The sequence below is a fragment of the Ruegeria sp. BF7 genome (assembly GCF_056538605.1).
Genome location: NZ_JBQFTM010000003.1, coordinates 1 through 55,763, shown reverse-complemented (window position 1 = coordinate 55,763; position 55,763 = coordinate 1). Strand labels below are relative to the sequence as shown.

At 59.8% G+C, this 55,763-nt stretch carries 56 protein-coding genes and 1 pseudogene (1 of these 57 running past the window's edge); 26 read left to right on the top strand and 31 right to left on the bottom strand.

Features of this window, described 5'->3' with window-relative positions; genetic code table 11:
• Both ACR0IK_RS08750 and nth read right to left on the bottom strand, forming a co-directional pair.
• Positions 1-171 carry the 5' portion of an adenosine kinase gene (locus tag ACR0IK_RS08750; RefSeq protein WP_480592469.1) on the bottom strand. Its footprint begins 819 nt before the window's first position, so the window shows 171 of its 990 coding nt (coding positions 1-171); its start codon is at positions 169-171; the stop codon falls past the left edge of the window.
• Positions 168-812, bottom strand: a complete 645-nt coding sequence (gene nth / locus ACR0IK_RS08745) for an endonuclease III (RefSeq protein WP_480592470.1) — start codon at positions 810-812, stop codon at positions 168-170. The genes ACR0IK_RS08750 and nth overlap by 4 nt, the downstream gene beginning before the upstream one ends.
• Positions 813-930: 118 nt before the next feature.
• On the opposite strand from nth, the gene ACR0IK_RS08740 reads away from it, so the two are divergent.
• Positions 931-1,782 (top strand): methylated-DNA--[protein]-cysteine S-methyltransferase, encoded by an 852-nt coding sequence (locus ACR0IK_RS08740; protein WP_480592472.1) that lies wholly within the window; start codon positions 931-933, stop codon positions 1,780-1,782.
• Positions 1,783-1,789: 7 nt separating this feature from the next.
• Positions 1,790-2,392: a glyoxalase superfamily protein gene (locus ACR0IK_RS08735; protein WP_480641193.1), complete on the top strand. Its 603-nt coding sequence runs from the start codon at positions 1,790-1,792 to the stop codon at positions 2,390-2,392.
• Positions 2,393-2,444: 52 nt separating this feature from the next.
• On the opposite strand, the gene ACR0IK_RS08730 is transcribed toward ACR0IK_RS08735, so the two are convergent.
• A complete protein-coding gene (locus tag ACR0IK_RS08730; RefSeq protein WP_480641192.1) occupies positions 2,445-3,884 on the bottom strand; it encodes an aldehyde dehydrogenase family protein in 1,440 nt (479 codons plus the stop codon).
• Between the two features lie 183 nt (positions 3,885-4,067).
• Here ACR0IK_RS08730 and ACR0IK_RS08725 point away from each other — a divergent pair, with 183 nt between their 5' ends.
• On the top strand, positions 4,068-4,718 hold the full coding sequence (locus ACR0IK_RS08725) for a peroxiredoxin (RefSeq protein ID WP_480641191.1): 651 nt from the start codon (positions 4,068-4,070) through the stop codon (positions 4,716-4,718).
• 481 nt (positions 4,719-5,199) lie between these two features.
• Here the strand turns inward: ACR0IK_RS08725 and ACR0IK_RS08720 are convergent.
• The 6 genes and pseudogenes from ACR0IK_RS08720 to ACR0IK_RS08695 form a co-directional block, all read right to left on the bottom strand.
• Positions 5,200-5,520, bottom strand: a pseudogene (locus ACR0IK_RS08720) (glycosyltransferase family 25 protein); the annotation flags it as partial.
• 69 nt (positions 5,521-5,589) lie between these two features.
• Entirely contained in the window at positions 5,590-6,279 is a 690-nt protein-coding gene (locus ACR0IK_RS08715) for an outer membrane protein (protein WP_480641190.1), read from the bottom strand.
• A gap of 151 nt (positions 6,280-6,430) precedes the next feature.
• Positions 6,431-6,952, bottom strand: coding sequence for a helix-turn-helix transcriptional regulator (locus ACR0IK_RS08710; RefSeq protein WP_480592479.1), 522 nt, complete (start codon positions 6,950-6,952; stop codon positions 6,431-6,433).
• Positions 6,953-6,975: 23 nt separating this feature from the next.
• Entirely contained in the window at positions 6,976-7,248 is a 273-nt protein-coding gene (locus ACR0IK_RS08705; protein WP_480592481.1) for a PepSY domain-containing protein, read from the bottom strand.
• Between the two features lie 214 nt (positions 7,249-7,462).
• Positions 7,463-9,613, bottom strand: a complete 2,151-nt coding sequence (gene pnp / locus ACR0IK_RS08700; protein ID WP_480592483.1) for a polyribonucleotide nucleotidyltransferase — start codon at positions 9,611-9,613, stop codon at positions 7,463-7,465.
• A gap of 212 nt (positions 9,614-9,825) precedes the next feature.
• The gene (locus tag ACR0IK_RS08695; RefSeq protein ID WP_480641189.1) at positions 9,826-10,707 is read right to left on the bottom strand and encodes a hypothetical protein; all 882 of its coding nucleotides are present in this window, start codon (positions 10,705-10,707) and stop codon (positions 9,826-9,828) included.
• Between the two features lie 450 nt (positions 10,708-11,157).
• Here ACR0IK_RS08695 and ACR0IK_RS08690 point away from each other — a divergent pair, with 450 nt between their 5' ends.
• Both ACR0IK_RS08690 and ACR0IK_RS08685 read left to right on the top strand, forming a co-directional pair.
• The gene (locus ACR0IK_RS08690) at positions 11,158-12,759 is read left to right on the top strand and encodes a BCCT family transporter (protein ID WP_480592488.1); all 1,602 of its coding nucleotides are present in this window, start codon (positions 11,158-11,160) and stop codon (positions 12,757-12,759) included.
• Positions 12,760-12,869: 110 nt separating this feature from the next.
• The gene (locus ACR0IK_RS08685) at positions 12,870-14,516 is read left to right on the top strand and encodes a hypothetical protein (RefSeq protein WP_480592490.1); all 1,647 of its coding nucleotides are present in this window, start codon (positions 12,870-12,872) and stop codon (positions 14,514-14,516) included.
• A gap of 149 nt (positions 14,517-14,665) precedes the next feature.
• Here the strand turns inward: ACR0IK_RS08685 and rpsO are convergent, their stop codons facing one another.
• From rpsO to rbfA, 7 genes are all read right to left on the bottom strand, one after another.
• Entirely contained in the window at positions 14,666-14,935 is a 270-nt protein-coding gene (rpsO, locus tag ACR0IK_RS08680) for a 30S ribosomal protein S15 (RefSeq protein ID WP_170379357.1), read from the bottom strand.
• 143 nt (positions 14,936-15,078) lie between these two features.
• Entirely contained in the window at positions 15,079-16,137 is a 1,059-nt protein-coding gene (locus tag ACR0IK_RS08675; protein ID WP_480641188.1) for a calcium-binding protein, read from the bottom strand.
• Between the two features lie 94 nt (positions 16,138-16,231).
• Positions 16,232-16,735: a DUF1643 domain-containing protein gene (locus ACR0IK_RS08670; RefSeq protein ID WP_480641187.1), complete on the bottom strand. Its 504-nt coding sequence runs from the start codon at positions 16,733-16,735 to the stop codon at positions 16,232-16,234.
• A 104-nt stretch (positions 16,736-16,839) separates the two neighbouring features.
• The gene (locus ACR0IK_RS08665; RefSeq protein ID WP_480641186.1) at positions 16,840-17,400 is read right to left on the bottom strand and encodes a hypothetical protein; all 561 of its coding nucleotides are present in this window, start codon (positions 17,398-17,400) and stop codon (positions 16,840-16,842) included.
• 150 nt (positions 17,401-17,550) lie between these two features.
• Positions 17,551-18,453, bottom strand: coding sequence for a tRNA pseudouridine(55) synthase TruB (truB, locus tag ACR0IK_RS08660; RefSeq protein WP_480641184.1), 903 nt, complete (start codon positions 18,451-18,453; stop codon positions 17,551-17,553).
• A gap of 54 nt (positions 18,454-18,507) precedes the next feature.
• Positions 18,508-19,251: a phosphodiester glycosidase family protein gene (locus ACR0IK_RS08655; protein ID WP_480641183.1), complete on the bottom strand. Its 744-nt coding sequence runs from the start codon at positions 19,249-19,251 to the stop codon at positions 18,508-18,510.
• On the bottom strand, positions 19,248-19,643 hold the full coding sequence (gene rbfA / locus ACR0IK_RS08650) for a 30S ribosome-binding factor RbfA (RefSeq protein WP_480592501.1): 396 nt from the start codon (positions 19,641-19,643) through the stop codon (positions 19,248-19,250). The genes ACR0IK_RS08655 and rbfA overlap by 4 nt, the downstream gene beginning before the upstream one ends.
• A 92-nt stretch (positions 19,644-19,735) precedes the next feature.
• Between rbfA and dapB the strand changes: the two genes are divergently transcribed.
• Positions 19,736-20,545 carry a 4-hydroxy-tetrahydrodipicolinate reductase gene (gene dapB / locus ACR0IK_RS08645; protein ID WP_480641181.1) on the top strand — a complete coding sequence of 270 codons (810 nt, stop codon included), beginning with the start codon at positions 19,736-19,738 and terminating at the stop codon, positions 20,543-20,545.
• Positions 20,546-20,923: 378 nt separating this feature from the next.
• On the opposite strand, the gene ACR0IK_RS08640 is transcribed toward dapB, so the two are convergent.
• The 4 genes from ACR0IK_RS08640 to tmpA form a co-directional block, all read right to left on the bottom strand.
• On the bottom strand, positions 20,924-21,781 hold the full coding sequence (locus ACR0IK_RS08640; RefSeq protein ID WP_480641180.1) for a hypothetical protein: 858 nt from the start codon (positions 21,779-21,781) through the stop codon (positions 20,924-20,926).
• An 85-nt stretch (positions 21,782-21,866) separates the two neighbouring features.
• Positions 21,867-22,535 (bottom strand): ureidoglycolate lyase, encoded by a 669-nt coding sequence (locus tag ACR0IK_RS08635; protein ID WP_480641179.1) that lies wholly within the window; start codon positions 22,533-22,535, stop codon positions 21,867-21,869.
• Positions 22,532-23,122: a (R)-1-hydroxy-2-trimethylaminoethylphosphonate oxygenase gene (tmpB, locus tag ACR0IK_RS08630; RefSeq protein WP_480641178.1), complete on the bottom strand. Its 591-nt coding sequence runs from the start codon at positions 23,120-23,122 to the stop codon at positions 22,532-22,534. Before tmpB ends, ACR0IK_RS08635 begins: the two co-directional genes overlap by 4 nt.
• Positions 23,119-24,255, bottom strand: a complete 1,137-nt coding sequence (tmpA, locus tag ACR0IK_RS08625) for a 2-trimethylaminoethylphosphonate dioxygenase (protein WP_480641177.1) — start codon at positions 24,253-24,255, stop codon at positions 23,119-23,121. The genes tmpB and tmpA overlap by 4 nt, the downstream gene beginning before the upstream one ends.
• Positions 24,256-24,352: 97 nt before the next feature.
• On the opposite strand from tmpA, the gene ACR0IK_RS08620 reads away from it, so the two are divergent.
• On the top strand, positions 24,353-25,207 hold the full coding sequence (locus tag ACR0IK_RS08620) for a LysR family transcriptional regulator (protein WP_480641176.1): 855 nt from the start codon (positions 24,353-24,355) through the stop codon (positions 25,205-25,207).
• A gap of 4 nt (positions 25,208-25,211) precedes the next feature.
• Here ACR0IK_RS08620 and ACR0IK_RS08615 read toward each other — a convergent pair whose 3' ends face one another.
• The gene (locus ACR0IK_RS08615) at positions 25,212-25,394 is read right to left on the bottom strand and encodes a DUF1674 domain-containing protein (RefSeq protein WP_170326393.1); all 183 of its coding nucleotides are present in this window, start codon (positions 25,392-25,394) and stop codon (positions 25,212-25,214) included.
• Positions 25,395-25,483: 89 nt separating this feature from the next.
• On the opposite strand from ACR0IK_RS08615, the gene ACR0IK_RS08610 reads away from it, so the two are divergent.
• From ACR0IK_RS08610 to ACR0IK_RS08580, 7 genes are all read left to right on the top strand, one after another.
• The gene (locus ACR0IK_RS08610) at positions 25,484-26,740 is read left to right on the top strand and encodes an RsmB/NOP family class I SAM-dependent RNA methyltransferase (RefSeq protein ID WP_480641175.1); all 1,257 of its coding nucleotides are present in this window, start codon (positions 25,484-25,486) and stop codon (positions 26,738-26,740) included.
• Positions 26,741-26,830: 90 nt separating this feature from the next.
• Positions 26,831-28,570, top strand: a complete 1,740-nt coding sequence (locus tag ACR0IK_RS08605; protein WP_480641174.1) for a heparinase II/III family protein — start codon at positions 26,831-26,833, stop codon at positions 28,568-28,570.
• A 22-nt stretch (positions 28,571-28,592) separates the two neighbouring features.
• A complete protein-coding gene (gene purH / locus ACR0IK_RS08600; protein WP_480641173.1) occupies positions 28,593-30,182 on the top strand; it encodes a bifunctional phosphoribosylaminoimidazolecarboxamide formyltransferase/IMP cyclohydrolase in 1,590 nt (529 codons plus the stop codon).
• Positions 30,182-30,652, top strand: a complete 471-nt coding sequence (gene lspA / locus ACR0IK_RS08595) for a signal peptidase II (protein ID WP_480641172.1) — start codon at positions 30,182-30,184, stop codon at positions 30,650-30,652. The genes purH and lspA overlap by 1 nt, the downstream gene beginning before the upstream one ends.
• Positions 30,653-30,702: 50 nt before the next feature.
• Positions 30,703-31,221 carry a DUF3035 domain-containing protein gene (locus ACR0IK_RS08590; RefSeq protein WP_480641171.1) on the top strand — a complete coding sequence of 173 codons (519 nt, stop codon included), beginning with the start codon at positions 30,703-30,705 and terminating at the stop codon, positions 31,219-31,221.
• Positions 31,222-31,303: 82 nt separating this feature from the next.
• Complete coding sequence (locus ACR0IK_RS08585) at positions 31,304-32,644, top strand: M16 family metallopeptidase (protein ID WP_480641170.1); 1,341 nt, start codon at positions 31,304-31,306, stop codon at positions 32,642-32,644.
• A complete protein-coding gene (locus ACR0IK_RS08580) occupies positions 32,641-33,951 on the top strand; it encodes a M16 family metallopeptidase (protein ID WP_480641169.1) in 1,311 nt (436 codons plus the stop codon). The genes ACR0IK_RS08585 and ACR0IK_RS08580 overlap by 4 nt, the downstream gene beginning before the upstream one ends.
• Before the next feature lie 22 nt (positions 33,952-33,973).
• On the opposite strand, the gene ACR0IK_RS08575 is transcribed toward ACR0IK_RS08580, so the two are convergent.
• Genes ACR0IK_RS08575 through deoC form a run of 3 tightly spaced genes read right to left on the bottom strand, consistent with a single transcriptional unit; the run spans position 33,974 to position 38,154 of the window.
• Positions 33,974-34,789 (bottom strand): SDR family oxidoreductase, encoded by an 816-nt coding sequence (locus tag ACR0IK_RS08575; protein ID WP_480641168.1) that lies wholly within the window; start codon positions 34,787-34,789, stop codon positions 33,974-33,976.
• A 21-nt stretch (positions 34,790-34,810) separates the two neighbouring features.
• Positions 34,811-37,144: an aldehyde dehydrogenase family protein gene (locus ACR0IK_RS08570; RefSeq protein ID WP_480641167.1), complete on the bottom strand. Its 2,334-nt coding sequence runs from the start codon at positions 37,142-37,144 to the stop codon at positions 34,811-34,813.
• Positions 37,145-37,155: 11 nt separating this feature from the next.
• Positions 37,156-38,154 (bottom strand): deoxyribose-phosphate aldolase, encoded by a 999-nt coding sequence (deoC, locus tag ACR0IK_RS08565; RefSeq protein ID WP_480641166.1) that lies wholly within the window; start codon positions 38,152-38,154, stop codon positions 37,156-37,158.
• Positions 38,155-38,352: 198 nt separating this feature from the next.
• Here deoC and ACR0IK_RS08560 point away from each other — a divergent pair, with 198 nt between their 5' ends.
• The 6 genes from ACR0IK_RS08560 to ACR0IK_RS08535 all read left to right on the top strand — a co-directional run bounded on the left by ACR0IK_RS08560 (position 38,353) and on the right by ACR0IK_RS08535 (position 45,677).
• Complete coding sequence (locus ACR0IK_RS08560) at positions 38,353-39,306, top strand: metal ABC transporter solute-binding protein, Zn/Mn family (protein ID WP_480592532.1); 954 nt, start codon at positions 38,353-38,355, stop codon at positions 39,304-39,306.
• A gap of 3 nt (positions 39,307-39,309) precedes the next feature.
• Positions 39,310-40,113, top strand: a complete 804-nt coding sequence (locus ACR0IK_RS08555) for a metal ABC transporter ATP-binding protein (protein ID WP_480641165.1) — start codon at positions 39,310-39,312, stop codon at positions 40,111-40,113.
• 3 nt (positions 40,114-40,116) lie between these two features.
• Positions 40,117-41,322, top strand: coding sequence for a metal ABC transporter permease (locus ACR0IK_RS08550; protein ID WP_480641164.1), 1,206 nt, complete (start codon positions 40,117-40,119; stop codon positions 41,320-41,322).
• Positions 41,319-42,248, top strand: a complete 930-nt coding sequence (locus tag ACR0IK_RS08545) for a metal ABC transporter permease (RefSeq protein ID WP_480641163.1) — start codon at positions 41,319-41,321, stop codon at positions 42,246-42,248. Before ACR0IK_RS08550 ends, ACR0IK_RS08545 begins: the two co-directional genes overlap by 4 nt.
• 281 nt (positions 42,249-42,529) lie before the next feature.
• Complete coding sequence (gene mutL, locus ACR0IK_RS08540) at positions 42,530-44,395, top strand: DNA mismatch repair endonuclease MutL (protein ID WP_480641162.1); 1,866 nt, start codon at positions 42,530-42,532, stop codon at positions 44,393-44,395.
• A gap of 52 nt (positions 44,396-44,447) precedes the next feature.
• Positions 44,448-45,677: a DNA recombination protein RmuC gene (locus tag ACR0IK_RS08535; RefSeq protein WP_480641161.1), complete on the top strand. Its 1,230-nt coding sequence runs from the start codon at positions 44,448-44,450 to the stop codon at positions 45,675-45,677.
• Between the two features lie 3 nt (positions 45,678-45,680).
• Here ACR0IK_RS08535 and ACR0IK_RS08530 read toward each other — a convergent pair whose 3' ends face one another.
• Genes ACR0IK_RS08530 through ACR0IK_RS08520 form a run of 3 tightly spaced genes read right to left on the bottom strand, consistent with a single transcriptional unit; the run spans position 45,681 to position 47,456 of the window.
• Entirely contained in the window at positions 45,681-46,085 is a 405-nt protein-coding gene (locus tag ACR0IK_RS08530) for a hypothetical protein (protein WP_480641160.1), read from the bottom strand.
• A 53-nt stretch (positions 46,086-46,138) separates the two neighbouring features.
• Entirely contained in the window at positions 46,139-46,789 is a 651-nt protein-coding gene (locus ACR0IK_RS08525) for a ChrR family anti-sigma-E factor (protein WP_480592544.1), read from the bottom strand.
• A 10-nt stretch (positions 46,790-46,799) separates the two neighbouring features.
• Positions 46,800-47,456, bottom strand: a complete 657-nt coding sequence (locus ACR0IK_RS08520) for a sigma-70 family RNA polymerase sigma factor (RefSeq protein ID WP_480641159.1) — start codon at positions 47,454-47,456, stop codon at positions 46,800-46,802.
• 146 nt (positions 47,457-47,602) lie between these two features.
• Between ACR0IK_RS08520 and ACR0IK_RS08515 the strand changes: the two genes are divergently transcribed.
• The 6 genes from ACR0IK_RS08515 (at position 47,603) to ACR0IK_RS08490 (ending at position 51,790) form a co-directional block, all read left to right on the top strand.
• Complete coding sequence (locus tag ACR0IK_RS08515) at positions 47,603-48,376, top strand: DUF1365 domain-containing protein (RefSeq protein ID WP_480592547.1); 774 nt, start codon at positions 47,603-47,605, stop codon at positions 48,374-48,376.
• Between the two features lie 87 nt (positions 48,377-48,463).
• Positions 48,464-48,781: a DUF3775 domain-containing protein gene (locus tag ACR0IK_RS08510; RefSeq protein WP_170326413.1), complete on the top strand. Its 318-nt coding sequence runs from the start codon at positions 48,464-48,466 to the stop codon at positions 48,779-48,781.
• 99 nt (positions 48,782-48,880) lie between these two features.
• Positions 48,881-49,957: a tetratricopeptide repeat protein gene (locus ACR0IK_RS08505; RefSeq protein WP_480641158.1), complete on the top strand. Its 1,077-nt coding sequence runs from the start codon at positions 48,881-48,883 to the stop codon at positions 49,955-49,957.
• Between the two features lie 130 nt (positions 49,958-50,087).
• Positions 50,088-50,324 (top strand): DUF1127 domain-containing protein, encoded by a 237-nt coding sequence (locus tag ACR0IK_RS08500; RefSeq protein WP_480592551.1) that lies wholly within the window; start codon positions 50,088-50,090, stop codon positions 50,322-50,324.
• Positions 50,325-50,362: 38 nt separating this feature from the next.
• Complete coding sequence (locus tag ACR0IK_RS08495) at positions 50,363-50,563, top strand: DUF1127 domain-containing protein (protein WP_480592553.1); 201 nt, start codon at positions 50,363-50,365, stop codon at positions 50,561-50,563.
• Positions 50,564-50,713: 150 nt separating this feature from the next.
• Positions 50,714-51,790 (top strand): tetratricopeptide repeat protein, encoded by a 1,077-nt coding sequence (locus ACR0IK_RS08490; protein WP_480641157.1) that lies wholly within the window; start codon positions 50,714-50,716, stop codon positions 51,788-51,790.
• Positions 51,791-51,828: 38 nt separating this feature from the next.
• Here ACR0IK_RS08490 and ACR0IK_RS08485 read toward each other — a convergent pair whose 3' ends face one another.
• From ACR0IK_RS08485 to ACR0IK_RS08470, 4 genes are read right to left on the bottom strand one after another with little or no spacing between them, the layout of a single operon-like run.
• A complete protein-coding gene (locus ACR0IK_RS08485; protein ID WP_480641155.1) occupies positions 51,829-52,971 on the bottom strand; it encodes a saccharopine dehydrogenase family protein in 1,143 nt (380 codons plus the stop codon).
• 3 nt (positions 52,972-52,974) lie between these two features.
• Positions 52,975-54,030, bottom strand: coding sequence for a saccharopine dehydrogenase (locus ACR0IK_RS08480; protein ID WP_480641154.1), 1,056 nt, complete (start codon positions 54,028-54,030; stop codon positions 52,975-52,977).
• A 14-nt stretch (positions 54,031-54,044) separates the two neighbouring features.
• Positions 54,045-54,659 carry a glutathione S-transferase family protein gene (locus tag ACR0IK_RS08475; protein ID WP_480641152.1) on the bottom strand — a complete coding sequence of 205 codons (615 nt, stop codon included), beginning with the start codon at positions 54,657-54,659 and terminating at the stop codon, positions 54,045-54,047.
• Between the two features lie 16 nt (positions 54,660-54,675).
• Positions 54,676-55,326, bottom strand: coding sequence for a histidine phosphatase family protein (locus tag ACR0IK_RS08470; RefSeq protein ID WP_480641151.1), 651 nt, complete (start codon positions 55,324-55,326; stop codon positions 54,676-54,678).
• Positions 55,327-55,763: the final 437 nt, after the last annotated feature.

Below are 55,763 nucleotides of genomic sequence, written 5' to 3'. Positions count from 1 at the left end.
TGGCGTCTGCACCCGGCCTTCCATCGAGGCATACAGAACTTCGCCGCGTTCCTGCTCGATCAGCTGCATAATGCCTTTTTCGATGCCCATAAGTTCCAGGAAACTGTCATCGGCCTGGGAAATCACGTCCACAACGGCATTGCCGATGCCAACAAGCTGGTAGGTTTTCATAGATTTTTTTCCTCAAATTCGCAGAGATCGCGGATGATACAGGTCCCGCACATGGGTTTGCGGGCTTTGCAGTGATAGCGGCCGTGCAAAATCAGCCAGTGATGTGCATGGAGCTGGAAATCGGTCGGGATATTGTCCTCGATGGCGCGTTCGACCGCGTCCACATGCTTGCCGGGGCAAATGCCGGTACGGTTGCCGACGCGGAAGATATGCGTATCCACCGCCTGCGCCGGGTACCGCCACCACATGTTCAGCACCACGTTGGCCGTCTTGCGCCCGACGCCTGGCAGCGATTGCAGCGCGGCGCGGGAATTGGGTACTTCACCATCGTAATCTTCGACCAGAATGCGGCTGAGCTTGATGACATTCTTGGCTTTCTGCCGAAACAGCCCGATTGTCTTGATATGCTCGATCAGACCCTCTTCGCCCAGGTCCAACATCTTTTGTGGCGTGTCGGCGATCTTGAACAGTTCTTTGGTGGCCTTGTTTACCCCCGCATCGGTCGCCTGCGCCGACAGCGCCACGGCCACGACCAGCGTATAGACGTTCACATGGTCCAGCTCGCCCTTGGGTTCGGGGTCAGCCTCGTGAAAGCGGGTAAAGATCTCGCGGATCTTGTGATATCCGAGTTGTTTTGCCATCCGGCCCTTAATGCCGATCAGGGGCGTTTGACACAAGCCCAAAGCCAATGCGCATGTTCCGGGTCGCGAGGGCATGTCCCGCGCGCTATGCTTTATCCCAGACAATGAGGTGAGAGACATGAACGTCCAGACCCCCGAAAGCGGCTATCACTACAACGTCATGCGGCGCGCGATCGATTTGATTGATCAGGGCGGCGAGGGCCTGAGCCTTGAGGAACTGGCCCGCCAGATGGACATGAGCCCGGCGCATTTCCAACGCCTGTTCTCACGCTGGACCGGCGTGTCGCCGAAACGGTATCAGCAATATCTGACATTGGGCCATGCCAAGGCGCTGCTGCGCGAACGGTTCACCACATTGGAAACCGCTCATAACGTGGGGCTTTCCGGCAGTGGTCGTTTGCACGATCTGTTCCTGAAATGGGAATCCATGAGCCCCGGCGAATACGCTCGCAAGGGCGCGGGCCTGACGATCTATTGGGGCTGGTTCGAAAGCCCCTTTGGCCCGGCGCTGGTCATGGGCACCGACAAGGGCATCTGCGGCATGGCTTTCGGCGCCGAAACCGGTGAGGAGGAGGCGATGGAGGACATGCTCGGTCGCTGGCCGCAGGCGGAGTTTGTCGAGGACCCGATGCGCCTGCGTCCTTGGGTGCTGAGCGCCTTTGGTTCGGTCAGCGACCGGTTGGAACCGACGCCGCTGTACCTGATCGGCTCACCCCTGCAGATCAAAGTGTGGGAAGCGCTGATGCATATCCCCTCCGGCCTGGTCACGACCTATTCTGAGATCGCGGAACGGGTGGGCTCGCCGCAGGCGGTGCGGGCCGTGGGTACGGCGGTCGGGCGCAACCCGGTCAGCTGGTTGATCCCGTGCCACCGCGCGCTGCGCAAATCCGGTGGATTGGGTGGCTATCATTGGGGTCTGCCGGTCAAACGAGCGATGCTGGCTTTTGAGGCTGCGCAGGCGGATGCCTGATTGACAGATGGCTTGGCCGGTGCCAATGATCGCGGCAGGTTTGGGTCCCCTGCCGTTCGCGGCCAAAGGCTTTGGTGAAACCCTGTCAAAATCATCTGTTGCCCTTTCACGGCGCGCGGATGGCAATGCGAACCCCATCCATTTCTCGCGCCCGTTAAAGGAAACGAGGCAGATGATGAATGAACCTACTACAATTGCTCCGCTGCAGGAGCTTAAAGCGCAGGCTAAACGCTTGCGCCAAAAGCTTTTGGGTGAAGGCGTCCAGATATCCCACAGCAAAGCTCTGGAACTGATCGCACATCAATATGGTGCACGCGACTGGAATACCCTTCATGCGCAGGTTGGGAACCGGATGGATATGCGCGTCGGTGATCGCGTTTCCGGTCGTTACCTGGGTCAGTCTTTTTCTGCCGAAATCCGTGGGATGACTATATTGAGCGATGGTTCCCACCGCCGTCTAACGCTGCAATTTGACGAACCGGTTGATGTTGTCCGGTTCGACAGTTTTTCGTCTTTTCGGCAGCGAGTGACGGGTGAAGTAGGTTGGGATGGCCGATCTGCACGGAAAACATCGGACGGCGAACCGCAACTTGTGGTGCGTCCGGAGTAAGAAAGGGCGAGGCACAAGGCCTCGCCCGATTTTTCAGAAATTTGGGTTTGGCCTACTCCGCTGCCCAGCCGCCGACAGCTTTGACTTCCAGAAAATCTTCCAACCCCCAGACGCCGCCTTCGCGCCCGTTCCCGGACTGTTTCATCCCCCCAAACGGAGAGCCCGCGCTGCGCGACTGACCGTTCATTTCCACCATACCGGACCGCAACACGCGGGCCATGCGGTTGGCCCGCGCACCGTCCTGAGTCTGGACATAGTTGGTCAGGCCATAGGGCGTGTCATTGGCGATCTCGATCGCCTCTTCTTCGGTGTCGAAGGGGATCATGGTCAGGACCGGGCCAAAGATCTCCTCGCGCGCGATGGTCATCTGGTTGTTGGCATCGGCAAAAACCGTAGGCCGCACGTAGTATCCCTTGTTCAACCCCTCGGGCCGGCCGGTGCCGCCTGCGACCAGACGGGCGCCTTCATCGATACCCATCTGGATCAGGTCCTGAATCTTGGTCCACTGGACCTCATTGACCACTGGTCCGATATGGCGACCTTCTTCCAGTGCCGATCCGACCTTGACCATGTTTGCCACCTCGGCTGCGGTTTCCACCGCCTGATCATAGATCGGCCGCTGCACCAGCATCCGGCTGGGGGCGTTACAGCTTTGGCCGGTGTTCTGCATCATGTGCAGTACGCCGCGTTTGACGGCCTTTTCATCCGCATCCGCAAAGATCACATTCGCGCCCTTGCCGCCAAGTTCCAGATGCACCTTCTTGAGCGTATCCGCAGCCGCCTTGGAAATCGCCGTACCCGCGCGGGTCGAGCCGGTAAAACTGACCATATCCACATCCAGGTGCGCCGACAGTTGCGATCCGACGCCGACACCATCGCCATTGACCAGATTGAAAACACCGGGCGGGAAGCCGGCCTCGTCCATCATCTCGGCAAAGATCATCGCATTCAGCGGGCTTTGTTCCGACGGTTTCAGGACCATGGTGCAACCTGCAATCGCCGCCGCTCCGACCTTGAGCGTGATCTGGTTCATCGGCCAGTTCCAGGGCGTGATCAGCGCGGCAACGCCGACGGCCTCATAGATGATACGGTCATTGGGGGTGTGGTCGCCCAGCGGGCGGTCGAACTGAAACGCTTTGGCGGCGCGGATGAAGTTCTTCAGATGATACATCCCGGCGCCCGACTGCGCGCTGCGCGACAGGTCCAGTGGCGCGCCCATCTCAAGCGACATCGCCTGCGCCAGATCCTCGGAACGGGTCTGGTAAACCTCGACCAGCTTCTCGACCAGCGCGAGCCGGTCCGCGACCGGTTTCGCCATCCAGCCGGGCAGGGCGGCCTTGGCGGCGGCGACAGCGGCATCCGTGTCTGCCTGCGCACCCAGTGAAATCACTGCACAGGGCTCCTCGGTCGAGGGGTTGATCACGTGAAAGTCATTGGTCGCCGATGGGGCGACCCACTGACCGTTGATATAGAAATCGCGTTTTTCGATCATGGCGCATCCTCCTGTGCCAATAGCCCGCAGCCGGGTTTCGCGGCCACTCTTGCACCCGGGCCGGGGTACGGCAAGCAGCAATTTGATCAAATTATTTCCCAACCCAAAACGGTTTAACAATCGCACAAAGTGTTTAGGTTGACGGCAACCGACTCGGGTTTTTCACAGGAGAGGAGATCTACCATGGGTTTGCGCATCAACGACACGGTTCCGAATTTCACCGCAGAAACGGATCAGGGCACCATTCAGTTCCATGACTGGATCGGTGACAGCTGGGCCATCCTGTTCTCTCACCCCAAGGATTTTACCCCTGTCTGCACCACCGAATTCTCGGCTGTGGCGCAGCTGAACGACGAATGGGCGGCACGGGGCACCAAGGTGATTGGTGTATCGGTGGACAATGTCGAGGACCACAAGAAGTGGAAGAAAGACATCGAAGAATACGGCAAGGTCAATCCGGGCTTCCCGATCATCGCTGATGACGGGCTGGCCGTGTCCAAGGCCTTCGACATGCTGCCCGCCGAGGCTTACCTGCCCGATGGCCGTACTCCTGCGGACAGCGCCACAGTGCGGTCGGTCTTTATCATCGGGCCGGACAAGCAGCTGAAGTTGTCGATGACCTATCCGATGACCGTGGGGCGGAACTTTGCCGAGATCCTGCGCGCGCTGGACGGGCTGCAGATGTCGGCCAAAGGCGTGGCGACTCCTGCCAACTGGATGCCGGGTGAGGATGTAATCATCCCACCTGCGGTATCGAACGACGAAGCGAAAGAGAAGTTCGGCGAGTTCGAGACGATCTTCCCCTACCTGCGCAAGACCAAGGCGCCGTCGTAAGACGCAGCCGGGTCAGGGGGGCTGTCTGCCCCCCATCGCGCCATGGCGCGCGATTTCCCCGAAGGTGTTTTCAGTCAGATAATGCAGGCGGGCGCTGCGGGTGCAGGTGGAGCTGCGCCCGATAAATCGCGCGTTTGACTTCGCGGGTCAGCTTGTCTGACAGCGGCGGTTTGGTCTGGATGGTCGAGCCGCCGATTTCGCCCGCAACCTCCTGATTACCGCTGCCTTGCAGGGCATGGATCGGCTGGCCGGTCAGCCAGTGCATCTGCAGGAATGTGTCCACAGGCCGGTCGATCTGGTTGGTGGCGGCCAGCAGGCGTTCGGCGGCGCGCCGTCCCACCAGCTGACACACACATTGCAGGCCGATCACCTTGGGCAGGATCAGGCGCAACCCGTTCTGCTCGGCCAGGGTTTGGGCGGGCACCTCGCGTTGCTTCACCGGGATGCGGATATAGTGATCTGGCGTGGCGATCGAGGCCAGCAGGTCCAACGCCTTAGCCATGCGGCCCGGGTCGATGCGCAGGTCATCCTCGGTGATGACGGCCAAGTCGATCTTTTCCTCGACCAGTTTGCGCCAGATGCGACGGTGGCTTTCGAAGACGCCGATCTCGGCCGGGCGCAGAGTAAAGGGGTAGTGGGGGCGGTGCAGGTTGCCCGGATGCGGTTGGATCCCGGCGATCTGGTCCGGGTCGCGGCCGTTCACGGCTTCGAACAGTTCGGCATTGGGCAGGTCGGCGCATAGCTGGTCGGCATTGAGCCGACGGGCCGTGCTGGAGGACATATGGATGACAAACGATCGCATGATCCCGTGCATAGAACACGGGACCATGGGGGGGAAGAGAAACCGGAGAGAAACTCTGCCCCTTAGCGCTCAGAAGCTGTAGCGCAGGCCGACATTGACGCTGAAGGCGTCGATATCGTCTTCGACCGTGCCGGTGGAGGCACCATTGGGGGCCAGCCGCTCGGATGACACGTCGAACGCGCGGGAATAGCGGGTGTCCAGTGTCAGAGCCGTGGTTGAATTGATCTCATAGGCGACACCGGCAATGACTTGTGCCGCAAAGGTCGTATCACTGTCATCCAGTGCCACGCCCGGACCATAGACGAAATCCACATCGGAATAGGTGGCGCCCAGACCCAGCCCGACATAGGGGGTGAAAGCGCCTGCCTGTTTGAAATCAACCAGAACATTGGCAAACAACGAGGTCTGCGTGACATCGCCAGAGATGTTGCCTTCGGCACCCGGCCCATTGCCCGAAAAGCCCACGCCATCCACGTCGCCGTCACGGTAAGACAGTTCCAGTTCGATCCTTGTACCAATTGTATCGCTGGACCATCGTGGAATTTCGGTGCCAATCGCGACACCCAGCCCGTAGCCGGCGTCGAAATCCGTGTCCACAGATTGCGACGACCCGTTGACGGTGCCGCTGAAGTCGCTGTCCTGCAGCTGGCTGTAGCCGGCAAAGCCCTGAATATACAGGCCCTCAGACAAGCTCTGCGCGGTCAGTCCCGATGCGCTGATCGTCAGGGCTGCCGAGGCCAAAATGAGACGCGTAACCATAACCATGTCCTTTGATCCGAGTTTGGTATGGCGCACATGTGGGCGAAGCAGATGGGAAGGAAAGGCGCGCGGCCATCACTTCGATTCACAGGATTTTGGGACTGTGTGAGTGAATAAATGCGCCCCTTGAGCGGAGCGTTGGATGAACAGGTCAGTGTGCTGAATTTGACCGGTCAGCCCCCTGTTTGACCAAAGGTTCGGACAGCAACTCATCGATGAAAAAGCTGAGCAATTGCAGGCGCCCGGCGACGCCCGCCTTGCGATAAACAGCGGCGCTTTGGGCCTTGATCGTGCCCTCTTTGGTCTGCCGCAATTGGGCGATTTCCGCGATTGAAAGCCCCTTGATCGACAGCAAGGCTACGTCGCGTTCTGCGTCGCTGAGGTTCCAGTCGCTGAATTGGGTATCGATGATCTGTGCCAACGCGCCCTGCGCTATGCTCAACTGCCGTTGCATCTGGCGCACACGCCTGTTCTGGGATCGGATCAGTGCAATGGTCGCGGCTAGGCCTCCTATCAGGGCCAGTGCCAAAACCAGCTCAAAACTGTGCAGGTGACGAAAGCCCGCGCTTTCCCCTCCGGTCCAGTCCAGTATCGCGTCGGTCATGAAAAAGGCGGCGCAGACAGCCTGCACCACCAGAAGGAGCCAAAGCAATGACGTTTGAGTTGGCTTCATGCGGCCCCTGTGAAATCACCCGATCAGTCATCGTCCTTTTCGAGTTCGATGGCAGTAACCACGCCGTCGGTCTTGGACAGGACCAGTTCAGTTTCCACGCCATCTTTGAGAAGTTCAACCTCGATCTCGCCGTCTTCGAACTCGATTTCTTCGATCTGGTATCCCTGTGCCTCAAGGGCCGTGCGGATGTCAGCCTCGGTGGTGCCCAGTTTGTCACCCAGCCCGACATTGGCAAGTGCAAGAACGGGCGCGGTTGCGATCAATCCGGTTAGAGTCAGCAGTTTCAACGTTTCCATATCGCATCTCCTTTTTTACGTTGTGGCGATGCGAGTGAGCTGGGGGTGATGCGACAGTGTTGCGATTGGCTTTTGGTTGAAATGGCGGGATTTGAACAAAGGTTTATGCGGGAAATCAGGCTTTGGCGAAGTCCTCCCGACTAGGGTACCGTGCCACAAAAAAAGACCCCGGCGTTTTCACCGGGGTCTTTCGTGTTTGCGATGAAAGGGCAGATTACTCTGCGCTTTCCTCTTTCTTCTCTTTCTTCTCGGGAACGATCTCTTCGCCGGATTCCTGATCGACGACTTTCATCGACAGGCGCACCTTGCCGCGATCGTCGAAGCCCAGCAGCTTGACCTTTACTTCCTGACCTTCTTTCAGAACGTCCGAAGGATGGTTCAGGCGGCGGTTTTCGATCTGGGACACGTGGACCAGACCGTCGCGCTTGCCAAAGAAGTTCACGAAGGCGCCGAAGTCGACGATCTTGACCACTTTACCGGTGTAGATCTGGCCTTCTTCCGGCTCAGCAACGATCGAGTGGATCATCTCATAGGCCTTCTTGATCGATTCACCGTCAGGCGAGGCGATCTTGATGACGCCGTCGTCATTGATGTCGACCTTGGCGCCCGAAACCTCGACGATTTCGCGGATGACCTTACCGCCCGAACCGATGACTTCACGGATCTTGTCGGTCGGGATGTTCATGGTTTCGATGCGCGGGGCGTGGACCGAGAATTCGTTGGTCTCGGACAGGGCTTTGCCCATCTCACCCAGGATGTGCATCCGGCCGTCCTTGGCTTGCGCCAGGGCTTTCTCCATGATCTCGGGCGTGATGCCCGCAACCTTGATGTCCATCTGCAGCGAGGTGATGCCGTTTTCGGTGCCAGCCACTTTGAAGTCCATGTCGCCAAGGTGGTCTTCGTCACCCAGAATGTCCGACAGGATGGCATAGTTACCGTCATCTTCCAGGATCAGGCCCATGGCCACACCGGCAACCGGCGCTTTCAGCGGGACGCCCGCATCCATCATCGACAGCGAACCACCGCAAACCGATGCCATCGAGCTGGAGCCGTTGGATTCCGTGATCTCCGACACGATACGGATCGTGTAGGGGAAGTCGGTCGCCGCAGGCAGAACCGCCTGCAGGGCGCGCCATGCCAGCTTGCCGTGGCCAATCTCACGACGGCCCGGGCCACCAACGCGGCCAACTTCACCAACCGAATACGGAGGGAAGTTGTAGTGCAGCAGGAAGTTCGATTTGAAGTTGCCATGCAGCGCGTCGATGAACTGTTCATCGTCACCGGTGCCCAGCGTGGTCACAGCCAGCGCCTGCGTTTCACCACGGGTGAACAGGGCGGAGCCATGGGTCCGGGGCAGCATCGAGGTTTCTGCAACGATCGAACGGATATCGGTAGTCGAGCGACCGTCGATCCGCTTGCCGCCCTTAACGACGTCGCCGCGCAGAATGCCAGCTTCCAGCTTCTTCATCGCGGAGCCGAGGTTGCCGTCTTCCAGCTGCTCTTCTGTCAGCGCTTCTTTGATCGCTTCACGGGCAGCTGCAACAGCGGCGGTGCGTTCTTGCTTGTCGGTGATCGCGAAGGCGGCGCGCATCTGCTCTTCACCTGCAGCCTTAACAGCAGCATACAGTTCCGAGTAATCCGGCGCTTCGAATTCAAACGGCTCTTTCGCGGCGTCTTCGGCCAGCGAGATGATCAGGTCGATGACCGGCTGGATCTGCTCGTGGGCAAAATTCACAGCGCCCAGCATTTCCGCCTCGGACAGCTCATAAGCCTCCGATTCCACCATCATCACGGCGTCTTTGGTGCCGGCGACAACCAGATCCAAACGCTGTTCAGGGTTCAGGCGCAGGTCCTGCATGTCGTCGACGGTCGGGTTCAGAACGTATTCACCGTCTTCGAAACCAACGCGGGCACCGGCGATCGGACCCATGAACGGCGCGCCGGATATGGTCAAAGCGGCCGAAGCAGCGATCATCGCAACGATGTCGGGGTCGTTGACCAGATCGTGGCTCAATACGGTGCACATCACCAGAACTTCGTTCTTGAAGCCGTCAACGAACAGCGGGCGGATCGGACGGTCGATCAGACGCGCGGTCAGAGTCTCTTTTTCGGTCGGGCGCGCCTCGCGCTTGAAGAAGCCACCCGGCACCTTACCGGCGGCATAGTATTTTTCCTGATAGTGGACGGTCAGCGGGAAAAAGTCCTGACCCGGTTTTTGCTGCCGTGCAAAGGTCACGTTCGCCATGACGCTGGTTTCGCCCAGTGTCGCGATCACGCTGCCGTCGGCCTGACGGGCAACCTTGCCGGTTTCCAGTGTGAGCGTCTCTTCGCCCCACTGCATAGATTTCTTCGTTACATCAAACATGTGCGTATCCTAGATGGGAGCACTCCCGCCCCTGCGGGTCTCCCGTTTGCTTGGCGGCCCCATTGCCGCCGACCCCATTTTACTTTCGTCTGAGTGCCGGGATCAGGGCACAACGTCTCAGATACCGCGCGCATACATGAGATTGCGGTCAAAGGAAAGGGAAACCGCATGGCATAAAACGCCGATAAGCCTCGGAACGGCGCGTTCGTGCCTTAAAGAGACCGCTCCCGCGATTTACGCAACGCACGGATGTCTTGCGCGGGTTCTGCGTCTGGCGTTTGTGCCGGGTTTTCCGCGTCGAAGTCCTCGGACTTCAGAAACGCCAGTGCCGAGATCGACCAGAGCCAGGAATACAGCCACAGCAACGCCCCGCTTGCGGCGACCCCTCGTAGAATGATCTCAAGGTCGAAATTTGGCAAACTCTGCGCCGTAACGATCGAGACAACCGACACAAGGATCGGCAACAGGGCGTATAACGCCGTGAAAAAACCGAAATAGAGCTGCAAGAAGAGCGAGGCAAAAAACACGCAGAACAGTGGAACAAAGCTGCGTCCGAACCCGTTGAAAAACGCGTGACTTGGAGCACGGTGACCAGCGGAATGTGCAGCGCTGGCCATAGGCACGGCCATGGCCGCGTAGAACGCGGCCAGTACGAAGGACATCACGATCAGACTGCTACCTACGGAGAGGAATGCAAATGCAATCTGTGTGGATTCCGCGGCATCCTGAAGGGCGGTCCATGAGAGAGGCTCTCCCACTTGCCACATGGCAAAAGCCATTGCGGATAGTTTGACCACAACGGCCAGTACAGTAATTACCGCAGCACAGAACAACCCATACAACACCGAATACAGGGCCATGGCTCGGTAATCCGTGTGTCGTTTCTTCCCTTTCAGTTCCAGGGCTGTACGTATCCCGAACAGGGTGAAAAAGGCAGTTGTGACCGGCTCGCTGATATACCCGGCCATCCCGAGGGTGAAGATCCCCAGAACAGTCCAGACAAGCGTTGATGCAAGGCTGATCAAAAGTACGGGGACGATCATGCGCAGTGTTACGCGGAACGAAAGCAGAAGAGAGTTGAGGATGAGCATCATGGGTGCGAACTGTTAATCCGGTTGTTCTGGGGCGTTCGAGGAGGTTTCTGGCGGGGCATTTCCGTCGTGCAAACGCCACTAACAACGAATGACTATGGAGCAGAGAACTACCCAAAGTTGAGTTGCTTGCAAGAGAAAAAGGGGCACGCGATGAATGAGTTTCCGGGTATCAGTAACCAAAGGCGCGAACCCGGGATATGGGGTCCAGGGTCGGTTTACCTATCAGTCAAGCGTACCAATAAAGCTACGGTCCACACCTCGCGGAAATGGCTAATTCCGTCGCTTATATTCCGGCATGTGAATGCGTTTTGTGAAAAAGTGGTTGCAGTGTAGGCTGTTACCACTGAACCTGCGGTCGAAAGGACGGAAACTCGCCAGGGGATAGAACACTCATATCCGTCGGCCGCCCGAATACCTTGGCGTTTGCATCTGCGAACAGAGGGGCATCGAATGGCTCAAAGCAAGAAAATGCTGGATCCGGATCCACGGATCTATGATTTCGAAACAGAGTACGAACTGGGGCAGGATAACGTCCGCCCGTTCGGTCTGGACATCCACAATCCGGTCTTCCTGATATCCAGTATCCTGATTTTTGCCTTCGTTCTGATCGCATTGGCAAATCAGGAAGCTGCGGCAACGTTTTTCGGCTGGCTCCGGCCTTGGCTGACCAGCACGTTTGACTGGTTCCTGGTTTTGTCGGTTGATGCAATCACCCTGTTCTGTCTGGTGCTGATCGTCCTGCCCGTCGGCAAGGTTCGGATTGGTGGCAAGGATGCCAAGCCCGACTATTCCTATGCCGGTTGGATCGCGATGATGTTCGCCGCCGGTATCGGTATCGGGCTGCTGTTCTTTGGTGTAATGGAACCCGTCTACTACAACTTTGCTGAGGACGGTAACGCGGTCCCGCTTGGCATAGATATCGCGGTACCCGGCAATGAATATGCCGGTATCGTGGGTACCATCCACCACTGGGGTCTGGAAGGTTGGGCAGTTTATGCCGCCGTCGGCCTGGCCTTGGCGATTTTCAGTTACAATCTGGGTCTGCCGCTGACGCTCAGATCTGCGTTTTACCCGATTCTGGGCGAACGTGTCTGGGGTTGGTGGGGTCATATCATCGATACTCTGGCGGTCTTTGCCACATTGTTCGGTCTGACCACTTCGCTGGGCCTTGGCGCACAGCAAGTGGCGGCAGGATTGAACGAGGTGTTCGGCATAGAACCCAGCCCGACCGTCGTTGTTTTGTTGATCATTGGTATCACCATGATCGCCCTGGGCTCGGTCCTGCTGGGTATGGATGCGGGTGTCAAACGGCTGAGTGAGATCAACATGATCATGGCCGTGGGCCTGTTCATTTTTGTGATCGTGGTGACGGGTGTCGGCACAGCCATTGCGCGGTATTTCAACGTGATGGTGGATTATGTGTTCCACCTGCCCGCATTGTCGAACCCGTTCGGGCGAGAAGACACCAGTTATTTCCACGGCTGGACAACCTTCTACTGGGCATGGTGGATTGCATGGTCGCCGTTTGTGGGCATGTTCATCGCTCGCATCTCGAAAGGCCGCACGGTGCGTGAATTCGTGATCTGCGCCCTGCTGGCGCCTACGGCGGTTTGCGCTCTTTGGATGTCGACCTTTGGCGGTGCTGCCATTGACATGCTGAACGCGGGCGGAGCCGAAGGTGTTCGTGCCACGGTTATCGACAGCTATGCCCCCGAAGGCGCGCTGTTCGGTTTCCTGAAAGAGCTGCCGCTTTACGGTATCATCGCCCCCATCGCGCTGATCCTGATCGTGGTGTTCTTTGTCACCTCGTCGGATTCGGGCTCGCTGGTGATCGACACGATCACCGCAGGCGGCAAGATGGACGCACCGGTGATCCAGCGCGTGTTCTGGTGCACGCTTGAAGGTCTGGTCGCTATCGCCCTGCTGCTCGGAGGCGGCCTGTCGGCCCTGCAAGGCGCCGCGGTCTCGACCGGCATTCCGTTTACGCTGGTGGTTCTGATAATGTGCTACTGCCTGTGGCTGGCACTGAAATCCGAACGGGCAAAGATGTAGGGACGTTAAGAAACGCGAAACGCCCGCCGCTTAGGCGGGCGTTTTCATATGGCCGATAGCGGTTCCAAACCTGTGAAGGGGTTTTCTGGAAGCAAGGGGGGTCTAAGGTAATGAGCTATTTTGATCTGGGAACTTATTCGCGACCGATCTCAACATCTTCCAAAGACGCACAGCTATGGTTCGATCGCGGTTTGGCGTGGACCTATGCCTATAACCACGAAGAAGCGATCGAGTGTTTTCGGAAAACGCTGGCAGCCGATCCGAATTGCGCCATGGCCCATTGGGGCATCGCATATTGCATCGGCCCCAATTACAACAAGCCTTGGGAAACCTTCGAAGATGAGGAAAAGCCGGACTGCGTTGCGCTGGCAAAGGCCTCAATCGACGCGGCTAGCCGACTGCGGGATCAGCTATCGGCGGTCGAGCGTGCGCTGATCGACGCGTTACCATCGCGCTATCCCACCTCTTCGGAAGTCGAGGATTTCAGCCCGTGGAATGATGCTTTTGCCGACGCTATGCGCAAGGTGCATGCGGCTTTTAGCGACGATCTTGATGTTTGCGCCCTGTTTGCCGAGTCTCTGATGAACCGCACGCCATGGCAGCTTTGGGATTTGCCAACCGGCGAGCCGGCGGAAGGCGCGGACACGCTCGAGGCCATCTCGGTCCTCGATACGGCTTTTGACAGCCTGCCCGGGGCATGGCAGCACGCGGGGCTGTTGCACATGTATATTCACCTCATGGAAATGTCGCCGCACCCCGAAAGGGCGCTGCGTCAGGGTGATGCGCTTAGCACACTGGTCCCCGAAGCCGGGCATCTGTTGCATATGCCAACCCATATCGACGTTCTGTGCGGCGATTACATGAATGTGGTTCTGCGCAACCACACTGCTATTGTCGCGGATCGGAAATTTCTGGACCGTGAGGGACCGGACAATTTCTACTCGGTCTATCGTTGTCACAATTTTCATTTCAAAATCTATGGCGCGATGTTCCTGGGGCAGCCGACTGCTGCGCTGGAGGCTGCTGAAGAATTGAACGCGACCTTGCCTACGGAAACCCTGCGGCCAATGGCGGATTGGTTCGAAGGCTTCATTCCGATGAAGCAGCATGTTCTGATCCGGTTTGGGCGTTGGCAGGATATCCTTGATCAGCCATTGCCCGCAGATGAGGACCTGTACTGCGTCACACTGGCAATGATGCGCTATGCCCGCACAGTAGCGCTGGCCAATCAGCAGCGGATTGCCGAGGCCGAAGCCGAGCGTGACCTGTTCTATCAGGCCTATGAGAAGGTTCCTGAAAGCCGCATGCTGTTCAACAACACATGCTGCGATATCCTGAAAGTGGCTGAACAAATGATGCTGGGCGAACTGGCGTATCACAAAAACCAGTATGAGGTTGCGTTCGAACATCTGAGGAAGTCGGTCGAAATTGACGATAACCTTCCTTATGATGAGCCTTGGGGCTGGATGCAGCCGACCCGCCACGCCTTGGGTGCCCTGTTGCTTGAACAGGGGCAGGTCGAAGAGGCCGAGGCCGTCTATCGCGCCGATCTGGGGCTTGATGCAACGCTGAGCCGTGCCTGCCAACACCCGGGAAATGTCTGGAGCCTGCACGGATTGCACGAATGTCTGACCCGCCGGGGTGAAAGCGTAGAGGCCGCACATATCAAGCTGCAACTCGACAAAGCCGCCGCGCGCGCAGAAGTGCCGGTGCGCGCGTCCTGTTACTGCCGTCAGAAACACTTGGCGGCCGAATAGTCTTGCGCATAAAAAGAAGGACCACATTTCGGCCTTCACTGCAGATTTGGCCGGTAGTTGCCGGTTAGCGGAGGACCAAAAAAAACGCCCGCCAAAATGGCGGGCGTTGAATTCAGATAAACCGGGTTTGACGCCCATGCACACTGAGCTTAGCGGCGGATACCCAGCTTTTTGATCAGGTCCTGATAGCGCGCTTCTTCCTTGCCTTTCAGGTAGTCCAACAGCTTACGGCGCTGGGCGACCATTTTCAGCAGACCGCGACGACCGTGGTTGTCTTTCTTGTGGGTCTTGAAGTGCTCGGTCAGGGTGGTGATGCGCGAGGTCAGGATGGCAACCTGTACTTCAGGCGAACCGGTGTCGCCTTCTTTGGTGCCGAATTCTTTCATGACTCGTGCTTTTTCAGCGGCAGTAATCGACATCGGGGTCTCCTTTGAAGGTTAGAGTTAATGGCGCAGGCCGGGATGTCGTCCAGCACAGGCCCATGGAGAAAACCGCACCGATTCCGATGCGGATGCGCGCGTATAAGCGCATTTTCGGCAAATGGCAAAGGGATTCTGACGGGTCAGCCCAGCGCGGTCAGCTGCGCCAACTCGGCCTCGGTGATCAGCTGGATGTCATCCGCCGTCATCCCCTTGGCCCCCAGCAGTTGCGCCACATCCTGACCGTCGATCAGAACATGGGTCAGGTCTTCGTTCTCGGCGTCCTGCTCGATCTGGACGTCAGGATCGTCCACACCATTCCATGACACAAACAACTTGTCCTGACCGGGTTGGAAATCCATCACAGTCACGGCTTCATCTTCGGGTTCGGGGGTAAGGATGATGTCATCGGCATCCTCGCCGCCGGTGACGATATCCCCGCTATCGGCCAGGATCGTGTCCTCTCCGGCGCCGCCATTCAGAAAGTCAGTGGCCTGTTCGCCCTCAGCATCGTCGCCGGTCAGGATGTCATCACCGTCCCCGCCGAACAGAACATCCTCACCCGCGCCTCCGTGCAGCGTGTCGTTGCCATAGCCGCCATGCAGCGCGTCATCGCCTTCGCCACCGTCCAGCGTGTCATCGTCCTGACCGCCATGCAGAATATCGTCGCCCTCACCGCCCTCCAACTGGTCGGCGCCGAAATGGCCATAGAGTTGGTCGTCCCCCTCATCCCCGTTCAGCAGGTCATCGCCGCCCTCACCGTGGAGAATGTCGTCATCGTCTCCGCCTGAGATGTTGTCCGCACCTTCACCCCCGTACAGTACGTCATTGCCGGCACCGCCGTAGATCACGTCATCCGCGCCGAAACCGTTAATCTGATCGACGCCGTCCTGCCCGGTCAGGACATCAGCATCTTCGGTCCCGGCAATGATCAGATCGCCCTGGAATTCCGAGATAATGGTCCCCGTCGATGGGGCGGGGTCTTCGGTATTGACGGTTTCGTCTACTTCTCGGGCGTCATCAGGGTGCGAGGGATCTTCGACACTGTCATTGATCTCAAGAAAATTGCCCTCGGTCACTTCGTCGACCTGATCTTCCGTGATGTCGTCCTCTTCGGGCTCATCTTCGGGCATGAAAGCGTCGCTCATGGCGTAGGCAGCGCCACCGACGGCGGCCAGTCCAAGCAATCCGACCAAAAACATGAGAACCCTCCGTGAACGCGCTGGTCCGAGGGTAAATGTCTCATGTGATCAGTCACTTGGTCAAAGCTAGACTGACCTTGTGGTTAACCTTTTGTCACCACGCTTCGGGCTGCTGCGTATAGGCGATATAGAGCGGATGTTTCGGGTGTCCGTCCTTGGTCAGCCCCAGATGGAACAGCGGCTGTCCGGTCCCGCGTAGCAGGGTTTCGACCGCCGGGCCACGCGCCAGATGCGCGCCGTGGGTACCCCAGGCGGCAATCACCTGATCAGCCCAATTCACGCCGTCCAGAATCGCCGTGTCATTCTCGGGGCCCACCGGATCGGTGGCGGCGCGCATCTTGCGCGGGTCGGTGTCGCGCCACGCAAAGATATTGGTGACTTGAAACGCTCCGAACCCCAAAGCGCGCGCGCGCCGTTCGCAGCGCTCTACCGTGGGGTCGTTCTGCACCTCGGTCGCGGTTGAGGGGTTCAGCATCACAAACAGCGCCTTGCGTCCACCCGCGTCCCAAACGCGGGTTAGGCTGTAACGGTATTTCTCGCAATCGGAGTAGATGGCGGTCGAGGGCGCATCGCCCTTGGTGTGCGTTCGGGTGATCATCCCGCTGGCCTAACACGCTCGATCAACCACGGCCAACGCCTATGTGCGAAAAAACCCGATATGTCAGTCCTGAGTAATTTACCGGCCAACTTGACCAGATTACCTCAATGACATGGCTGGGGGCGCCGAACCCTTCTGCCAAGCGCAAAGAAGATCATAAGTGTCGCGGCCAACAGAGCGAAAGGCGCAGGCAGCGGAACGGGACTCATCGGCGGTCCCTGTGATATCGAATACTCGCCTGAGTTTGTTACAGTATCTGGAAATCCGCCAACGAGGGGGAAGATTGCAAAAAGAGGCGGTTCAACCCCCGGATTGCCCGAATCCTCCAGCGACAAGATGCACTCCATTGCCAGACAAGTTCCGCCGGCCATGGAATTCGAAATAAACCCTTCCGTACCCGGATTTCCGCGGATGTCATTAGCCACCGCATCGTATACAGGCGCGGCGTTTCCGACGCCAAGGGTATCAAAAGTAACGCCATCAATGGTGATCTCAAAACTCGAAAGAAGACCACCGGTATCCGGGGCTTCAAACGAGCCAATCGCACCGTCGATTTGGATTTGGTACTGCAGCGTCATGGCGGTTGCGGCCGGAACGGCAAAAAGGGCCGAAGTCAGTGAAACAGCAATTGCTTTGAACAAATTGTCACTTGAGAAACTCAACATAACCAAACTCCGAAAAATCCAGGCGATAATGCTGATCATATCAAAATTTAGGCTTTTCGTCCAATTTCGCCCGATACAGCCCTGTTCCTTGATTCGGTCGTGCAAAGCTCAAGAGACTTATAGGCGTTTGCTCTCGTTTTATCAGATCGGTCAAATGAACACCCGGCTTGGGTGCAATTCACCGGATTTGAAAATGCCTACCGCTACAGCTTTGCCGTCCAGCGAGGCCCAGGCCTCGTCGCCGTATTCCACGTCCGAAGCCAGTACCAGACCCGGATTTCCATTGCGCAGGCGCGTGGCCCCTTCGGGGGTGCATTTCAACTCGGGCAGGTCTGAAAGGCCGATTTCCAGCGGGTGCAGGTAGTCGTCCAACGCCGTGGTTTTGGCCATTTCGTCAATCTGTTCAATGCTCAGGCCGTCTTCAACTTCGAACGGGCCGGACCAGATGCGGCGCAGTTCCCTGACGTGGCCGTGGCAGCCCAGTGCCTCGCCCAGATCGCGCGCGATCGAGCGGACGTAACCGCCCTTGCCACAGGTCATTTCCAAAACGACGTGATCTTCGTCGGGGCGGTCGACCAGAATCAGTTCCTCAACCCACAGTGGCCGGGCGTTCAGTTCAACATCCTCGCCATCGCGAGCCAATTTATAGGCGCGCTGCCCGTCGATTTTCACGGCCGAGAACTTGGGCGGCACCTGCATGATGTCACCCAGAAACGGGGTCAGCGCCTGTTTGATAGCATCATCCGAGGGGCGCGCATCGCTTTCCGCGATCACCTCGCCCTCGGCATCGTCCGTATTGGTGGCCTGACCCAGACGAACGGTGAAGGTGTAAGCCTTCAAAGCGTCGGTGATATAGGGAACGGTCTTGGTTGCCTCACCCAAGGCCACGGCCAATACGCCGGTTGCCTCCGGGTCCAGCGTGCCCGCATGGCCCGCTTTCTTGGCGTCCATCGCCCAACGTACCTTGTTGACCACTGCGGTCGAGGTCATGCCCGCAGGCTTGTCCACCACCAGCCAACCGGAAATGTCGCGGCCCTTGCGTTTGCGTCCCATGCTTCACCTAGAATCTTGCTGAGGCGCGCGGGTTAGCGGATCACTCTGTCGCTGTCAATTTGTGGGGACGTCTTCGACCACACCCACGATCGGCCCCAGTGAGAAGCCGGCATCTGACCGGTTGCCAACCCGTTCATACATCCGCGAGATATTGCCATCCAGGAACAGCGCGTTCGGTGTTTTCAACACATCTCGAAACAGGCTGCCGAATTCGTGGAAGGTGACGTAGTCTTCCGAGATCGCAAACACCGCGCGCGTTCCATCGGTGCTAGTGCCGACCCCGTTGCGCACGTAGCGCGAGGTCGAATCGGACAGGAAACGCGGGTGCAACTCGCCGTCAATCACCAGCATTGGGCCGGATTGGGTGGCAAAACGGCACCCGGGCGTCTGGTCCAAATAGTCCAGCGTTTCGAACACATCGGCGCGACCGTCACGGATGCAGAACACGCCGTTGGGCAGCAGGCCGAAATTGCCGGGGCCGGCATTGGGGATCACGCGCATTTGCTCCTGACCCTCTTCGACATAATGGCCGACCGGCGAGCGGTCGTCGTGATACATGCCCGCGTTCATCGCAAAGGCCAGCCGTTTGCCGCTGGGGGCCAGCGCCTCGTTCACCGATGAGAAATGCCCCAGTAGATCGCCGTCTTCATCGTTCAGAAACAGGCGAAGGTCTTCGGATGCGGCATCCACTTCGCAGATGGTGTACCGCTTGTCCTCGTGGGTCAGCTTTTCACAGGTGACCGCAGAGGCCTGCGCCGCCCAGAGGACTGCGCCCAAAGTGACCAGACTGCGGATCACTCGTCCAGATCGCGGCGTACCGCGTCCTGTTCGAACATCCGGCGGGTGTCGTCCAGACGGTCGAACGTGTCATCCAGACGGAACCGCAGATCGGGTGAAAACTTCAGACCAACCTTCTTCCCGACCATGCGCCGCAGCTCACCCTTGTTGCGGGCCAGCAGGTCGATCACGTCCTCTTGGCCCTTGCCGCCCAGCGGCAGCACATAAGCGGTGGCGATCTTCAGATCGGGCGAGGTGCGCACCTCGCCTACGGTGATCGACATTCGGTTCAGGTCGGGGTCGTGGACATCTCCGCGCGCCAGAACCTCGGACAGGGTGCGGCGGATCAGTTCGCCGACGCGCAGCTGTCGTTGGGACGGGCCGGGGCCATCGTGGAATTTGTTCTTTGCCATACACCCCGATCTAAGCGCAAAGCGGGGCTTTGCCAAGCGGGCGCGAACGGGGTAGGAGGCTTTGAGCCGACTTTATGAAAGGGACCAGCGAAATGACCCATATTCCGGGTATCGTCATCACAGGGGCTTCGGGCCGTATGGGGCAGATGCTGATCAAGACCGTGACCGACAGCGATCAGGCGCGTCTGGTCGGTGTGGTCGAACGCGCAGGTCACGACTGGATCGGTCAGGACGTAGGCACGGCGATGGGCGGACAGGCGCAGGGCGTCATCGTGACCGACGACCCTCTGGAGGCGTTTGCGCAGGCGCAGGCAGTAATCGATTTCACCGCGCCCGAGGCAACGCTGGAATTTGCTGCCCTGGCCGCGCAGGCGCGATGCGTCCATGTGATCGGCACCACCGGCATGAGCGATGATCAGATCGCGGCGCTGGAACCGGCAGCGCGCCATGCGGTGATCGTGCGGGCCGGGAACATGAGCCTCGGTGTCAATCTGCTGGTGCAACTGACCAAAAAGGTCGCCGCTGCGCTGGATGAGGATTTCGATATCGAGGTGATCGAAGGCCACCACCACCACAAGGTCGACGCGCCCTCTGGTACCGCCTTGATGCTGGGCGAGGCCGCGGCCGAGGGGCGCGGGGTCAATCTGGTGGACGTGTCCGACCGGGGTCGCGACGGCATCACCGGTGCGCGTCAACGCGGCAATATCGGTTTTCACGCCATTCGCGGCGGAGACATCGTCGGCGAACACGATGTCCTGTTCGCTGCCCCCGGTGAACGTATCGTCCTGCGCCATCTGGCCACCGACCGCGCCATCTTTGCCCGCGGCGCGCTGAAGGCAGCGCTGTGGGGGCAAGGTAAAGCGCCCGGTCAATATGACATGGTGGATGTGCTGGGGTTGTAAATTAATAATACGCGCTCACGACAACAAAAACAAAGAACGCTAGAATCCAAAACAGAACTGCAACAAAAAGCGATGCGAACTGTAGCATGGCAAAGTGAAAGTAATTGCTATTCGGGACGATCCGAATCCCATTGGGTACGTTCAGATCGTTTTATTGCATGCCCCGTGGGCATTCAGAAGCAATTGTTTGCGTGTCGGCGGAAAGCCCCGTGTTCTGATCCAGAACTCAACAAACTCTTCCCGAAACTTGAAAATTGGGAAGGCCGACGTGAGAAAAATCATTGCGCCCCATGATGTAAGAACGATGACGCCCACGTACCCGACTAAAATGAGGATCAAAGTCAGCAACCCTAAACCCTCGCAATCACGCGGCTCAAATTAGCGAAACGAGGTCAGTCCGGGCGGCTCGGTGCCGTCCAGTTCGACCTGTGCGAACAAGGCGCCCAGCCGCTGATCCCAGGTTGGGAACTGGCCGGTGACCGCATAGGTCAGGCGCTCGGCTCCGATGGAGATCCCCAGCGGCGCGGCCTCTCCGCCGATGACGATCTCACCGATTTCGGTCCAGTTGGCCGATGGCGGATAGGTGCCGGGGGCGGGTTCATCCGTTTCCCCCACGCGGTAATACACGCCCATGGTTACGATGTAGTCTTCGCCAAACGGATCGGGGAAGAAAAAGCCCGAAGCATCGCGTGCTGCCAGGGCTTCGGCCTCGTCACGCAGCAGGACTTTCTCCGCAAAAGGCAGGCCCATCTCGTCCAGCACCGGGCGCATGTCTTCGGATTGCGGCACGCTGACAAAGGCGATGCGGGACGGGTCGAGACCGAACCCCTCGGTCAATAGGCGCATCATCAGGCGGGTCGCAGCCTGACCATCGGCGTCCTTAGGGTGACAGCCGACCTCATGGAACAGGGGCAGCACGTCTGGGCGGTGTTTCTCGTCTACATCCGCCACCCGTGCCAAGGGTTGAATGACAAAGGCGTTGGACGGCAGTGCGGACTGATCAAAATCGTGCCGCAAGCCACCGTTATAATCCGCGTCCCCGGATACAATCGAAAGCGGATCGGACTCGGCGAAGCCAAGCTCTGCGAATAACGTTTTCAGGCGCGTGAGCGTATGGCTGAAGCCCTGTTCAAACGCCTCATTTTTGTCGGCTGCAGCAAGCGTTACATGCGGCAGCAGCGTTCCGACTGTTGCCGCGGTTCCCAACTGGACGACCCTACGTCTGTTCAGTCCCATTTGATGCCTCCCATGCCCGTTGGACGTGGGGCGAGCGTATCACAGATGTTGGTGGCAAGGGTTAAGGGTTTCAGAAAGCGATTTTTTAGAGATCCCGAACCTGGTCCGCACGCAACGGGCAGGCGAGGTAGACGCCGAATTCCTTGCCGATATCCGCGCTGACCCGTGCGTGAACCGCGCCTTGTCTGTCAAGGAAACGTTGGTTGTCCTCAGCGGGGAAAATCCCCTCATGCCAAATGCCGGGATGGATATAGAGCCCGCGCGAGCCGTCGCACCAGAAGGCCACCACCTTGTCGGGCGTCAGGTTGTCTCCGGGCAAAGCGGCGGGGATGATGAAAGGCTTGTTGTCCAGCGGCCAGAACATCTGTCCGCCATCGGGGTGGTAATTCATGTGCCACAGCAACACCTGATCGCGCGGCGCGGTTTGGCGTTCCGCCTGCGCCTGCTGCGGATCTGTCGACCAGCCCAGCACATAGTGACCGTTCACCGCTTCGTTCAGGCCATAGAGCACATCGCCCTTCCATTCACCGTGGAACGTGCCCTCGACCCAGCCGCCTTCGTCACCGGTGCCCTCGTCGATGGGGCGCCAGCCTTGCTGCGGCCAGCGGGTGATCTCGATCTCGAACCCTTCGGGGTCATCGACCAGACAGCCATAGCCTTTGACCGACTCGTCGGTGGCGCGGATCAGCGGAACCTCGTGCCACGGCAGCGAGGGTTTGGTGCTGGCCTCAAAGATGTATTCCGGCGCGTTCATGACGTAACCAAATGTTTGTCGACCATGCGTTGCACCATCGGTGCGAAATGGCCAAAGTCGGGGGTTTCCATGTCCGGGCGCTTGCCCGCTTCGTCCAGATAGCGGACCTGAATGATTTCCTTCAGGTTCGGGTTGGCCTCGAATGCGGCGACTTCCTCGGCGCTCATCGGGCCGCCCTGCAATTCCAGCGTATGGACCGAGGCGGCGGAGAGGCGGTTGAAATACTCGGGCTTGGTGGCGCAGAGATAGCGTTTGGCCGCCACGTGATAGCGGCAGCAATCGGTGATGACCGAGGGGAAGAACTGCTCCAGCACCTCGGCCCCCGCATCCTCGTGATGGCGGTCTTCGGTGTCGTCGGGGTGATAGGTGCCGAACTCGGAAGTAAAGTGCCCAATATCGTGCAGCAGGGCGCCGACGATGATTTCCTCGGGCTGGCCGTTCTGCTCGGCAATCGTTGCGCCTTGCAGCATGTGTTCGGCCATGGTGACGGGTTCACCCAGATATTCCTCGCCGCCGCGACGCTCGAAGATGTCACCGATGAAGGCCACAATATTGTCCCGGTTCAGGGTCGAAAAATCCGGTTTCATTCCGCGGCCTCCGGCTGTGTCATCTGCATCGCTGCCAGTGTGGACAGCAACCCGTCCTTATCAGCGTAGCAGCCTTGCAACCAACGTGAGCCTGCGCCGGAATAGCCCAACCGCGCATGCAGAACGCGGGTGTTGTCAACGATGAAGCTCTCGCCCGGTTCCAGCTTGAACGACACGCCCATGGCCGGGTCATCGATGATCTCGCCCAGTTGACGGTAGGCGGCGTAATAGGCCTCCATCCGGTCAAACGGGATATCGACCAGCGGCGCGGTCGAGCGGTTGTTGAAGCGAATGCCGATCAGTTCTCCGTCCGGCGACAACTCGATCATCGGGCGGCGCGAGCGCAGGCAAACGCCATCCGAGCCCTTGTATTCGAACCGCGCCGGGTAGCCCGCCAGTAGGGCAAAGCCCTCGGGGTTCTGCGCGCGCAGTTTCTCGGAGGCGCGGAAACCGTCGACCACGATCGAGTCGCCGCCCTCGGCGCTGTTTTCCAGACAATACAGGATCTGCAGCGTCGGCACCGGGTCGCGATAGGGGTTGTCGGTATGGGCCTGCAAGCCCAGCCCGGTATAGGCGAGGTTGGTCGGGTTCACCTCGGTCCGGACCTCGAAATAGGGGCCGTAATTGGTCTGACGGACATAGCCGAACAGATCGGCCACTTTCAGCAGCGATTCCGGTTCGGTCGGGCCGTTGGTCAGCTTGGCAAAGCCGAATTCTGCCACGGCGGCCAGCCAGTCCCGCTTGGCGGTGGGGCTGGTATGCACCGCGTCCCAACCCGCGCTGGGCGCATCGATGCCACGTTCCCATGTGGTGACACCGGGGGCGATTCGGCCAGTGTCTTGCACCGCGTCACGGTCATAGATGTGATCGACCAACCAAGCGGCGGGGAAGGTCACGGTTTTGTCTTCCGGCTGGAAGGTGACGCTCAGATCGCCGTTCAGAACCTCGGCAACGCTGATCGCGGTATCGGCAGGAATGTCGCCGATTGTGATCAGACGTTGGCCGTTGCCCGGTGCGCGGGTCTCGGGGTCCAGCGCGTTGTCGCGCAGCCAGATGGCGTGGAAACGGGCCTGGGTGCCGGTGTCAAACTCGACGGTCACGACCGAGGCATCATGGGTGGCGGTGCGCAGCATGGGGGTCTCCTGTTCGGCGCGGCTTTGCTTGAGGAAATACGCGCCCCATGGCATTACGACAATTAATCCTTATTGCTGCTGAGGCTTGGAAAAACTTATGGCTAAGAAAAAGATCGGATTGCCGCCTTTGGACTGGTTGCGCGTGTTCGAAGCGGCCGGTCGATTGGGTGGGTTTTCCGCCGCCGCCAAAGAGTTCGGGCTGACTCAGGCAGCCGTCAGCCAGAGGATCGCAAATCTTGAAGCGTGGCTGGGTCGGACGCTGTTCGTGCGCGAGGCGCGGGGTGTGTCGCTGACGGTTGAAGGCGAAAGCTATCTGCCACTTGTTCAGGATAGTTTGCAGGCGTTGGAGCGCAGCACCGAGGATCTTTTTGGCAAGTCCCCGCGTGAGCTGCGCGTCGCGGGCCTGTCCTCCCATATTGATGCGCTGGTTCTGCCGTGCCTTCCCGAGTTCCTTGAGATGCGGCCCAAGGTGCAGGTCCTGACGGATTCCGTGGCGCGCCGATCTTCGCTGGATGAGGAAAAGACATGGCTGCAAATCCGCTATGGTCGTGGCGCGTGGCCGGGGCGCGAGGCCGCCCTGATCGCGCAGGAGGTTCTGGTGCCGATGGCCGCGCCTGGAGTCGCGTGGGGAGCGCCGCTGGTCGATCAGCGCGGCGAGCGACCAGGCTGGCGCGAGTGGGCTACGGTTGCGGGAATGGATGATTTACCACACGCTCGGGCCAGCTTCGATTCAATGGGTCACGCGATCGCGGCGGCCCGGCAGGGGATGGGGGTGGTTCTGGGCTCGGTGCCGCTGGCGTTGGGGCATTTGCGCACCGGTCAACTGAGCAGGCTGGACTTGCCAAAGCTGGAAACGCGCGAAGGCTATTGGCTGACCTGGCCCGAGGATCGGGTGCGGTCGAAGAAGCAGCGCGCGTTGATTGACGATTTTCTGCAGGCGTTGCGGGGCTGAGCGATCAGAAGTCGATCGCGATGCCTTTCTTTTCCCAATCGCCGTAACGGGCCGGGTCGGGACCATCGCGCCCACCCAGTTCCTTGGGCATCTCTTTTGCCTCAGCCTCGGCCTTTTTGCGGCGCTCCTCGGCCTCGGCCAGCGCGCGCTGGGCGGCAGGGGGCAGGTCTTTGCGGTCGTCGCTCATGACATCGGGTTCCTTTCCGTGCAGGGTCTTGATATACGCCCCCGTCCGCGTTTGGCAATGCGGGCGAGGGTCACATCAGAGGCGGTTCCATGTCCGACAACGCTACAGCGGCGCGACGCAGCGCGATCTATCTGCTGGATCAGATTCTGGGGGAAGGCCGGTTGCTGTCCGAGTGTGTGGCAGCAGGCGCGTTGGATCGGCTGGAACCGGAAGATCGCGCGCGGGCGCAACGCCTGACGTTGGAAACCCTGCGCGGGCTCGAACGCGCCGACCGTCTGCTGGACAACCACCTGAACCGGACGCCTGCGCTGACGGTCCACAACGCGCTGCGCCTTGGCGCGGTCGAGCTGTGCCACGGAGAGGCCGCTCATGGTGTGGTCAATTCCATGGTCGAGATCGTGGGACGGTCGCGCAAGCATGGCCGCCTCAAAGGCCTGGCCAACGCGGTTCTGCGTAAAGTGGCCGCCGAAGGGCCCGATGCATGGCCCAAGATGCGGGTGCCGCGCTTGCCCGAATGGCTGCGCGAGCCTTTGATCATGGCTTGGGGCGCCGAGGCCGTCGCAGGCATGGAGCATGCCCATTTTACCGGTGCACCGCTGGATATTACCTTAAAGCCGGGCGCAACCGGCCCCGGAGACACGCTGCCGACCGGGTCACTGCGGGTGCAGGATGCGGGGCAGGTCTCGACCCTGCCGGGGTTCAACGCAGGCGACTGGTGGGTGCAGGACGCGGCGGCGGCGTTGCCGGTGCAGGTGCTGGCACCCAAAACCGGTGAAACCGTGCTGGACCTCTGCGCCGCGCCGGGGGGCAAGACGCTGCAACTGGCCGCAGCCGGGGCCAAGGTCACTGCGCTGGATATCTCGGACTCGCGGCTGGAGCGGGTGCGCGAAAACCTCAAACGCATCGGCCTGAAAGCCAACGTCATCGCGGGCGATGCACTGGAGCATCAGGGCCAGTACGATGCCATCCTGCTGGACGCCCCCTGTTCGGCCACAGGCACCATTCGCCGGCACCCGGATTTGCCTTTTGCCAAGGACGGCTCGGAATTTGGTGGGCTGATCGAGTTGCAGGCTCAGATGCTGGTCCATGCCTGGACCCTGCTGAAACCCGGCGGACGGCTGGTCTATTGCACCTGCTCCCTGCTGCCGGATGAGGGCGAGGTTCAGGTCGAAGAGGCCCTGGAACAGTATCCGGACATGGCGGTGGATCGCGATGCGTTGAACATCGCCGGGATCGAGCCGGGCTGGATCACCGAAGAGGGCGGCCTGCGCCTGCGACCCGATTATTGGGCGGATCGCGGCGGGATGGACGGGTTCTATATCGCCTGTCTGAACAAATCCGCCTGACGCGACGCTTTTCGGTGACTTGACGATCCGTGCGGTCTATCGTTGGGTCTCAAGCGCCAGCAGAGCGCAAGGGGCAGAGTAACGAGCGTCATGTCGAACTCAGATACCATGACCAACCGGTGGGCACGGTTTCAGAACCGTCTCTATGCGCGGTTGAGCCAGCGGCGCAAGGCGGTCACCGGGTTTGTGTCCGAGCCTGAGCCGCGCACTGTGGGATCGTTTGCGCGTGGGCGGCAGCTGGTTGCAGGTAATCTGCTGTTTGCCGGTTTTCTGGTTGAGGCACAGGATACCAACCTGTGGGACGTCACCGCCCCAAGCACTGGTTTCGACGATGAGCGCCACGGCTTTTCCTGGTTGGATGATCTGGCCGCTGTCGGGGACATGCGGGCGCGGGATAAGGCGCAGCGCTGGGTCTGGGGCTGGATCGAGACGCACGGGCGCGGGCAGGGGTACGGATGGGCACCCGAATTGACCGGACGGCGGGTGACGCGGTGGATCAACCATGCAGTGTTCCTGTTGCGGGGTATGGATGAGAAACAGGTCAAACTTTTCTTCCACGCGCTGGCGCAGCAGACATGGTTCCTATCCAAACGCTGGCAGGCCGCCACGCCGGGGCTTCCTCGGTTCGAAGCATTGGCCGGGCTTGTTCAGGCTGGACTGGCGTTGAAGGGGCTTGAACAGATGGCCGATCCGGCCCTGCGCGCATTGGCGAAGGAATGCGAAAAACAGATCGATGCAAAGGGCGGCATTCCAACCCGCAATCCCGAAGAACTGTTGGATGTCTTCACCCTGCTGTCGTGGACTTCGGCCGCGCTGGGTGATCTGGGGCGGGGGACGCCTGCCGCTCAGGCCGATGCGATTAAGCGGATGGCGCCCACGTTGCGCAGCCTGCGCCATTCCGATGGTGCGCTGGCCCGGTTTCACGGCGGAGGGCGCGGGGTTGAAGGCCGTCTGGATCAGGCGCTGGCCCAAAGCGGGGTTCGACCGCAGCACGCGCGTGGTTTGGCAATGGGGTTTGCCCGTCTCTATGCAGCTCGGACCAGCGTGATCGTAGATGCCAGCGCGCCGCCCAAGGGGGCCGCATCCTTGAATGCCCATGCTTCGACCCTTGCGTTCGAATTGACCTCGGGGCGGCGGCCTCTGATTGTGAATTGCGGCTCGGGCGGAAGCTTCGGGTCTGAATGGCGGCGGGCCGGGCGTGCGACGCCGTCGCATTCAACCCTGTGTCTGGATGGTTATTCCAGCGCCCGGCTGGCTCCTGCGGGGAATGGCGGCGAGAGCGAGGCGCTGATCGATGCGCCGCAAGAGGTACCAGTGGATGCTGAAGAGGCATTCGAAGGCACGCGCTTTATGGTCGGACATGATGGCTACACCAGAACCTTCGGCCTGACCCATGCCCGTACTTTTGAGCTGCGGTTTGACGGGCGCCAATTGACCGGCGAGGATATTCTGCTGACTGCCACCGACAAGGCTAAGCGGCAGTTCGACAAGGCGATGGATGCCTCGGGCCTCAAGGGTGTTCGCTATGACGTCCGGTTTCACCTGCATCCGGATGTGGACGCGGCCATCGATTTGGGCGGCGCGGCGGTGTCGATGGCGCTCAAAAGCGGTGAGATCTGGGTTTTCCGCCATGACGGTGTTGCAAAATTAGCCGTCGAACCAAGCGTTTATCTTGAAAAAGGTCGATTAAAGCCACGCGCGACAAAACAGATCGTTCTATCCGGGCGCGCAATGGAGTATGCGACCCGCATCCAGTGGACGTTGAGCAAGGCGCAGGATACAGCCTATGCCGTGCGCGACCTGCACCGGGACGAGCCCGAGTTTGACTGACGCCAAAAGGACCTTTGGACCCATGACCGACCTTCACCCCGTGCGCCGCGCGTTGCTTTCCGTATCCGATAAGACCGGACTGATTGAACTGGGACAGGCGCTGTCCGAGCGCGGGGTCGAACTGCTGTCGACCGGCGGCACCGCAAAGGCGCTGCGCGATGCGGGGCTTGCGGTGAAGGATGTCAGCGAGGTGACCGGCTTCCCCGAGATGATGGATGGCCGCGTGAAGACCCTGCACCCGATGGTGCATGGCGGCCTGCTGGCGCTGCGCGACAATGACACTCACGTGGCAGCGATGAACGAACACGGCATCGGCGCGATCGATCTGCTGGTGGTTAACCTCTATCCGTTTGAAGCCACGGTCGCCAAAGGCGCCGACTACGATGAATGTGTCGAGAATATCGACATTGGCGGCCCGGCGATGATCCGTGCGGCGGCCAAGAACCATGCTTTCGTCAACGTTCTAGTAGACGTCGAGGATTATGAGAAACTGCTGGGCGACATGGATCAGCACAGTGGCGCGACCTGCCCGAAATTCCGCCGCAAGCTGGCGCAAAAGGCCTATGCCCGTACTGCCGCCTATGACACTGCCGTGTCCAACTGGCTGGCCGACGCGCTGGAGCTTGAAGCCCCCAAACGCCGTGCCTTTGCCGGTGAGCTGAAACAGACTCTGCGCTATGGCGAGAACAGCCACCAGCAGGCGGCTTTCTATACTGATGGCACCAACCGTCCCGGCGTTGCGACAGCCGTGCAGCATCAGGGCAAGGAACTGAGCTACAACAACATTAACGACACCGATGCGGCATTTGAGCTGGTGGCCGAGTTCGACCCGGCACAAGGCGCAGCCTGTGCCATTATCAAACACGCCAACCCTTGTGGTGTAGCCACAGGTGCGACCTTGCTGGGTGCTTATAAGTCGGCCTTCGATTGCGACCGCACATCGGCCTTTGGCGGGATCGTGGCACTTAACCAGCCGCTTGACGCCGAAACCGCGCAGGAAATCACCGGAATTTTCACCGAGGTTGTGATTGCTCCGGGCGCATCGGACGAGGCCAAAGCGATCTTTGCCGCCAAGAAGAACCTGCGCCTGCTGACCACCGAAGGTTTGCCGGATGTGACCGCAGGCGGCAAAACCGTGCGTCAAGTGGCCGGTGGCCTGCTGGTGCAGGACAAGGATAACGGTTTTGTCGGCATGGACGACCTGAAGGTGGTCACCAAAAAGGTCCCGACCGATGAGCAGATGCGTGACCTGCTGTTTGCCTGGAAGGTCGCCAAACACGTCAAGTCCAATGCCATCGTTTACGTCAAGGACGGCGCGACCGTGGGCGTCGGTGCAGGACAGATGAGCCGCCTGGACTCGGCTATGATTGCCGCAAAGAAAGCCGAACGCATGGCCGACGCGCTGGGCCTGCCGCAGCCGCTGACCATTGGCTCAGCCGTGGCCTCGGACGCGTTCTTCCCCTTCCCTGACGGTCTGATGGAGGCCGCCGAGGCGGGTGCCACCTGCGTCATCCAACCCGGCGGCTCGATGCGCGACGATGAGGTGATCGCAGCTGCGGACGAGGCCGGTCTGGCCATGGTCTTTACCGGCATGCGCCATTTCCGTCACTGATGCGCTATCGTCTTCTGCTCTGGGCCGCGCTGGCCGCGTTTCTGATCGACCAGGTCAGCAAGTATCTGGTCGTTCACGTGATGCGCGTGGCCGAGGGTAATATCGACGTGCTACCACCTTTGCTGGTATTCAAATACGGCGAGAATCGGGGCATCAACTTTGGCCTTTTCCAAGGTGATACCGACACTGCCCGCTGGGTTTTGATCGGTGTCTCGCTGGTCATCTCGGTCGGTGTGCTGATCTGGCTGATGCGCACGACCCCGTCGAAACTGATGCTGTTTTGCGGCGGGTTGCTGATCGGCGGGGCGCTGGCGAATGTGCTGGACCGGGTGATCTATGGCTATGTTCTGGATTTCCTGAACATGTCCTGCTGCGGCATCAACAACCCGTTTGTGTTCAATCTGGCCGATGTGTTCATCTTTGCAGGTGCCATCGGGCTTGTGTTGTTCGAGGGCAAAAAGCCCTCGTGACGCGCCGGGTGATATGCGATAAAAGCGCCTGAAACTGGCTGGAGACTCTGATGCGGTTGCCGCGATCCATTTTTGCTGTGACACTGATTCTTGCGGTAGCGGGATGTGCTGATATCGGTTTGCGCCATCTTGAGGCACCGGGACAGGGGCCGGATGAATTCTCGGTCATGCCGGTGGAACCGCTGACCCAGCCCAAGGACTACAAGTTCCTGCCTGCGCCCACGCCGGGTGGGACAAACCTGACCGACCCGAACCCGAAGGCGGACGCAATCGTGGCACTGGGCGGCAGCGAGGCAGCATTGAATGCCAATGCCGCCATCCCGTCCACCGATGCAGCGCTGGTGACGGCCTCCAGCCGCTATGGTGTTCCTTCCAACACGCGGCAGGTTGTCGATACCGAAGATGCCGAATTCCGCAGAAAGCAGGGCCGCCTGACCCGCCTGCGCCTGTTCAAGGTGGACCGCTATACGCAGGTCTACCAGCGTCAGGCACTTGATGCCGACGCGCAAAACGAAGCGGCGCGCCGTGCGGGGATCGAGACCCCTTCTGCACCTCCGGCTGATGAATAAACCTTAACTTTCCGTCATCGGCCTTGAACCTGCGCCGCACCACCGTAGTTTGAACATCATTAAACGAAACGGAGGACGCCCCATGGTTCGGGCTCTGGCCTTGTCTGCCGCCCTTTTCGCCGCCACCCCTTTGATTGCCAAAGAGGGGCACGAGGCGGTCACAACCTTCACGCTGGACAACGGCATGGATGTCGTCGTGGTCGAAGATCACCGTGCGCCCATCGTACAGCACATGGTCTGGTATCGTGCCGGATCTGCGGATGAGCCGGTCGGCTCGTCCGGTGTGGCGCATTTCCTGGAACACCTTCTGTTCAAAGGCACCGATACGCTGGCGCCGGGTGAGTTCTCGGCTACCGTTGCTGCCAATGGCGGTAATGACAATGCGTTTACGTCTTATGATTACACCGCCTATTACCAACGCGTCGCCGCAGACCGGCTGGAATTGATGATGCGGATGGAGGCGGATCGGATGCGCAACCTGCGCCTCAGTGAAGAGGACATCGTCACCGAGCGCGACGTGATACTCGAGGAACGCAATCAGCGCACCGACAACAGTCCGCGCGCTCTGTTCGGCGAGCAGATGAGCGCGGCGCAGTACCTCAACCATCGCTATGGTGTGCCGATTATTGGCTGGCGGCACGAGATGGAGACACTGGACATGGAGGATGCGTTGTCCTTCTACCAGACCCATTATGCGCCCAATAACGCCATTCTGGTGGTGACCGGCGATGTGGAGCCCGATGCGGTCAAAGCGTTGGCCGAGCATTATTATGGTGTCATCCCAGCCAATCCTGACCTACCCGAACGATTCCGCTCGCAAGAGCCGCCGCAGACTTCCGAACGTCGCCTCACCTTCAAGGATGCGCGGGTGTCGCAGCCCTATGTGCAGCGCAGCTATCTGGCGCCCGAGCGTGATCCGGGTGAGCAGGAGAAAGCCGCGGCGTTGTTCCTGCTGGCCGAGTTGCTGGGCGGCAGTACCACGTCATATCTGAACGAAAAGCTGCAATTTGAACAGCAAATGGTCGTTTATGCCGGGGCCTTTTACCGAGGTGTGTCGTTGGACGACACAACCTTCGATCTGCTGGTTGTTCCGGCGCAGGGCGTGTCCCTGCAAGAAGCCGAGGACGCGATGGACCAGGCTGTGGCTGATTTTATCGCCGATGGTGTCAACGAAGAAGATCTCGACCGCATCAAGATGCAACTGCGTGCGGCCCAAACTTTTGCACGCGACAATGTGGACGGGATCGGCAACCGATATGGCCGCGCCCTGACCAGCGGTCTAACGGTCGAGGATGTGCAGGCCTGGCCCGATGTTCTGCAGGCCGTGACGGGGGATGAGATCATCGCCGCCGCCCGCGAGGTTCTGCAATCCGAAGCATCGGTCACGGGCTGGCTGATGCGCGACGATGAGGTGACGCAATGAAACGGATTTTCGCAACCCTGATCGCCTTTGTCATCGCGTTGCCCGCATGGGCCGAGATCAAGATCGAAGAGGTCACCTCGCCCGGTGGTATCAAAGCCTGGTTGGTCGAGGATCACTCGATCCCCTTCACCGCGCTGGAGATGCGCTTTCGCGGCGGCACCTCGCTGGACGAGCCCGGCAAACGTGGCGCCATATACTTGATGAGCGGGCTGATTGAGGAAGGCGCAGGTGACATGGATGCCCGTACTTATGCGCGCGAACTGGAATCGCTGGCGGCCTCGTTCAGTTACAATGCGTCTGATGACTCGGTCTCGATCTCGGCACAATTTCTGACCGAGAACCGCGATGAAGTGACCGACCTGCTGCGTACCACCATTCACGAGCCGCGTTTTGACGAGGATGCAGTAGAGCGGGTGAAGGCGCAGGTTCTGTCCGGCCTGCGGTCCGATCAGACCGATCCCAACGATATAGCCAGCCGTAGTTTCGCGCAGGTGGCCTATGGCGATCACCCCTATGGCACCGAGGGCAAGGGCACGATTGAAAGCGTAAGCGCGCTGACCCGCGCCGATGTCGTGACCGCCTATGACAATGTCTTTGCCAAGGATCGGCTTTATGTCGGTGCCGTGGGCGACATCACCCCTGACGAACTGGGTGTGTTGCTGGACAAGTTGCTGGCTGATCTGCCTGAAACCGGCAAGCCGATTCCGGACCGTGCCGATGTGAGCATCCCCGGCGGGATCAGCGTGGTTGAGTTTGACACCCCGCAATCGGTGGCCTTGTTCGGTCATGCGGGCATCGACCGCGACGATCCCGATTTCTTTGCCGCCTATATCATGAACCACATTCTGGGTGGCGGTGGGTTCGAAAGCCGCCTGATGCAGGAAGTGCGCGAAAAACGCGGCCTGACCTATGGCGTGGCGACCTATCTGGTACCCAAGGATTTGGCCTCGGTCTATATGGGGTCCGTGTCCTCGGGCAATGACCGCATCGCCGAAGCGGTCGAGGTGATCCGCGACGAATGGGCGCGCGCTGCGACTGAGGGTGTGACCCAGACCGAACTGGACGAGGCCAAGACCTATCTGACTGGTGCCTATCCGCTGCGGTTCGATGGCAATGGCCGGATCGCCGGGATCATGGTCGGGATGCAGATGGAGAACTTGCCCATCGATTACATCGCCACCCGCAACGACAAGGTGAACGCTGTTACTCTGGACGAGGTAAACCGCATGGCCCGCGAGTTGCTGGACCCCGAAGGACTGCACTTTACAGTCGTCGGTAAGCCCGAAGGGCTGGAAACCACGAATTGATGAAAAGGGGGCTGAGTACGCCTCAGCCCTTTTTCCCTGCCGCGCTGCGCAGCATCTGCCCCATCATCTGACCAAATTTGCCCGAGCCGCGCTGATACAGCGCCCCGTCCACGGCCAGTACCGTGCCGCTGATATAGCTGGCCAGATCAGAACTGAGGAACAGGCAGGCATTGGCCACATCCTGCGGCTGACCCCAACGGCCCAGAGGCACATCGCGGCGCAGTTCTTCATGGGCGTTTTCGGTGGGTGCCAGACGTTTTGCGCCTTCGGTCCCTTCGATGAAGCCCGGAACAACCGAGTTCACCCGGATGCCTTCAACGCCCCATTCCATCGACAGGGTGCGGGTTATTTGATCAACGCCTGCCTTGGCGGCGCAGACATGGGCCTGGCCCTCGTACGGCAGATAGGACTGCGGGGCCGAGATGTTGATGATGCTGGCGCCGGGGCGTTTGAGATAGGGGTAGGCCCCTTTCATCACATGGACCGTGCCCATCAGGTCGATATCGATCACGGTCTTGAACGCATTGACCGACATCTCGGCCGCAAGTGCGGGGAAGTTGCCCGCCGCACCGGAAACCAGCACGTCGAAATCACCGAACGCGTCGTGGAACTGTTTCAGGCCCGCTGCCACCGCCTCGGGGTCGCGCACATCAAAGGCAGCACCAATGGCGTCAGCCGCGCCCGTAGCCCTCAGCGCGGCGACCGTATCATCCACCTTTTCCTGGGAACGGCTGGCGACGGCCAGTTTGGCACCCGAGGCCGCAAAGGCCTCGGCAATGCCGCGATTGATACCGCTGGTGCCACCTATGACGATGACGGTTTGTCCTGAAAAATCCATTTAGGCCTCCCTTGGCGGGCCCTACTCGCCGTAGGGCACCCAGATGTTTTTTACTTCGGTCGCAGCCTGCAGGAAGCGGCGCGAATGGTCCACGCCCCAATCAAATGCCGTCGCGTTATTGACCCAGGTCCGTTTCAGGTTTCCGGCCGAGACGGCCTCGATCTCTTTCGACAGATCGGTGGACGAGAACGACCAGACCGCGTCGACATTCAGGTGTGAAGCCAGAGGTTTCGCCAGCTCTGCATGGCTGCCGGTCAGGATGTTGACCACGCCTGCAGGAACGTCGGACGTCTCGAGGATCTGGTAGAAATCCGTCGCTGCCAGCGGATAGGGCTCGCTTGCCGCCAGCACAACCCGGTTGCCCATCGCAATTGCCGGTGCCATGACCGAGACCAGACCCAGCAGCGGCACCTCATCCGCGCAGAGCGCGCCGATTACGCCCACCGGTTCCTTCATCGCAATGGCAACGCCCCGGATCGGCACGCCGTGAACCTGACCGTCATACTTGTCAGCCCAGGCGGCGGCGGTGAACAGGCGCTGGATTGAGGCGTCTACCTCTTTCGCGCCGGTTTTCCCACCGGTCATGGCGTCAATGCGCGCAGCGAATTCGTCCGCACGGGCCGAAAGGTTCTCGCCGATGTAATACAGAATCTGCGCCCGCAGGTGACCGGTGGTCTTGAACCAGCCCTTGGCGCCCGCCGCAGCCTCAACCGCGTTGCGCACGTCCTTGCGGTTGGCAATCCCTACATGGCCCAGCAGGCCGGGCTTGCCCCAAACAGGTTTCGAATAACCGCTGTCGGGTCGTGCCTGCTTGCCGCCGACATACATCTTGGCGGTGCGGTCAATGGGATCGACCGGAGCGCCCTCGCCCATGGTCGCCTCGACCTTGGTCAGCGGCTTGGCCTTGCCTTTGGGTTTTGTGTAGGCGCTCAGCCCTTCCCAGCCGCCTTCACGGCCAAAACCGCTTTCGCGCACGCCGCCGAACCCGGCAGCGGCATCGAACAGGTTGGTGGCGTTCACCCAGACCACGCCTGCAACCAGTTTGGGTGCAATATCCAGCGCAAGGTTCACATTCTCGGTCCAGACCGTCGCGGCCAGCCCGTATCGGGTATTGTTGGCCAGTTCCACCGCCTCTTCCGGGGTACGGAAGGTCGAAGACACAAGAACCGGGCCGAAAATCTCCTCCTGCATCAGCGGGTCGGAGGTTTCGAGGCCCGAGATCAGAGTCGGCGGGTAGTAGCAGCCGTTTTCAGGCAGCTCGCATGCGGCCTGATGGATATGACCTGCGGTGTTGCTTTCGACCATGCCTTTGATGGTTTGCAACTGGACCGGGTCCACAACCGCGCCCACGTCGATGCATTTGTCCAGCGGATCACCGACGCGCAGCTTGTCCATCCGCGCGCGCAGCTTCTCGTGGAAGCGGTCCGCGATGCCCTCCTGCACCAGCAGGCGAGAGCCTGCACAGCAGACCTGACCCTGATTGAACCAGATCGCATCGACCAGCCCTTCAATAGCGCTGTCGATATCGGCGTCGTCGAACACGATGTAGGCGGATTTGCCACCCAGTTCCAAGGTCAGTTCCTTGCCCGATCCTGCGGTCGCCTCGCGGATACGACGACCGACAACGGTCGACCCGGTAAAGGCGATCTTGTCCACGTCCGCGTTCACGATCATCTCGCCCACTGCGCCATCGCCGGTGACGATGTTGACCACGCCCTTGGGCAGACCGGCCTGCGAGCAGATATCGGCAAACAGCAGCGCGGTCAGCGAAGTGTACTCGGCCGGTTTCAGAACCACAGTATTGCCCATTGCCAGCGCCGGCGCGATTTTCCACGCCAACATCAGCAGCGGGAAGTTCCACGGGATGATCTGGCCGCAAACACCCAGCGCCTCAGCGTCGGGCAGTTCACTCTCCATCAGCTGGGCCATACCCGCGTGATAGTAAAAATGCCGCTGCGCCAGCGGGATATCGATATCGCGCGATTCCCGGATCGGTTTGCCGTTGTCGAGGCTTTCCAGCACCGCAAACAGCCGCGCGTGTTTCTGCAGCAGTCGCGCAATGGCATAGAGATACCGTGCGCGGCCTGCGCCGCCCAGCTTCTCCCATTTCGGCTGGGCCTTACGAGCTGCGGCGACGGCGGCATCCACATCGGCCTGTTTCGCCTGTGTCAGCTTGGCCAGAACCTCACCCGTTGCGGGGTTGCGGCTGTCGAACCCTTTGCCGGGTTTGGTGAAGGCCCCGTCGATATAGTGGCCGAACTTGTCGCCCTGATCGACCAGCCAGGCCAGCGCCTCGGCGGCGCTTTCGGGGGCAGGGCCGTATTCCATGGTCTCGAAGATTTCTTTGACTGTCATTGTTCTTGTCCTCAGCCCATGGAGTGACGGTAGCCGGCGGAGTACGCGCCCGTTACATAGTGTTCCAACTGCCGTTCAATATCGCCCAGCAGCGACGACGCGCCAAAGCGGAACAGGTGCGGCTCCAGCCAGCGGTCGCCCAGCTCATCCTTGATCAGCGACAGGTAGACCAGTGCGTCCTTGGCCTTGGAGATGCCGCCCGCAGGTTTGTACCCGACCCGGTACCCGGTGCGGTCATAGTAGTCGCGGATCGCGCGGATCATCACCAGCGACACGGGCAGGGTGGCGTTGACGCTTTCCTTCCCGGTCGAGGTTTTGATGAAATCGGCGCCTGCCATCATGCAGACCAGCGAGGCGCGGGCGACGTTGCGCAGGCTGCCCAGCTCTCCGGTTGCCAGAATGGCTTTGACATGGGCATCGCCGCAGGCCACGCGGAAGGCTTTCATTTCGTCATACAGCGCTTGCCAATCGCCCGACAGCACGTGGCGGCGTGAGATCACGATGTCGATCTCTTCGGCTCCGGCCTTCACGCTTTCTTCGATCTCTGCCACGCGCAGGTGGAACGGAGACAGGCCAGCCGGGAAGCCGGTCGACACGGCCGCGACGGGGATGCCGGTGCCTTTCAATGCCTCAACTGCCGTTTCGATCATGTCGTGATAGACACAAACCGCGCCGGTGGTGATCGGCGGCATGTCCAGCGCCTGCAGTACAGAAGGTGCCACTGGCTGACGCGCCTTGGCGCATAGGCGGCGCACGCGGCCCACGGTGTCATCGCCGGACAATGTGGTCAGGTCGATCATGGTGATCGCCTTCAGAAGCCATGCGGCCTGATACTCTTTTTTAACCGACCGACGACCGGACAAGGTCGCCGCACGGCGCTCAATCGCCGAGGTGTTGGCCTGCACGGCGCGCACCCAGTCAAGATCAAGATCCATACCGGGGTTTCTGGGCTCGGTCACTTGCGGCAGATGCGCTGTGCGCACGGGGCTTTCTGAGCTCTGCGTATCCATCTTCACATCCTTTGGGAGGTTTGCGCCAAAATCGCACGGGTTGCGGATAAATGAAAGGCATACAGGAGCGGGAATGGTATATTTTTTGACCAAATGGACAAAATTGGCATTTTCTTGCGAATAATTCGCAATGGCGTTGACTTACTTGCGAATGGTTCGCATATTCATTTGCAACTGAGTTCCAAATCGGGGTCCGACATGATTCGTCGCAGCTTTCTTGCAGCCTTAGTATTTGCCGCTGCATTGCCATTGACGGCCTGGGCCGAGGCGCCGCTGAAGGTGGTTGCCACCACAGGCATGATTGCCGACGCCGCGCGTCAAGTGGGTGGCAATCAGGTCGAGGTGAAGGGCCTGATGGGTCCCGGCGTCGATCCGCACGCCTATCGCCAGACCCGCAGCGACATCGTTGCCATGACCCGTGCCGACCTGATCCTGTGGCACGGCCTGTATCTTGAGGCGCAGATGGAGGATTTCTTTCACGACCTGGGCCGCAAGCGTAACGTGGTTGCCGTGGCCGAAGGGATCGACACGTCGAAACTGCGTGCGCATGATGATTATGCGGACAAATACGACCCGCATGTGTGGATGAGCCCAGCGTTATGGCGCGATGTGGTCGTCGAAGTGCAGAAAGCACTGACCGAAGCGCGCCCCGACGCGGCCGACATCTTTGCCGCAAATGCGCAGGCGCATCTGGCCGAGATCGACCAGTTGGAGACCTATGCCGGTCGGGCGCTTGCGTCTGTCCCCGAAACCAACCGCGTACTGGTCACGGCGCATGATGCTTTTGGCTATTTCGGGGCCGAGTACGGCTACGAGGTGATGGGCATCCAGGGCATCTCGACCCAGTCCGAAGCTGGTCTGAACCGGATCGGAGAGCTGGTGGACACGCTGGTCGACAAGCAGCTGAAAGCGGTGTTCGTGGAAAGCTCAGTGTCTGATCGGTCGATGCGCGCGCTGATCGAAGGCGCTGCGGCCAAAGGTCATGATGTGAGTGTGGGCGGTGAGCTGTATTCCGACGCCATGGGCGAACCGGGGACCTATGAGGGCACTTATATCGGCATGCTGGACCACAACATCACCGTCATCGCAGGCGCGCTGGGTGCGGATGTGCCCGATCGCGGCATGAACGGCAAACTGTCGGCAGGGTTTTAAGTCATGCTGGAGCTCGCCACAAGTCAGGGTGTTTCGGTTGCAGAGCACGGCCTGGACGATAGCCCTCTGGCCATTCGCGGCCTGACGGTTTCCTACGGCCAGAAACCTGCGGTGTTCTCGGTGGACATGACCGTGCAGCCCGGCGCCATGACAGCGATCATCGGACCTAATGGCGCGGGGAAATCGACCCTGTTAAAGGCCGCTTTGGGGATTGTGTCGCCCTTGTCTGGGCAGGTCACTGTCTATGGAAAGCCGCTGGAACAGCAACGCGCCCGCATCGCCTATGTGCCGCAGCGCGCCAGTGTGGATTGGGATTTCCCGACCCGCGTGATCGACGTGGTGCTGATGGGGCTGTCGCGGCAGCTCGGTCTGCTCGGCCGTATTCGTGCCCGGCACATGTCACGTGCCATGGATTGCCTGAGCAGGGTCGGCATGCGCGATTTCGCGGATCGTCAGATTGGCCAGCTTTCCGGCGGCCAGCAGCAGCGCGTGTTTCTGGCCCGCGCATTGGCGCAAGAGGCTGACCTTTACCTGCTGGACGAACCCTTTGCCGGGGTTGATGCGGCGACGGAAAAGGCCATCATTGCGGTTCTGAAATCGCTGAGAGAGGCGGGCAAGACCGTTGTCGTCGTGCATCACGATCTGGCCACCGTCACCGAATACTTCGACCATGTCTTCCTGATCAACACCCGCAAAGTGGCCGAGGGTCCGGTGGCCGAGGCCTTCACCGCCGAAACCCTGCAATCGGCTTACGGGGGCCGTCTGGCCACCGCCCAGATCGACCAGATTTCACGCGCGCTGGGGTAATCCATGCTTTGGGAAGCTCTGACTCTGCAGCTTGGCTATAACGCCACGCTGGTCGCCATTGGTGCGACCTTGCTGGGTGTGTCCGCCGGGGTCACCGGTACGTTTCTGTTTCTGCGCAAACGGGCATTGGTCAGCGATGCGATCAGCCATGCGACCCTGCCGGGTGTGTGTCTGGCTTTCATGGTGCTGGTCGCCTTTGGCGGTGATGGGCGCAATCTGATCGGTCTGCTGGCCGGATCGGCGATCTCGGCCTGGGTGGGTTTGTTGTGCATGAACTGGTTGACCCGCCGGACGCGCCTGGCCGAGGATGCAGCCATTGGGGCGGTGCTTTCGGTGTTTTTTGGCTTTGGTGTCGTGCTGCTGACCGTCATTCAGACCATGGGCGTCGGGCGGCAGGCCGGGTTGGAGGGGTTCCTGCTGGGCTCGACCGCCGGGATGCTGTGGGCCGATGCGCTGATCATCGCGATTGGCGGGGCGGCGACATTGGCGCTGGTGATGATCATCCGGCGCCCGATGACGATGGTGGCCTTCGATCCGGAATACGCCGCGGCGCGGGGCTTGCCAATGCATCGCATCGATCTGGCGATGATGGGTCTGGTGATGGCCGTCACCGTAGTCGGCCTAAAAATCGTCGGGCTGATCCTGATCGTGGCACTGCTGATTATCCCGGCCGTTACGGCACGGTTCTGGACCGAACGCTCGGATCGCGTGGTGCTGCTGGCCGGTTTCGCGGGTGGTCTGGCCGGGTATCTGGGCGCGGCGCTTTCGGCCTCGGCTCCGAACCTGCCAACGGGTCCGATCATCGTTCTGGTCAGCTTTGCTTTCTTTGCGCTGTCCCTGCTGTTGGCGCCGGTCCGGGGTGTCCTGGCGGCGGTACTGAAACACATGCGATTTCAGCGCAGGGTACATATCCGGCAGGGTCTGCTGGCGCTGGCGCAGGATCAGAAAATCTATGAGCCTCTCACCCTGCGCCTGTTGAAACGCGCCGGGCTGGCCCGTGCCGATGGTGTCGCCACCGAAGCCGGCAAGGCCCGCGCGGCAAAAGCCCTGCGCGACGAAAAACGCTGGGAGTTAGTCCGCACCGATCAGGCACACGAGGCGACGGCGGCGCTTTATGACGGGCTGCGCGATATCGAGACGGTGTTGACACGCGACCAGATCACCGAGATCGACCGCCAGATCGGCGGCCCGCAGGGAGTGCCCTCATGAGCGGTGAAGAGTTCGTCCCCCTGTCGTTGACACCCCTTCTGATTGGCACCTTCGCTGCGATTGCCTGCGCGCTGCCCGGCAACTTTCTGGTGTTGCGCAAGCAGGCCCTGATCGGGGACGCGATCAGCCATGTGGTGCTGCCAGGCATCGTGGTGGCGTTTATCCTGACCGGGGTGATCTCGACCTGGCCGATGATGCTGGGCGCGGCGGGGGCTTCGATTGTGGCCGTGGTGATGATCGAGGCGATCCGGCGACTGGGCCAGATCGAGCCTGGTGCCGCGATGGGTGTTGTTTTCACAACCATGTTCGCGGGCGGTGTTCTGTTGCTGGAGCAAACCGACACCTCGACCGTGCATCTGGATGTGGAACATGCGCTCTATGGCAATCTGGAAAGCCTGATCTGGCTGGATGCGGTGGGCTGGTCGTCGCTGCTTGATCTGACGGCTTTGGCCGGGTTGCCGCCGGAACTGCCGCGCATCGCGCTGACGTTGGTGGGCGTCATCTTGTTCATCTGGTTGTTCTGGCGACCGCTGAAGATTTCCACATTTGACGAAGGTTTTGCCCGCACCATCGGAATTCGCACCGGCGCACTGGGCATGGCGCTGGTGATCGTTGCGGCGATATCTGCCGTGGCGGCCTTTGACGCAGTGGGGTCGATCATCGTGATCGCCATGTTCATCTGCCCGCCAGCTGCTGCGCGCATGATGACCAACCGGCTGGAAACCCAGATTGCGTGGAGCGTTGTCTTCGCCAGTGTCTCGGCGGTTTCGGGCTATGTACTGGCGGGCTACGGGCCGCTGTGGCTGGGCAGAGCAGACGCTGTCAGCGCGGCGGGCATGATTGCCACCATGTCGGGCCTGATCTTGGCCTCTGCCGCATTGTGGGGACCATGCCGTACCCGCGCCGGAGCGCCCCAGGCCTCTTGACACGGCGTGTTCCTGCCACCTCTGTCTGCGACCGGTCGGCTGAAATCTGCTCAGACTGCAAGGGCATGCAGAGTTAATGATTTGCAACGCGTCATTCGTGCTAAGCCCGATCCAGAATTTTTCTGAATGACCACCACTCACTTAGGATCGTTCGGACAATCGCGACCCAGTTTGCCGTTTGTTGAAACAGATAGGGCGCGATTGTTCGAACGCCCCCTCCCCAAAACTCAAGCTTCCAAACCGGTGGCAGAATCGTGCGCGTCTGTGCTAGGTCTGGTGGTATGGCGCAGACACACCCCAATATCAGCGAAACGCCCCCCATTATCCGGCAGCTTGATGATGCCGCCATCAACCGTATTGCTGCGGGCGAGGTGGTGGAACGCCCGGCTTCGGCGGTCAAGGAGCTGGTGGAAAACGCCATCGATGCCGGTGCGGCACGGATCGCCATTGATATCGCTGATGGCGGCAAGACGTTGATTCGCGTCACCGATGATGGCTGTGGGATTTCGACGCGCGACCTGCCGCTGGCGCTGTCGCGCCATGCGACTTCGAAGATTGACGGCTCGGATCTTCTGAACATCCAAACGTTCGGGTTTCGCGGTGAGGCGTTGCCCTCACTTGGTGCCGTCGGGCGGCTGACCATAACCAGCCGGGTGCCGGGGGGCGACGCGGCGCAAATCCATGTATCTGGTGGCAAGATGGAAGCGGTCAAACCTGCCGCCCTGCGCGCCGGTACAGTGGTCGAACTGCGCGACCTGTTCTTTGCCACACCCGCCCGGTTGAAGTTCATGCGTACCGATCGGGCCGAGGCGCAGGCGATAAATGACACGGTCAAACGCCTTGCCATGGCTGAGCCCGCCATCACTTTCACCCTGCGTGATGTCTCGGGCGGGGGTGAGGGTCGTGTGACCTTCCGGGCCGACCGCGAGAAAGGCGACCTGTTCGACGCGCTGCACGCCCGTCTGGCCCGCGTGATCGGGAGAGAGTTTGCCGAGAACGCCCTGCAGATCGACGCGACGCGCGAAGGTATCCGGCTGTACGGTTACGCCGCCTTGCCGACCTATTCCCGCGGCGCGGCGGTGGCACAGTACCTGTTCGTCAACGGCCGACCGGTGCGTGACAAGATGCTGACCGGCGCGCTGCGGGCAGCTTATTTCGATTTCCTCAGCCGTGACCGGCACCCGGCTGCGGCGCTGTTCATCGACTGCGATCCGACGCTGGTGGATGTGAACGTCCATCCCGCCAAGTCCGAAGTGCGGTTCCGCGATCCGGGCGTTGCGCGCGGGCTGATCGTCTCAGCCTTACGGCATGCGCTGGCCGAGGCGGGGCACCGGGCTTCGACCACCGTTGCCAATGCCACATTGGGGGCGATGCGGCCCGAACCGGCGCTCCCTGCTCAACCTGCACCTGCGCGCGTGTATCAGATGGAGCGGCCATCGCCCGCAGCGCGTCAGGCTGCCTACAGGGCGCAAGCTCCGGGCTTTGCGGAACTATCGCAGGACTATAGTGGCAATGTTGTAGAACCGACGTCTGTTTCGCCCGTTTCAGAAGAAATGCCAATGGCCGACCTGCCCTTGGGCGCGGCGCGCGGGCAGGTGCATGAGAACTACATCATCGCCCAGACCGCCGATGGCATGGTGATCGTCGACCAACACGCGGCGCATGAACGGCTGGTTTATGAAAAGCTGAAAACCCAGATGGCCGAGAATGGCGTCGCCGCGCAGGCGTTGCTGATCCCCGAAATCGTCGAACTGTCCGAAGGCGACTGCGCGCGTTTGATGGCGGTTGCGGCTGACCTGTCGCGCCTTGGGCTGACGCTGGAACCTTTTGGTGGCGGCGCCATCGCCGTGCGCGAAACCCCGGCCATTCTGGGTGAGGTCGATGCCCGCGCAATGATCCTGGATATCCTTGACGAACTGGCCGATCAGGGCGAAAGCCAGACGGTGCAGTCGCGGATCGAAGCGATCCTCAGCCGGGTGGCCTGTCATGGTTCGGTCCGGTCAGGCCGCCGCATGCGAGCCGAAGAGATGAACGCTCTGCTGCGTGAGATGGAGGCAACCCCCCATTCCGGTCAGTGCAACCACGGGCGGCCGACTTATGTGGAACTGAAGCTGAGCGATATCGAGCGTTTGTTCGGCCGCAGTTGATCCGGCAGCGTTGCCGGGTTATGAAGAATAAAACAAGAACATTTGAGGCGACATGATCGAGATTGCTGGCACCCAAGTTGCATTGAATGACCCCGTGATGCTGTTCGTGGGCGGTGTCATAGCGTTGATCCTGCTGTTGCTGTTCCTGTCGCTCCGGGCGGCGCAGCGGTCTGCCCGGATGGCGGAACCATTGGCGCGGCAGATGGCCCATCTGGGCCAGAACGTGCAGCAACTGGGGCAGGGGCAGGAGCAGTTACGGGGCGGGTTGCAACATGTCTCGGACACGCAGGCCAATGCGCAGGTACAGGTGATCCAGACGGTTGAATCGCGCCTTTCCTCGGTGCAGCAGCAGATGAATGACCGGCTGGCGGACAACGCGATGAAATCAGCGCGCGCGCTGGCCGAGATGCAGGAGCGGATGAAGGAATCTCTGCATGGCTCATCCAAGCAGACCGCGACCTCACTGACGCAACTGCAAGAGCGCCTGGCCGCCATCGACAAGGCGCAGGACAATATCACCAAACTTTCTGGCGATGTGCTGTCGCTGCAGGATATCCTGTCCAACAAGCAGACCCGCGGCGCGTTTGGGGAAATCCAACTGAACGATATCGTCTCCAAGGCACTGCCGTCGGACAGTTTCCAACTGCAGGCGACCCTGTCAAACGGGCGTCGGGCGGATTGCCTGATCCACCTGCCGAACCCGCCAGGGCCGATCGTGATCGACAGCAAATTCCCGCTTGAGGCCTATGAGGCGCTGATTGGCTCCACCAATGATGCTGAGTTGAAAGCCGCCGTGCAGATGTTTCGCAGCACGGTGCGGAAACATATCAACGACATTTCCGAGAAGTACATTCTGGACGGTGAAACCGCTGACGGCGCGCTGATGTTCCTTCCGTCCGAGGCGGTTTATGCGGAACTACACGCCAAGTTCCCCGAACTGGTGCAGGAGAGTTTTTCGAAACGTGTCTGGATTGTCTCGCCGACCACCTGCATGGCGACGCTGAACACCATGCGCGCAATTCTCAAGGACGCACGGATGCGCGAACAAGCGGGCGCGATCCGCAAGGAACTGGGTTTGCTTCACAAGGATGTCGAGCGGCTGGGGGACCGTGTGTCAAATCTGGACCGCCATTTCGGGCAGGTGGCCAAGGACATATCCGACATCAAAATCAGCGCCGAAAAAGCCGGGCGCCGGGCTCAGCGATTGGACAACTTCGATTTCGAAGAACTTGCCCCGGATGATCACAACAATGTGGTGCCGCTGGGCAAATCCGAAGGCTGAACTTTACTGGATCGACAGGTCGAGGTTATAGCCGACTGTCTTGTCTGTATCGCGATCATTGCCCATCAGGTAGACGCGGATCGTATAATCTCCGTCCTCGGGCAGGTCGATACGGGCGGTGTTGCCATCGATCGAGCCGTTATAGATTGCCTCGCCATCGCTTCCGGGTGGCAGAATGTTGAAGTAAATCACGCCATTGCCATTGGTATCGCTGACCTTGAGATCAGCGAACATTTCCTGACCCGCCTGCGCGCCCAGCTTGTAATCGAAATACTCATTGCCGGTGATCGTCCCGTTTACCATTGTGCCGAAATTGCCGGGTTCGAATTTCACCTCCGCCGCGCGCTGCGCCCAGGCCGCGCTGGCAAGGCTCGCGATCAATCCAGCCATAATCAATGGATGTTTCATGAAATGTTTCCCGAACCGAATGAAAGGTCAGTGTGCACGAGCCGCCCAGCGCTTCAGATACGCAAGAATGGTTGGAACAGACGCGGCATCAACTTAGTAAACTTCAAAGGCGCGTCGGTAACGGCCAGGCAGATGCAGTCCTCTGAGATATCAGCGGTCGGCGTGTGGTGCAGGCTTTCGTCAGCAATCTCGACATCCCCACGACCGAAATGGTCGATCTCGTCCGAAAACGCGCCCTGCAGGACCATCGTCAGTTCGATGCCATTGTGGCTGTGGTCCGGCACGGCGGCACCAGCGGGAATGAACAGCAGGCGCGCGCTGGCCTCGCGTGTGGTCGGAAGGATCGCCTGTTTCACACCCATGCCGATAGAGCGCCATTTGATGGCGTTCACATCACCGCCCACGTAATCCTGCAGAGGTGCGGGCAGAACCGAACACCCCGGACGGGCTGGTTTCGCAATGGGCGCGCCCTGGGCAATCAGCGCCATGGTCGCGGCCAAAGCACCATCGCTCATGCTGGCCGGGCCGCCCTGATCCTGCAGGACACAGCCGCCAACGGCGTCATAGCTTTCCGCCCGGGCGCGGCAGTGGTCGCACAGGGACAGATGCGTGGCGACCATCAGGTCGAAGGCCTCGGGCAAGGATCCCGCTGCATAGGCCATCAGAAGGTCGTCTGTCAGGTGATGTTTGATCTCGTTGCTCATCGTCATCATCTCAGTTCATCGCGTGGCGCAAGCGGTCCAGCGCCAGTCGTATGCGTGATTTGATCGTGCCCAGCGGCAATCCGGTCTGCGATGCAATCTCGCGGTGGCTCAGATCGCCGAAATAGGCCTTTTCGATCAGTTCTCGTTGCGCCTCGGGCAACGCCGCCATGGCGCCCCGCAGTTGCGCGGTTTCCTGTTGCAGCGCGATCACGTCGTCCTGCTCCGGTTCCGCCTCGGGACCCCATCCCAGATCTTCGGGCTCGGGGCGGCGTTGTTTGCGCAGGACGTCGATGCGCTTGTTCCTCGCGATCGTAAATACCCAGGTGGCAACGGTCGCGCGGGTCGGATCGAATAGATGGGCTTTGTGCCACAAGGTCGCCATCACCTCTTGCGCGCATTCCTCGGCCAGCGTCGCGTCTGATCCCGACTTGATCAGGAACGCCTTGATCCGCGGTGCGAAATGCTGGAACAGCTCGGCAAAAGCCGCCTGATCCTGAGCATCTCGAATGCGTCTGACGTGGCTCACCCACTCAGCTCTGGTGTCGCAACTGCCATCCGCTTTGTTCACCGGCTTGCCCCTGATGCGTTTCTTCGCGCGCCAAGGCCTGAGTGCTGGCCCCTCGGCCACCGGTTCATCCAAGGTCACGGTATCGATCTCGGTAAACATAACCACATTACGCGGGGCAGCCCAAGGCGGATCACTTTGTTTGCGGTTTTTGATCCGTGTCGGGCTAACTTCCGTACTATCTGAAACAAACAGATGAGGAAAAGAATGCCGTTTGAACGGTTTGCAGGCGGAACGAGGAATTCGACGTGAACAGGATTGACCATATCGCAGGCCATACCTTTCACGGGCGGAAGGGCGCCGTTCAGAACGCCTTTCGCTATTCCGTCGACTACATTCTGCTGGATCCCGAAGGTCACCCGGTTACTCCGCTGCTGTTTTCCATGAACCGGGTCAATGTCACCAACTGGCGGGATCGCGATCACGGCGGAGAGCCAGGGCAAGGGCACGGTGCCATCTGGCTGCGCAAGCAGTTCGACCAGATGGGTGTTACCCAACCTGCACATATCACTCTGCTGACACAGCCGCGCGTGTTCGGCCATGTGTTCAACCCGGTCAGCTTCTGGTTTTGCTTCGACGGTGAGGAACAGCTTTATGCGGTGGTGGCCGAGGTCACCAATACCTACGGCACGCGCCACAGTTACCTGTGCCACAACCCCAATTTCGCGCCGATCCAGCCTTCGGATCGGATCATGGCGGACAAGTTGATGCATGTCTCGCCGTTTCAGAAGATCGAAGGCACATATACCTTCCGGTTCGACTATCGGTCCGACCGGGTGGGGGTCTGGATCGACTATGGGCGCAAGGATGGCGGGCTAATTGCAACGCTAACAGGACCGCGTGCACCGCTGAGTGATGGCAAAATCCTGTGGTCGCTGCTGCGTCGCCCGTTCGGTGCCCGTCGCGCATTTGTCCTGATCCTGTGGCAGGCGTTGAAACTGTGGGTCAAAAAAGCCCGGTTCCGCCCGTTTCGCAGCGCCCCTGTTCCCGATCACCCGGTTTCCCGCATTCGCGAGCCATAAGGTCACTTTGTTTGCGTAAGATCAAAGACTCAGCAGCCACCGAGTGGTTGTGCTAGGATGGAAACCGCGAACACGAGGAGTTGGGTCATGTTGGAAATCTCGGCAAGAAAAATCGCTCAGGTCGCCATGATGGGGCGCGAACTGAACCGCGCCGAGGGTGAGTTGCGCGCCTTTATCGACCGTATGGGCGAAGATGAGCAGGCCGAACTGGTCGCCGTCATGTGGATCGGGCGCGAGAGCTTTTTCGCCGAGGATCTGGCCGAGGCGATAGCAACCGCCAAATCCGAGGCCTCGACCCCTTGTGCCGACTACCTGATCGGCACGCCGCACCTGTCGGATCACCTTGAGAACGGCCTGGATGCGCTGGGAATATCGGCCGAGGACGTGGAAAACGATCTGATGTAGACAGAATGCCCGCACTTTTTGCGGGCATTGTTTTCAAGGCAATTTACAAACCCGTACAGGTTTGATTCAGTCCAGCCGGATATACTTTTGGTTGATTGAATGAACGCTGATACTCCTGTTGATCCCCCGAAACGCAAACTGACCTTTGTCCGCGTGGCCATTGTTCTGGTCGTGCTGTGTATCGTGGCGCTACCGATTTTGCGCAAGAAACATGACGCGTTGGTTGATATCTGTAGCTCGGATAAGGGTGACCTGCAGACCACCCTCGACGCTTGCGATCTTCTGTTGGACTGGACCATCTCCGATCCGGCTGAACGATCTTTGGCGTACCGCAACAAAATGCGGCTTTACATGGGGGTGAAGGATTGGGAGGCCGCAAAGCGTGAGGCCGATCTGGCGGTTGCCGCATTTCCCGAAAGCGAGGTGCCGCTGCAGTGGAAGGCTCTTGTGTTGACGCGCACCAAGGACTACGCCGACGCATTGGTGACTATTGAGACGGCGTTGGAACGCGCACCTGCTAGTGATTACTCGCTAGAAATGAAAGGGAAATTGCTTCGCGCGATGGGTGCGGACAACCAACTGCATGCCTATTTCGCGAATCTAGCAAAGACTTACCCCGACCGCAGATGGATTAAAAAGATGTGGGGAAGTCACCTAATTGAGGACAAGCTTTACGATCAACTGCTTGATCTGACGACCGAAGGGATCAAACGCGATCCGCAGAACCACGATCTCGTAGGCTATTATTACGTGGCATGTCTTGGCTTGGGGCCCCAATGCCCACCCCTTTTTCCCGAACGGCGGGAAGCCTATCCCAACCTCATGTGCTCTGATGCGATCGAGCGATTGGGGGAGATTGACTACTATAGCGACAAACTGCAAGAGACCGGCTTGCAGACTGTGAGTGAGCTTTTTGCTCAAGAAACAAGGTGGATCAAATACGACATTCAAGCCATGTATGCGGGTCAAGTCGCGGTGCTAGTGAACGGCGATCCTTCGGAAGACGCGGAGTATTTCATTGTAGTTAGCAAAGCCTTCGACTGTGTTTTCCCCGAAAAGTACATCTATCCACTTCAATACGTTGGCCCCGAAGAAGAATTGATCGAAATGGTCAATGCGCATTACTTTACACCGCCGCTGCGCCAAAATCTGCTGGATCTGGCGTTTTTTTTCTGAACGCACCCGGCAACACGCCCTAATCCAACACATTAACCCGTTTTAACCCAATCCTCTGGCCGCGTTAACGCGGGCTTCTTTTATCTGTTTCAGCAACAAAACATGCAATTCAGAGTTAAAGGAGAAAGTCATGGGATACGCACAAACAGTTACCCCGCAGAAGGGGCTCTTCTTCGGTCTGTTCTCTAATTACGCCGAAGCCCGGGTCGAACATTTCCGCCGCGGGATTTACGCCAAAACCGTCCGGTCACTGGAAAAGCTGACTGACCGGCAATTGGAAGACATCGGCATCCCACGCAGTGACATCAATCGGCGCGCCTATGAAAGCATCTACCACAAGCAGCCCTATCACCGCCCCGCGCAGTGATTCAGGCGCCCTGTCGGGCATCAAACATGGAGGAGAGAATGCTGGATTTCAAACCCAACTGCAAACCCCCGGTAAGTGCCAGTTCTGTGTTGCTTTTTGACCGGGCGATGCGGCTGCAGGGGATCAGATCGGATATCGTGTGTGCCGCGCAGGAGCTGAACCGGTTGTCCGATCAGGATCTGGCAGAGATTGGCATCAATCGCAGTAATATCGAAGACGTGATTGAGCGCTATATCTGACCGGTAGCGGTTCGAGATAAAGCCACTCCGATAAATCGGGGTGGCTTTTTTTTCGGCCGATATCCGAAGACGCAGATGGTCATTCGCAAGAAGTCATGCCAGAAAGAACGCGTTTAAGTTGATTGACGTGTTGCAGGGGCAGGTTTTTTTTTGAATTTCCGATTTGTGAGGCTGGCGGCGGCGTGCCTGATTCTGGCAGCCGCGTTTGTTTTGTATCAACAGAATCAGCGAAATGATCTGGCTGCAGATATGTTTGCGGAGGGTTGCCATAACCCGGAAACTGCACCAGAGGTGGCTGTTCAGGGCTGCAACAGGCTATTGGCAACCGCAAAATACACGCCTGAGGAACTGGCGGTCCTCCACATCTATCGCGGCCGGGCATATGTGAAACAGGAGGACCTGCAGCGTGCTTTGCAGGACTTCGAGGATGCTGCGGCTTTTAATGCAAATGAACACCAGGCTTGGCAGTGGGTCAGTTATGTTCTGGGCAAATTGGGTGAGGATGAGGTTGCATTTGATGTAATCGAAAAAGCACATCGTCTGGGCCCCGCGAATACCTACACGATGCAACAGCGTTTTCTCCTTTTGAAGAAGCTGGAGCGGTACGAAGAGGCCGACGCATATTATGTTCGGTTGATGAAGAAATACCCGACTGCGGAAGATGAGCGCTTGCTGTGGATGCCGCGCGAACTTGGGCATAAGCGGCTTGAGTTAAAGCAGTACGGGCCAGCTGCTGAAGCATTCAAAGAAGCGTATCGGTTGGATTTGACGCACAGAAAGACGGCGGAAGGTTTCTTTGAAGCATGTGCTCTTGCAGGACCTGACTGCCCACCCTTTTTTCCCGAACGTCGGGCAGGCTATCCGGTGTTGACCTGTGATGAGGCGTTGAAAGAGTGGGTAGAGTTGAACCCGGAACGACTCGATAGGGCTTTGCAAGACACAGGCGTTTATACTCTCACTGACCTAGTTCAGCTGGGGAATTGGAAATCCAGACGAGAGTTTCAGTCGGCCTATATGGGGGCACTCTCGCCGGACCAATCTACGGAAAGCGCGGCTCGGTACCTTATCCTTCACCGCGCTTTCGAATGCGTGAACGACGGCAAGGTTGAGTATTACGAAGGGTTTAAAGAGCAAAACGAAGCGGGCTGGATATACGTAAATGAGCACCTCTACAGCCCGCAAGTACGTCGCAACTTTGTTGATCTGGCGTATGATACTATGAATTGAAGGCACCGCCCTGCCTCAGTCAGGCCGGTGCCAATCGTTCAACTCAAGTGATCCACCACCTGCAGGTGCTGGGCCAGTTTATCGATCTCACCCATCCAGCCCTGCACCAGTTTCGGGTCGCTGGGGGCGGCGTGGACACCGGCTGGGATGGCGCGGTTCAGAACCGCCTCGACAGCCAGCGAGACCGGAACCGACACCAGACGCGCCATTGCCGTGCCGCGCGCGTCGCCCCAGGCGTCCATCACATAGGTCTTGTTCCAGACCGGGACGCCGTCCTTTTCCGCCTTCAGGCCCACGCACAGAACCACGCGGTCCGGCTCGCCCTCGTCATAGGCGTTCTCGGCCCAGAACTGATCCGACATCTCTTTCAGTCGCGCATCACCTTCGGGGCCTGAAAGTGTCTCGATCTCGGTGAACACGTCCGACCATGCATCGGCCCAGCCGTTCAGCCGCAGGGTGCCGCGGACGAATTCCTTGACAGGCCAGTGTTTCTCGAACTGGTACTCGGCCATGAAGGGGATCGAGTCGCGGTTCGGATAGACCTCGAAACTCTCGGGCGTCGGCAGCGGCGCGATATAGCTGGTGATCGCATCCCAGGGGCGGGTGACATCCAGCGGAGCGTAATCGCGGATCGATTTCGATGGCGACCGCAGCGCCTTGAGCACACCCAAAGGCGACCAGCTGAATTTATAGCGGAACGGGTTCGGGTTCTTGGGGATGCCGCCGCAGTACGAAATAAAGCTCAGGTGATTCTGCGCATCGAACGCGCCCGAGGCGCGGTAGTCGGCGACCAGCGCGTGGGCCATCAGGTGGTCGATGCCCGGGTCCAGCCCGACCTCGTTGACCAGCGCGACGCCGGCCTCACGCGCCTTGTCGTCCAGCGCGCGCATCTCGGGCGCGATGTAGGAGGAAGAGACAAAATTGGCCTCTTTCGAAATGGCCAGCTCCGCCAGCGGCACGTGCCAGTCGCCCGGCAGCATTGAGACGATCACGTCGCCTTTTTCCAGCACCGCGCCTAATGCGTCGATGTCAAAGGCGCGGATGTCGTCGGTCAGATCACCGACCTCGGCCTTGGCCTTGTCGATGGTCCGGTTCCAGATGGTGACCTTGTGCCCGCCTTCGATCAGGCGGCGCAGGCCGGGTATGGCCGACAGCCCGGTGCCACACCAGTGAATCGTCATCGTTCAGATTCCTCTCATATGAGTATTGTAAGTTGCCGACGCCCGGCCCCAGACACCGTTGTCCAAATCGGTCAGGGTCAGCAGTGAGGGCAGCAGTTGCGCGGCATAATCTTCGGAGCTCTCGACCGGCAGCATCGAAGGCAGGTTGTCTATTGCCATGACGTCCATAACAGGGTCGGTCGCAACCCGCAGGGCGGGGGCGCCCCATGTTGTGGCGCGGTCATAAACCGGAACGGGATTGTAATCGCTGTCCGGGTCGCAGGCGACATCACCGATGGCTGTCAGGTTGCGCGGGGCGGTCAACGCCTCTTGCGGAACAAAGACCGGGGTGCCGGGGCGGGCAAAGATGCAGTTCAGGAACAGGTCGTGTTTCAGGATTTCTGGGAATGGCCCACCGCTTGCGGTTTCGGCCATGTCCCATTTGGTGACGCTGACACCCATCGCTTCGCACAGGTCTGCGGCGCCGGTGCCGACACGGCCCAAAGCGCCGATGACGATAGCGCGGGGACGCATGGTGCCGGTTGCGTCCAGCTCAGCCAGCAATTCGGCATTCAGCGTGTCCTTGCTGGGATAAACCCCAACCGGCGGGCATTCCTGCCCCCGTTGCTGCGCGGCCCAGGTCTTGAGCGTCACGGCAGCGCCCGCGTACCCGGCCCAATAGCCAAAGGCGGCGACCCGGCGACCGTCTTCATCGACCAGGTATTCCAGATCATAGAGCGTGCCGCCTCCTGCCTTGAACCGTTCCAGCAGTGCCCGGCCGGAATGCTGGCCCTTATAGGCGTGTCCGAACATGATGTGGCGGTGGGGCAGGGGCGTGCCGTCCTCGGGCAGCTCCTTGAGCCCGAAGATGATCGCGTCCTGCGGGGCTTCGGGCCACGAATTCTCAGCCGCGATCTCGCAACCGGCGTCCTTGTATCCGTCAATCGGGATCGCACGGACCGAGCTTTCCTCGACCGTCACGCGGATGCCCGCAGCGATCAGCGCAACGGCACCTTCGGGGGTCAGCCCGACCCGTTCCTCGTTCGGGCGCTGTTCTGTCCGGACCCAGAGATGTGTCATCGTATTTCCTTTTGTCAGAGCATTCCCGCGGCGCGCACAGCCTGAACCGAAGGCCGGGCCTCCATCGCCTCACGGAAGGCGAGAATCTTTGGAAAGGCCGATACGTCAACGCCGTCACCTTCCAGCCAACTGCAGACCACGTACAGATAGGCATCGGCCAGCGAGAACGCACCGCCCAGCACAAACGGCCCGCGCAACCCGTTGGACGAGATATAGCCACAGGACGCGGTCATCGTTTGGGGAACTTTGTCTTTCATGTCCTTCCAGCTGGATTTCTTGTCGGCCCAACGCGGCCCACGCAGCTTGTGCGCGTGGTTCACATGCATGGTCGAGGCGAGGTAAAACATCACTTCACGCATGCGGGCAGCCAAGACCGGATCAGCGGGCACCAGCCCGGCCTCGGGGGCCTTCGCTGCGATATATTCCAGCAGAGCCCCGGTTTCGGTCAGGATGCCGCCCTCTACGACCAACGCCGGGACGCGGCCCTTGGGGTTGATCTGCTTGTAGGCCGGTTTTGTCTGCTCACCCTCGGCAAAGTCCAGCCGGATCGCTTCATACTCCAGTCCGGCCTCTTCCAGGGCAATGGCAACGGCGACCGAGATCGTCCGGGGGGCATAGTAAAGCTGCATCAGAGGGCCTCCGGGGTTACAGATGGGTCTGGGCGTATTGCCGATCCGGCGCTTCCAGATGCGGAACAGCGTTGAACAGGACCGGGCTCAGCTGCGAGCCAATCGGGTGCAGACGATGCATTGACGTGTTCATGATGGCAAGGGCCACGCGCGCCATGGACGGAATGTCCAGCCCCATGGCCTGCCGCACCACCATCGAGATCAACCCGCCGGAGGTTACCACAATCGCCGGGCCACCCTCGGTGCCGATTTCACGCAGAGCGCCTGAGACGCGGGCCTCGAACGCGTCGAATGTTTCGGGCGCATCTTTGATTTCCCCGTTCGCCCAGGCGGCGAAGGTGCGAGGCAGATGATCTACAAACCCTTCCCGGTCCGTCGGGATCACCACGCCGTGCTGCTCTTCGAACAGCCTGGCTATGGTGAAGTATTCGATCTCGTTCAGCCGGGGGTCACGGACGGGTTCGGTCAGTCCCATGCTGGCGGCGGTCTCGATGTGCCGGGTCAGGGTGCCGCAATAGACCCGCGTATAGTTGGTCCGCGTGAATTGCAGATGATCACCCAGCCAGCGCGCCTGCTGGTGACCCAGATCGCTGAGCTTGTCATAGCTCTTTTCATCGCGCGCAACGGTGTTGGCCTGGCCGTGGCGAACCAGTGTTATATGTGACATGGCGGTCCCTCTCGGGCGGAGTCTTAGGGCAGGTTGTAGGCAGGGACCAGTGGTGTTGCGTGGGCATCCGGCAAAAATCTCAGCGGCTTGTGGCGCATGCTTGGATGAGCTGTCGGTGATTGTCATTTTGGTGTTGCTTAAGGGGGAAAAGTTTCCTAACAGAAACACGGGTGCAGCATACGGGCGTATACTCTTTACCGGCTCGCAAGGGGACTGCTCTGACACAGATCAAAGTTCCATGACTGTTGACTTGCGACACAGTCGTGGGAAGTTGGGCAGCAAATAGCCTTGGCGCAGAACGGGCAGTTGCGGCATTCAAAGATTATGACCTAAGAAAGGTTGGACCCATGACCGATATTAAGCGCACGCCGTTGTACTCATTGCATGTTGAGTTGGGTGGCAAGATGGTTGATTTTGCTGGGTGGGAGATGCCTGTT

Bases quoted from the DNA above. Each gene is read 5' to 3' on its own strand.
- nth (WP_480592470.1), bottom strand. From the start codon at position 812: ATGGCAAAACAACTCGGATATCACAAGATCCGCGAGATCTTTACCCGC.
- ACR0IK_RS08740 (WP_480592472.1), top strand. From the start codon at position 931: ATGAACGTCCAGACCCCCGAAAGCGGCTATCACTACAACGTCATGCGG.
- ACR0IK_RS08735 (WP_480641193.1), top strand. From the start codon at position 1,790: ATGGCTTGGCCGGTGCCAATGATCGCGGCAGGTTTGGGTCCCCTGCCG.
- ACR0IK_RS08730 (WP_480641192.1), bottom strand. From the start codon at position 3,884: ATGATCGAAAAACGCGATTTCTATATCAACGGTCAGTGGGTCGCCCCA.
- ACR0IK_RS08725 (WP_480641191.1), top strand. From the start codon at position 4,068: ATGGGTTTGCGCATCAACGACACGGTTCCGAATTTCACCGCAGAAACG.
- ACR0IK_RS08715 (WP_480641190.1), bottom strand. From the start codon at position 6,279: ATGGTTACGCGTCTCATTTTGGCCTCGGCAGCCCTGACGATCAGCGCA.
- ACR0IK_RS08710 (WP_480592479.1), bottom strand. From the start codon at position 6,952: ATGAAGCCAACTCAAACGTCATTGCTTTGGCTCCTTCTGGTGGTGCAG.
- ACR0IK_RS08705 (WP_480592481.1), bottom strand. From the start codon at position 7,248: ATGGAAACGTTGAAACTGCTGACTCTAACCGGATTGATCGCAACCGCG.
- pnp (WP_480592483.1), bottom strand. From the start codon at position 9,613: ATGTTTGATGTAACGAAGAAATCTATGCAGTGGGGCGAAGAGACGCTC.
- ACR0IK_RS08695 (WP_480641189.1), bottom strand. From the start codon at position 10,707: ATGATGCTCATCCTCAACTCTCTTCTGCTTTCGTTCCGCGTAACACTG.
- ACR0IK_RS08690 (WP_480592488.1), top strand. From the start codon at position 11,158: ATGGCTCAAAGCAAGAAAATGCTGGATCCGGATCCACGGATCTATGAT.
- ACR0IK_RS08685 (WP_480592490.1), top strand. From the start codon at position 12,870: ATGAGCTATTTTGATCTGGGAACTTATTCGCGACCGATCTCAACATCT.
- rpsO (WP_170379357.1), bottom strand. From the start codon at position 14,935: ATGTCGATTACTGCCGCTGAAAAAGCACGAGTCATGAAAGAATTCGGC.
- ACR0IK_RS08675 (WP_480641188.1), bottom strand. From the start codon at position 16,137: ATGTTTTTGGTCGGATTGCTTGGACTGGCCGCCGTCGGTGGCGCTGCC.
- ACR0IK_RS08670 (WP_480641187.1), bottom strand. From the start codon at position 16,735: ATGATCACCCGAACGCACACCAAGGGCGATGCGCCCTCGACCGCCATC.
- ACR0IK_RS08665 (WP_480641186.1), bottom strand. From the start codon at position 17,400: ATGTTGAGTTTCTCAAGTGACAATTTGTTCAAAGCAATTGCTGTTTCA.
- truB (WP_480641184.1), bottom strand. From the start codon at position 18,453: ATGGGACGCAAACGCAAGGGCCGCGACATTTCCGGTTGGCTGGTGGTG.
- rbfA (WP_480592501.1), bottom strand. From the start codon at position 19,643: ATGGCAAAGAACAAATTCCACGATGGCCCCGGCCCGTCCCAACGACAG.
- dapB (WP_480641181.1), top strand. From the start codon at position 19,736: ATGACCCATATTCCGGGTATCGTCATCACAGGGGCTTCGGGCCGTATG.
- ACR0IK_RS08640 (WP_480641180.1), bottom strand. From the start codon at position 21,781: ATGGGACTGAACAGACGTAGGGTCGTCCAGTTGGGAACCGCGGCAACA.
- ACR0IK_RS08635 (WP_480641179.1), bottom strand. From the start codon at position 22,535: ATGAACGCGCCGGAATACATCTTTGAGGCCAGCACCAAACCCTCGCTG.
- tmpB (WP_480641178.1), bottom strand. From the start codon at position 23,122: ATGAAACCGGATTTTTCGACCCTGAACCGGGACAATATTGTGGCCTTC.
- tmpA (WP_480641177.1), bottom strand. From the start codon at position 24,255: ATGCTGCGCACCGCCACCCATGATGCCTCGGTCGTGACCGTCGAGTTT.
- ACR0IK_RS08620 (WP_480641176.1), top strand. From the start codon at position 24,353: ATGGCTAAGAAAAAGATCGGATTGCCGCCTTTGGACTGGTTGCGCGTG.
- ACR0IK_RS08615 (WP_170326393.1), bottom strand. From the start codon at position 25,394: ATGAGCGACGACCGCAAAGACCTGCCCCCTGCCGCCCAGCGCGCGCTG.
- ACR0IK_RS08610 (WP_480641175.1), top strand. From the start codon at position 25,484: ATGTCCGACAACGCTACAGCGGCGCGACGCAGCGCGATCTATCTGCTG.
- ACR0IK_RS08605 (WP_480641174.1), top strand. From the start codon at position 26,831: ATGTCGAACTCAGATACCATGACCAACCGGTGGGCACGGTTTCAGAAC.
- purH (WP_480641173.1), top strand. From the start codon at position 28,593: ATGACCGACCTTCACCCCGTGCGCCGCGCGTTGCTTTCCGTATCCGAT.
- lspA (WP_480641172.1), top strand. From the start codon at position 30,182: ATGCGCTATCGTCTTCTGCTCTGGGCCGCGCTGGCCGCGTTTCTGATC.
- ACR0IK_RS08590 (WP_480641171.1), top strand. From the start codon at position 30,703: ATGCGGTTGCCGCGATCCATTTTTGCTGTGACACTGATTCTTGCGGTA.
- ACR0IK_RS08585 (WP_480641170.1), top strand. From the start codon at position 31,304: ATGGTTCGGGCTCTGGCCTTGTCTGCCGCCCTTTTCGCCGCCACCCCT.
- ACR0IK_RS08580 (WP_480641169.1), top strand. From the start codon at position 32,641: ATGAAACGGATTTTCGCAACCCTGATCGCCTTTGTCATCGCGTTGCCC.
- ACR0IK_RS08575 (WP_480641168.1), bottom strand. From the start codon at position 34,789: ATGGATTTTTCAGGACAAACCGTCATCGTCATAGGTGGCACCAGCGGT.
- ACR0IK_RS08570 (WP_480641167.1), bottom strand. From the start codon at position 37,144: ATGACAGTCAAAGAAATCTTCGAGACCATGGAATACGGCCCTGCCCCC.
- deoC (WP_480641166.1), bottom strand. From the start codon at position 38,154: ATGGATACGCAGAGCTCAGAAAGCCCCGTGCGCACAGCGCATCTGCCG.
- ACR0IK_RS08560 (WP_480592532.1), top strand. From the start codon at position 38,353: ATGATTCGTCGCAGCTTTCTTGCAGCCTTAGTATTTGCCGCTGCATTG.
- ACR0IK_RS08555 (WP_480641165.1), top strand. From the start codon at position 39,310: ATGCTGGAGCTCGCCACAAGTCAGGGTGTTTCGGTTGCAGAGCACGGC.
- ACR0IK_RS08550 (WP_480641164.1), top strand. From the start codon at position 40,117: ATGCTTTGGGAAGCTCTGACTCTGCAGCTTGGCTATAACGCCACGCTG.
- ACR0IK_RS08545 (WP_480641163.1), top strand. From the start codon at position 41,319: ATGAGCGGTGAAGAGTTCGTCCCCCTGTCGTTGACACCCCTTCTGATT.
- mutL (WP_480641162.1), top strand. From the start codon at position 42,530: ATGGCGCAGACACACCCCAATATCAGCGAAACGCCCCCCATTATCCGG.
- ACR0IK_RS08535 (WP_480641161.1), top strand. From the start codon at position 44,448: ATGATCGAGATTGCTGGCACCCAAGTTGCATTGAATGACCCCGTGATG.
- ACR0IK_RS08530 (WP_480641160.1), bottom strand. From the start codon at position 46,085: ATGAAACATCCATTGATTATGGCTGGATTGATCGCGAGCCTTGCCAGC.
- ACR0IK_RS08525 (WP_480592544.1), bottom strand. From the start codon at position 46,789: ATGAGCAACGAGATCAAACATCACCTGACAGACGACCTTCTGATGGCC.
- ACR0IK_RS08520 (WP_480641159.1), bottom strand. From the start codon at position 47,456: ATGTTTACCGAGATCGATACCGTGACCTTGGATGAACCGGTGGCCGAG.
- ACR0IK_RS08510 (WP_170326413.1), top strand. From the start codon at position 48,464: ATGTTGGAAATCTCGGCAAGAAAAATCGCTCAGGTCGCCATGATGGGG.
- ACR0IK_RS08505 (WP_480641158.1), top strand. From the start codon at position 48,881: ATGAACGCTGATACTCCTGTTGATCCCCCGAAACGCAAACTGACCTTT.
- ACR0IK_RS08500 (WP_480592551.1), top strand. From the start codon at position 50,088: ATGGGATACGCACAAACAGTTACCCCGCAGAAGGGGCTCTTCTTCGGT.
- ACR0IK_RS08495 (WP_480592553.1), top strand. From the start codon at position 50,363: ATGCTGGATTTCAAACCCAACTGCAAACCCCCGGTAAGTGCCAGTTCT.
- ACR0IK_RS08485 (WP_480641155.1), bottom strand. From the start codon at position 52,971: ATGACGATTCACTGGTGTGGCACCGGGCTGTCGGCCATACCCGGCCTG.
- ACR0IK_RS08480 (WP_480641154.1), bottom strand. From the start codon at position 54,030: ATGACACATCTCTGGGTCCGGACAGAACAGCGCCCGAACGAGGAACGG.
- ACR0IK_RS08475 (WP_480641152.1), bottom strand. From the start codon at position 54,659: ATGCAGCTTTACTATGCCCCCCGGACGATCTCGGTCGCCGTTGCCATT.
- ACR0IK_RS08470 (WP_480641151.1), bottom strand. From the start codon at position 55,326: ATGTCACATATAACACTGGTTCGCCACGGCCAGGCCAACACCGTTGCG.